The sequence below is a fragment of the Streptacidiphilus sp. MAP12-16 genome (assembly GCF_041262165.1).
Lineage (GTDB): Bacteria > Actinomycetota > Actinomycetes > Streptomycetales > Streptomycetaceae > Streptacidiphilus.
Genome location: NZ_JBGCBY010000032.1, coordinates 1 through 55,709, shown reverse-complemented (window position 1 = coordinate 55,709; position 55,709 = coordinate 1). Strand labels below are relative to the sequence as shown.

Annotated in this window: 49 protein-coding genes and 2 pseudogenes (1 of these 51 running past the window's edge); 32 read left to right on the top strand and 19 right to left on the bottom strand. The window is 69.6% G+C overall.

What is annotated here, in order from left to right:
* On the bottom strand, positions 1-64 hold the beginning of the coding sequence (locus ABIA33_RS31790; protein ID WP_370086363.1) for a hypothetical protein. 110 nt of this gene lie to the left of the window's left edge; only the first 64 of its 174 coding nucleotides appear in the window; it begins with the start codon at positions 62-64; the stop codon falls past the left edge of the window.
* Positions 65-213: 149 nt separating this feature from the next.
* A complete protein-coding gene (locus tag ABIA33_RS31785; RefSeq protein WP_370086360.1) occupies positions 214-1,227 on the bottom strand; it encodes a PP2C family protein-serine/threonine phosphatase in 1,014 nt (337 codons plus the stop codon).
* A gap of 547 nt (positions 1,228-1,774) precedes the next feature.
* On the opposite strand from ABIA33_RS31785, the gene ABIA33_RS31780 reads away from it, so the two are divergent.
* Positions 1,775-2,071, top strand: coding sequence for a hypothetical protein (locus ABIA33_RS31780; protein WP_370086358.1), 297 nt, complete (start codon positions 1,775-1,777; stop codon positions 2,069-2,071).
* A 113-nt stretch (positions 2,072-2,184) separates the two neighbouring features.
* Here ABIA33_RS31780 and ABIA33_RS31775 read toward each other — a convergent pair whose 3' ends face one another.
* Together ABIA33_RS31775 and ABIA33_RS31770 are read right to left on the bottom strand one after the other, a co-directional pair.
* Positions 2,185-2,442, bottom strand: a complete 258-nt coding sequence (locus tag ABIA33_RS31775; protein ID WP_370086354.1) for a hypothetical protein — start codon at positions 2,440-2,442, stop codon at positions 2,185-2,187.
* A gap of 730 nt (positions 2,443-3,172) precedes the next feature.
* On the bottom strand, positions 3,173-3,547 hold the full coding sequence (locus ABIA33_RS31770) for a hypothetical protein (protein WP_370086352.1): 375 nt from the start codon (positions 3,545-3,547) through the stop codon (positions 3,173-3,175).
* A gap of 457 nt (positions 3,548-4,004) precedes the next feature.
* Here ABIA33_RS31770 and ABIA33_RS31765 point away from each other — a divergent pair, with 457 nt between their 5' ends.
* Positions 4,005-5,189, top strand: a complete 1,185-nt coding sequence (locus ABIA33_RS31765; protein ID WP_370086350.1) for a type III polyketide synthase — start codon at positions 4,005-4,007, stop codon at positions 5,187-5,189.
* Between the two features lie 45 nt (positions 5,190-5,234).
* Here ABIA33_RS31765 and ABIA33_RS31760 read toward each other — a convergent pair whose 3' ends face one another.
* Complete coding sequence (locus ABIA33_RS31760; RefSeq protein WP_370086348.1) at positions 5,235-7,403, bottom strand: SpoIIE family protein phosphatase; 2,169 nt, start codon at positions 7,401-7,403, stop codon at positions 5,235-5,237.
* Positions 7,404-7,909: 506 nt separating this feature from the next.
* Between ABIA33_RS31760 and ABIA33_RS31755 the strand changes: the two genes are divergently transcribed.
* Positions 7,910-8,635 carry a hypothetical protein gene (locus tag ABIA33_RS31755; protein WP_370086346.1) on the top strand — a complete coding sequence of 242 codons (726 nt, stop codon included), beginning with the start codon at positions 7,910-7,912 and terminating at the stop codon, positions 8,633-8,635.
* Between the two features lie 182 nt (positions 8,636-8,817).
* Positions 8,818-9,363 carry a PIN domain-containing protein gene (locus ABIA33_RS31750; protein WP_370086344.1) on the top strand — a complete coding sequence of 182 codons (546 nt, stop codon included), beginning with the start codon at positions 8,818-8,820 and terminating at the stop codon, positions 9,361-9,363.
* A gap of 285 nt (positions 9,364-9,648) precedes the next feature.
* Here the strand turns inward: ABIA33_RS31750 and ABIA33_RS31745 are convergent, their stop codons facing one another.
* The gene (locus ABIA33_RS31745) at positions 9,649-10,050 is read right to left on the bottom strand and encodes a winged helix-turn-helix transcriptional regulator (protein WP_370086342.1); all 402 of its coding nucleotides are present in this window, start codon (positions 10,048-10,050) and stop codon (positions 9,649-9,651) included.
* A 435-nt stretch (positions 10,051-10,485) separates the two neighbouring features.
* Here ABIA33_RS31745 and ABIA33_RS31740 point away from each other — a divergent pair, with 435 nt between their 5' ends.
* The 4 genes and pseudogenes from ABIA33_RS31740 (at position 10,486) to ABIA33_RS31725 (ending at position 13,174) form a co-directional block, all read left to right on the top strand.
* Positions 10,486-10,866, top strand: coding sequence for a nuclear transport factor 2 family protein (locus ABIA33_RS31740; protein ID WP_370086340.1), 381 nt, complete (start codon positions 10,486-10,488; stop codon positions 10,864-10,866).
* A 16-nt stretch (positions 10,867-10,882) separates the two neighbouring features.
* On the top strand, positions 10,883-11,290 hold the full coding sequence (locus tag ABIA33_RS31735) for a nuclear transport factor 2 family protein (RefSeq protein WP_370086338.1): 408 nt from the start codon (positions 10,883-10,885) through the stop codon (positions 11,288-11,290).
* 146 nt (positions 11,291-11,436) lie between these two features.
* On the top strand, positions 11,437-12,162 hold the full coding sequence (locus tag ABIA33_RS31730; protein WP_370086336.1) for a DsbA family oxidoreductase: 726 nt from the start codon (positions 11,437-11,439) through the stop codon (positions 12,160-12,162).
* A 113-nt stretch (positions 12,163-12,275) separates the two neighbouring features.
* Positions 12,276-13,174 (top strand): annotated as a pseudogene (locus ABIA33_RS31725) (IS481 family transposase).
* On the opposite strand, the gene ABIA33_RS31720 reads toward ABIA33_RS31725, so the two are convergent.
* The gene (locus ABIA33_RS31720) at positions 13,171-14,001 is read right to left on the bottom strand and encodes a helix-turn-helix transcriptional regulator (protein WP_370086334.1); all 831 of its coding nucleotides are present in this window, start codon (positions 13,999-14,001) and stop codon (positions 13,171-13,173) included. The pseudogene ABIA33_RS31725 and the gene ABIA33_RS31720 overlap by 4 nt on opposite strands.
* Before the next feature lie 116 nt (positions 14,002-14,117).
* On the opposite strand from ABIA33_RS31720, the gene ABIA33_RS31715 reads away from it, so the two are divergent.
* Positions 14,118-14,825, top strand: a complete 708-nt coding sequence (locus ABIA33_RS31715) for an SDR family oxidoreductase (RefSeq protein WP_370086332.1) — start codon at positions 14,118-14,120, stop codon at positions 14,823-14,825.
* 136 nt (positions 14,826-14,961) lie between these two features.
* Here ABIA33_RS31715 and ABIA33_RS31710 read toward each other — a convergent pair whose 3' ends face one another.
* Positions 14,962-15,423: a MarR family winged helix-turn-helix transcriptional regulator gene (locus tag ABIA33_RS31710; RefSeq protein ID WP_370086433.1), complete on the bottom strand. Its 462-nt coding sequence runs from the start codon at positions 15,421-15,423 to the stop codon at positions 14,962-14,964.
* Between the two features lie 264 nt (positions 15,424-15,687).
* Here ABIA33_RS31710 and ABIA33_RS31705 point away from each other — a divergent pair, with 264 nt between their 5' ends.
* Positions 15,688-15,960: a hypothetical protein gene (locus ABIA33_RS31705; RefSeq protein ID WP_370086330.1), complete on the top strand. Its 273-nt coding sequence runs from the start codon at positions 15,688-15,690 to the stop codon at positions 15,958-15,960.
* A gap of 355 nt (positions 15,961-16,315) precedes the next feature.
* Here the strand turns inward: ABIA33_RS31705 and ABIA33_RS31700 are convergent, their stop codons facing one another.
* Positions 16,316-16,840 carry a PadR family transcriptional regulator gene (locus tag ABIA33_RS31700; RefSeq protein ID WP_370086328.1) on the bottom strand — a complete coding sequence of 175 codons (525 nt, stop codon included), beginning with the start codon at positions 16,838-16,840 and terminating at the stop codon, positions 16,316-16,318.
* Between the two features lie 152 nt (positions 16,841-16,992).
* Between ABIA33_RS31700 and ABIA33_RS31695 the strand changes: the two genes are divergently transcribed.
* The 3 genes from ABIA33_RS31695 to ABIA33_RS31685 all read left to right on the top strand — a co-directional run bounded on the left by ABIA33_RS31695 (position 16,993) and on the right by ABIA33_RS31685 (position 20,203).
* A complete protein-coding gene (locus tag ABIA33_RS31695; RefSeq protein WP_370086326.1) occupies positions 16,993-18,321 on the top strand; it encodes a carotenoid oxygenase family protein in 1,329 nt (442 codons plus the stop codon).
* A 204-nt stretch (positions 18,322-18,525) separates the two neighbouring features.
* A complete protein-coding gene (locus tag ABIA33_RS31690; RefSeq protein ID WP_370086323.1) occupies positions 18,526-19,083 on the top strand; it encodes a hypothetical protein in 558 nt (185 codons plus the stop codon).
* 178 nt (positions 19,084-19,261) lie between these two features.
* Positions 19,262-20,203, top strand: a complete 942-nt coding sequence (locus ABIA33_RS31685) for a LysR family transcriptional regulator (RefSeq protein WP_370086321.1) — start codon at positions 19,262-19,264, stop codon at positions 20,201-20,203.
* A 14-nt stretch (positions 20,204-20,217) separates the two neighbouring features.
* Here ABIA33_RS31685 and ABIA33_RS31680 read toward each other — a convergent pair whose 3' ends face one another.
* The 3 genes from ABIA33_RS31680 to ABIA33_RS31670 are packed head-to-tail and all read right to left on the bottom strand — an operon-like array spanning position 20,218 to position 23,860.
* Positions 20,218-20,997: a serine hydrolase gene (locus ABIA33_RS31680; protein ID WP_370086319.1), complete on the bottom strand. Its 780-nt coding sequence runs from the start codon at positions 20,995-20,997 to the stop codon at positions 20,218-20,220.
* The gene (locus ABIA33_RS31675) at positions 20,991-22,523 is read right to left on the bottom strand and encodes an amidohydrolase family protein (RefSeq protein WP_370086317.1); all 1,533 of its coding nucleotides are present in this window, start codon (positions 22,521-22,523) and stop codon (positions 20,991-20,993) included. Before ABIA33_RS31675 ends, ABIA33_RS31680 begins: the two co-directional genes overlap by 7 nt.
* Positions 22,520-23,860, bottom strand: a complete 1,341-nt coding sequence (locus ABIA33_RS31670) for a diaminopimelate decarboxylase (RefSeq protein ID WP_370086315.1) — start codon at positions 23,858-23,860, stop codon at positions 22,520-22,522. The genes ABIA33_RS31675 and ABIA33_RS31670 overlap by 4 nt, the downstream gene beginning before the upstream one ends.
* Positions 23,861-24,070: 210 nt before the next feature.
* Here ABIA33_RS31670 and ABIA33_RS31665 point away from each other — a divergent pair, with 210 nt between their 5' ends.
* The 8 genes from ABIA33_RS31665 (at position 24,071) to ABIA33_RS31630 (ending at position 34,380) form a co-directional block, all read left to right on the top strand.
* Entirely contained in the window at positions 24,071-26,110 is a 2,040-nt protein-coding gene (locus ABIA33_RS31665) for an alpha/beta hydrolase family protein (protein WP_370086312.1), read from the top strand.
* A gap of 111 nt (positions 26,111-26,221) precedes the next feature.
* A complete protein-coding gene (locus ABIA33_RS31660) occupies positions 26,222-27,574 on the top strand; it encodes a M20/M25/M40 family metallo-hydrolase (protein WP_370086310.1) in 1,353 nt (450 codons plus the stop codon).
* 36 nt (positions 27,575-27,610) lie between these two features.
* Entirely contained in the window at positions 27,611-29,467 is a 1,857-nt protein-coding gene (locus ABIA33_RS31655) for an ABC transporter substrate-binding protein (protein ID WP_370086308.1), read from the top strand.
* Positions 29,468-29,479: 12 nt separating this feature from the next.
* Positions 29,480-30,553 (top strand): ABC transporter permease, encoded by a 1,074-nt coding sequence (locus ABIA33_RS31650; protein ID WP_370086306.1) that lies wholly within the window; start codon positions 29,480-29,482, stop codon positions 30,551-30,553.
* Complete coding sequence (locus ABIA33_RS31645) at positions 30,550-31,461, top strand: ABC transporter permease (protein ID WP_370086303.1); 912 nt, start codon at positions 30,550-30,552, stop codon at positions 31,459-31,461. The genes ABIA33_RS31650 and ABIA33_RS31645 overlap by 4 nt, the downstream gene beginning before the upstream one ends.
* Positions 31,458-32,447, top strand: coding sequence for an ABC transporter ATP-binding protein (locus ABIA33_RS31640; RefSeq protein ID WP_370086301.1), 990 nt, complete (start codon positions 31,458-31,460; stop codon positions 32,445-32,447). Before ABIA33_RS31645 ends, ABIA33_RS31640 begins: the two co-directional genes overlap by 4 nt.
* Complete coding sequence (locus tag ABIA33_RS31635; RefSeq protein ID WP_370086299.1) at positions 32,444-33,439, top strand: oligopeptide/dipeptide ABC transporter ATP-binding protein; 996 nt, start codon at positions 32,444-32,446, stop codon at positions 33,437-33,439. The genes ABIA33_RS31640 and ABIA33_RS31635 overlap by 4 nt, the downstream gene beginning before the upstream one ends.
* A complete protein-coding gene (locus tag ABIA33_RS31630) occupies positions 33,436-34,380 on the top strand; it encodes an LD-carboxypeptidase (protein WP_370086297.1) in 945 nt (314 codons plus the stop codon). Before ABIA33_RS31635 ends, ABIA33_RS31630 begins: the two co-directional genes overlap by 4 nt.
* 79 nt (positions 34,381-34,459) lie before the next feature.
* Here the strand turns inward: ABIA33_RS31630 and lysA are convergent, their stop codons facing one another.
* Positions 34,460-35,731, bottom strand: coding sequence for a diaminopimelate decarboxylase (gene lysA / locus ABIA33_RS31625; RefSeq protein ID WP_370086295.1), 1,272 nt, complete (start codon positions 35,729-35,731; stop codon positions 34,460-34,462).
* Between the two features lie 120 nt (positions 35,732-35,851).
* Between lysA and ABIA33_RS31620 the strand changes: the two genes are divergently transcribed.
* The 4 genes and pseudogenes from ABIA33_RS31620 (at position 35,852) to ABIA33_RS31605 (ending at position 38,466) form a co-directional block, all read left to right on the top strand.
* Entirely contained in the window at positions 35,852-36,685 is an 834-nt protein-coding gene (locus ABIA33_RS31620; protein WP_370086293.1) for a M55 family metallopeptidase, read from the top strand.
* A 215-nt stretch (positions 36,686-36,900) separates the two neighbouring features.
* Entirely contained in the window at positions 36,901-37,146 is a 246-nt protein-coding gene (locus tag ABIA33_RS31615; RefSeq protein WP_370086290.1) for a hypothetical protein, read from the top strand.
* A 157-nt stretch (positions 37,147-37,303) separates the two neighbouring features.
* Positions 37,304-37,573, top strand: a pseudogene (locus ABIA33_RS31610) (alpha/beta hydrolase fold domain-containing protein); the annotation flags it as partial.
* 137 nt (positions 37,574-37,710) lie between these two features.
* Positions 37,711-38,466, top strand: coding sequence for a YqjF family protein (locus ABIA33_RS31605; protein ID WP_370086288.1), 756 nt, complete (start codon positions 37,711-37,713; stop codon positions 38,464-38,466).
* Positions 38,467-38,588: 122 nt separating this feature from the next.
* Here ABIA33_RS31605 and ABIA33_RS31600 read toward each other — a convergent pair whose 3' ends face one another.
* Positions 38,589-38,960: a PPOX class F420-dependent oxidoreductase gene (locus tag ABIA33_RS31600; protein ID WP_370086285.1), complete on the bottom strand. Its 372-nt coding sequence runs from the start codon at positions 38,958-38,960 to the stop codon at positions 38,589-38,591.
* Positions 38,961-39,217: 257 nt separating this feature from the next.
* Here ABIA33_RS31600 and ABIA33_RS31595 point away from each other — a divergent pair, with 257 nt between their 5' ends.
* Positions 39,218-40,381 (top strand): ScyD/ScyE family protein, encoded by a 1,164-nt coding sequence (locus tag ABIA33_RS31595; protein ID WP_370086266.1) that lies wholly within the window; start codon positions 39,218-39,220, stop codon positions 40,379-40,381.
* 451 nt (positions 40,382-40,832) lie between these two features.
* Complete coding sequence (locus tag ABIA33_RS31590) at positions 40,833-42,119, top strand: cation:proton antiporter (protein WP_370086264.1); 1,287 nt, start codon at positions 40,833-40,835, stop codon at positions 42,117-42,119.
* Positions 42,120-42,202: 83 nt separating this feature from the next.
* Here ABIA33_RS31590 and ABIA33_RS31585 read toward each other — a convergent pair whose 3' ends face one another.
* Together ABIA33_RS31585 and ABIA33_RS31580 are read right to left on the bottom strand one after the other, a co-directional pair.
* Entirely contained in the window at positions 42,203-42,487 is a 285-nt protein-coding gene (locus ABIA33_RS31585; RefSeq protein WP_370086261.1) for an amphi-Trp domain-containing protein, read from the bottom strand.
* A gap of 498 nt (positions 42,488-42,985) precedes the next feature.
* Positions 42,986-43,666 (bottom strand): class I SAM-dependent methyltransferase, encoded by a 681-nt coding sequence (locus ABIA33_RS31580; protein ID WP_370086259.1) that lies wholly within the window; start codon positions 43,664-43,666, stop codon positions 42,986-42,988.
* 540 nt (positions 43,667-44,206) lie between these two features.
* Between ABIA33_RS31580 and ABIA33_RS31575 the strand changes: the two genes are divergently transcribed.
* The gene (locus ABIA33_RS31575; RefSeq protein WP_370086257.1) at positions 44,207-45,826 is read left to right on the top strand and encodes a glycosyl hydrolase family 18 protein; all 1,620 of its coding nucleotides are present in this window, start codon (positions 44,207-44,209) and stop codon (positions 45,824-45,826) included.
* Between the two features lie 221 nt (positions 45,827-46,047).
* The gene (locus ABIA33_RS31570; RefSeq protein WP_370086254.1) at positions 46,048-48,690 is read left to right on the top strand and encodes an alpha-L-rhamnosidase; all 2,643 of its coding nucleotides are present in this window, start codon (positions 46,048-46,050) and stop codon (positions 48,688-48,690) included.
* A gap of 184 nt (positions 48,691-48,874) precedes the next feature.
* On the opposite strand, the gene dacB is transcribed toward ABIA33_RS31570, so the two are convergent.
* Positions 48,875-50,209 (bottom strand): D-alanyl-D-alanine carboxypeptidase/D-alanyl-D-alanine-endopeptidase, encoded by a 1,335-nt coding sequence (gene dacB, locus ABIA33_RS31565; protein ID WP_370086251.1) that lies wholly within the window; start codon positions 50,207-50,209, stop codon positions 48,875-48,877.
* Between the two features lie 348 nt (positions 50,210-50,557).
* Between dacB and ABIA33_RS31560 the strand changes: the two genes are divergently transcribed.
* A complete protein-coding gene (locus tag ABIA33_RS31560; RefSeq protein WP_370086238.1) occupies positions 50,558-51,394 on the top strand; it encodes an SAM-dependent methyltransferase in 837 nt (278 codons plus the stop codon).
* A 654-nt stretch (positions 51,395-52,048) separates the two neighbouring features.
* Positions 52,049-53,767: a xylosidase gene (locus ABIA33_RS31555; protein WP_370086236.1), complete on the top strand. Its 1,719-nt coding sequence runs from the start codon at positions 52,049-52,051 to the stop codon at positions 53,765-53,767.
* Between the two features lie 104 nt (positions 53,768-53,871).
* Here the strand turns inward: ABIA33_RS31555 and ABIA33_RS31550 are convergent, their stop codons facing one another.
* On the bottom strand, positions 53,872-54,849 hold the full coding sequence (locus ABIA33_RS31550; RefSeq protein WP_370086233.1) for a zinc-binding alcohol dehydrogenase family protein: 978 nt from the start codon (positions 54,847-54,849) through the stop codon (positions 53,872-53,874).
* A 134-nt stretch (positions 54,850-54,983) separates the two neighbouring features.
* On the opposite strand from ABIA33_RS31550, the gene ABIA33_RS31545 reads away from it, so the two are divergent.
* Positions 54,984-55,328, top strand: a complete 345-nt coding sequence (locus ABIA33_RS31545; RefSeq protein WP_370086231.1) for an ArsR/SmtB family transcription factor — start codon at positions 54,984-54,986, stop codon at positions 55,326-55,328.
* Between the two features lie 54 nt (positions 55,329-55,382).
* Here the strand turns inward: ABIA33_RS31545 and ABIA33_RS31540 are convergent.
* The coding region (locus ABIA33_RS31540) for a helix-turn-helix transcriptional regulator (RefSeq protein ID WP_370086226.1) at positions 55,383-55,709 on the bottom strand (327 nt) is incomplete at its 5' end.

The following is a 55,709-nucleotide window of genomic DNA, read 5'->3' as shown; positions in this document are numbered from 1 at the left end:
TGAACGCCCGGCCGACGGCCTCGTACCGGATCTCGACGCGCCGGTACGGCGGATCCCTGTGCACAGCGGGAACACGATGACCGGCGGATCGGTCGGCAGGTCCATGACCCCATCGTCCGTCCGCGAGGTGTCACCCGCACGGCGGACATGGTCGAGGCTCCTCGTAGATGGTCACGAGCCCGGGTGTGGGATTCGGGGTCATAAAACCGCCGCTCACGCATGCAGCTTTCGCCATGCTAGAGCCGGACCATCCGCCGCAGGCTGCTGTATAGCGATCGCGGCAGCATCGTCTCCCAGTCGGCCGCCGCAGTACGCGAGGAGATCGCGCCGTAGGTGCTGCAGAAGTGTCTCCGGACCCTGACCCGTCCACTGGCCGACCCGTTCCGCCAACGGATAGAACTCTCCTGCCCGGTTCCGCGCTTCGATGACACCGTCGGTGTACATCAGCAGGCTATCGCCCGCCTCGAAGACAGCCGTGTCCGCGCTGTACTTCGTCACTGCCAACAGGTGCATGCCGAGCGGCGGGATCGGATCAGGGCTTTCGAGGAATCTCACCTCGCCGTTATGGATCAGCAGGGGTGGGGGGTGCCCGCAGTTGGTGATCTGCACGATCGGCTCGCTGCTCGGGATGTGGAGCAGCAAGGCGGTGATGAAATGCTCGGCTGCGTGAGCGTAGTCGTCTACGAAGTCGGCCAGGTAGCGGCTGACACTGAGGTCGAGGGCGGCGGCGAGATCGGGCAGGGTGGCGTGGCTGTCGGCCGCCTCGCGGAACGCGCCGATCAGCAGGGCTGACTCGCCGACGGCGGTCAGGCCTTTGCCACGCACATCCCCGATGATCATGCGGGTGCCGTGCCGGGTACACGTGGCCGTGTAGAGGTCCCCACCGATCTCGGCCTGGTCAGCGGCGGCCAGATAGAACGAGGCGACCCGCAGTTGCCCGAGGCGATTCGGCAACGGGCGCATGAGGGCGCGTTGGGCCGCTTCGGATACGGAACGTATCTGCTCCATCTGCTGCTGCCGCTGGTCACGGACCCGGGACAGGAACACGACCAGGGTGGAGAGGGTCGTGGTGGCGATGATCTGGATGGCCTCCTCGCGTTGCACGTCGAGGACGTCCCAGCGGGCGGCGATGTAGGTCTGGGCGCACACGGCCAGCAGTCCTGTCGCGGCTGTGAGCCACGCTCCGCCGAACAGTGCCGCGATCAGGGGCGCCAGGATGAGCAGCACGCCGTAGTGGACGTTGTCGGGAGTCAGCACGTCGAAGACCGTGACTGCGACGATGAACCCGAGTGGAATCAGGGCCAGCGCATGGCGTCTGTGCCATGACGGCCACAGTGCGTGGCTGCCCTTCCGTTCTCCCACATGTCCACCATGCGCCCTTGGGACCGGCCGTTCCATGTGGGTCAGGCCCCGACGCCAGTGATGGTGTCGGGGTGCCCTTCTGCTGTTCACAACCCTCTACAGCCGTGGCCAGCCCGCCCGGAGCGCCTGGGGCGGGCTTACCGGACGGCCGTCGTCACGCCGCCGCGCGGCGGCTCGGCATCCCGAAGTCGAGATCAATCTGAGCCCGTCACACCGACGGGCTCAGCCACCCTCGATGCCGAGACGTGACGCCGACCAAGAGGGCGGGCCCTGAGGACAAAAAGGCCGATGCCGATGCCCCAGACAGTGCGGTTCTCCTGTCCATCCGCACGGTGCAGCCCGAGGTGCGGCCGGCTCACCGGGATGGTCGACTGGGCCTGATTCTGCAACATTTCGTGCAAGGGAGCCCAGCATGGCAATTATCGCGATCTTCGACCAACCCGGCATGACCCAGGCCCAGTACGAGCAAGCCGCCAACAAAGTGAACAGCGGCCGTGGCCTGGTGAAGAGCCCCGCGGACTGGCCCGTACCCGGCCTCATCTCGCACATCTCCGCCCCCACTCCCAACGGCTGGTACGTCGCCGACATCTGGGAGTCCGAGGAGGCGTTCCGACGGTTCGGCGACATCATCCTGCCGATTCTGCGAGAGGCCGGTGCCCCGGAGGTGGAGCCGAAGATCTACCCGATCTTCAACCTGGTGACCTCGTAGCCCGTCTGCCTTCTGATAAACGAAATTCGTTGGTGGCCCGGCCTGGGCGACGCCCAGTGAGTTCTGGGCGGCCGCCCTGCCGTCGCCTCCACAGCCAGGCAGGGCGGCCCGTCTCAGTTTGGCGAAAGGTCCGGCACGGCGGGCACGAACGGCAGCTGCGCCTGCGCCGCCGAGAACCGGGCGCGCCGCAGGAACAGCGCGACACAGGACCGGCAGTAGCGCAGCTCATAGCCGGGACCGGACGCGCCTTCGATGTGACCGACCGGGATCGTCGCAGCACGCCGGCCGCACTTGTCGCAGAAGTGGCGCAGCCAGCTGCTCGCCCACGCCTCCGCGTCGAGGAACACCGTGTCGTCGGGATGCTCGGTCACCGGGCCGGCCGCCCGCCGCGGCCAGCCATGAAGGCTCGGTACTGAACTTGAATTGGTGATGTCGGGCTCGGTTGCCCGGCATCGGTCGCTACGCTCGTAAGAGGCGTCCGGGTGTTGCCAGGGTCTTGCGCCAGGAGAAGATCCTCCAGTGAGCCAACCCCTGCCCAAGTTGCCGAAGCCCAGGTTCGCCTGATCCGCGTTCAGCCCCCCTCCGCAGCGCCCGACCTGATCGCTGTCGATCTCGGTGAGACAGGCATCCCGTGCGGACTGATCGGCTACGAGTACCGGCCGCTGAGCGCACCGGTTTTCCTGGCAGGGAGAGGCGAGCGGGGGCTGATCGTTGTCGCGACGAGTGGCCTGTTCCAACGCATCGCCGTCGATGTTGCCACCGGTCGCGTGCTGCAGATCCCCGCCAACGAGGCAGCGATGGCCAACCACGTGAATGGCGACCTCCGCTCCTTCAACCGCTGCGTCGCGGCCGTGATCGCACGGCTTCCCGTTCCGTCCTGACGGCGACGGCGACGAGGACGAGTACGAGGAGGAGGCGGAAGAACTTCGCGGCCTCCTCGCCGGAATCGATGAAACCGCACTCGCTCATAACGGGTTCTGGGAGACGTTCTGTGACGATGTGGCGATGGGGAACTATGCGGACTGGGACGCGTGAACTGCTCAACCGGCTGGAGAGCGAAGGCGACGGCCGGGCTGACGGCTCTGGGACGTTCAGCGGCGATCACACCGACAGGGTCAGACCTGTATCGGCCAGACAGCCGTCGATGACCTCCGGCCTGTACTGGAACATCTTGAGCTTGCGCTTCACGGCACGGGTGACCTGGCCGAGGTCAGCGGCGGCGAGGTTGCCGATGCCGCGCTTGACCAGCGACCACGTTGGGCGGTGCCGGGGTCCCGGCCTGCATTCGACTTCCTGGGGTTCCACATCCGGATCAACGCCGTCGGCACCGGCCACGCCCTTGATCTCTGCCAGCAGCCCGGTGAGGTACTCGCGGAAACTGCGCCGCTGGGCCAGCGAGACCATCAAGTCATCGAAGCGGGCCGCGTACGCCTCCAATGGACCCGGCGCGGGCGGGCACAGCCGCCGTTCGGTCATCAGGAACCCCCTGCAACCTGCGAAAACCCCAACTTCAGGCGTATCGCCGACCTGACCCAACGTCAACCCTTGTTACTCGCCGGTGCAACACACCACCGGTACGCCGAACCGATCGACTCCGCGGCCTCCTACACGAGTACCAACATGCAGCCTGAGCAGGGCGGATGAGGTTCGGCAAGTACAAAGACGATCGAAGCGCCGAGTCGATCAAGGAGCTTCAAGCTCGCCGACGTTGAACGCCAGGCTCAGGCGGCGTGTGCCGAGTCACACGCTCCAAGGCCGCCCAAGTTGTCTGCATCACAGCGGAAATGTCTCTTTAGTGTGCATGCTCTAAAGGGACCGCGACTCCCGAAGTGGCGCCCATCGGCGCCCTCTTGGGCGCGAACTCGCAAAGTGACCCAGGACACAGCACACCTGGCGTTCCCACATGTCCTCCTCCCTGAAAAGGTGCCCCTTTATGGCCGCTTACCTCTGTCCTCCTGCCGTGATACACGGCGAGCACGCCGTGGAGACCGGCCAGATCGTCGCGGAGGTGCGCGACCGGCATCCGCACGCGGCGTGGGCGCCGAGGATCGACGGCATCGCGGCCAGCACGGGCATCTCGACCCGCGGGTGGATGCTGCCGCTGGAGGCCGCCGTCGCGCCCGGCAGAGGCGGCGGCCTGCGGGCTGTCGGCATCGGCCCGGCCCAAGAGGCGTTGGCACGCGACGGGTTCACCCAGCACGAGGTGGACCGCGTCATCTCCGCACTTGAGGCGATACCCGCGCCGCAGACCGTCGAGGAGCGCACCGCGCCGGCCTGGGAGGCCGTGCGGTCCTACGGGGAGCGTGCGGCGCGCGGAGCCCTGCAGATCGCCGGGCTGGACCCCGCGGACGTCGACTGCCTGATCACCAGTCACTCCACCACCCCGGCGCTGCCGGGTCTGGACATCGCCCTGGCCAACAAGCTTTCGCTCCGGAACGACGTGATGTTGCTGCCGGCCACGCAGTGGGCGTGTATAGCGGGGACCCGCTCCCTGGCGCTGGCGGCGGACCTCGTGGCCGCGGACCCCGACCGAGTGGTCCTGGTCGTGATCTCGGAGGCGCTGAGCACGACCTACCAGCCCGTGGACGACACTCTCGAGTCCCTGATCGTCCGGTTGCTGTTCGCGGACACCGCGGTCGCCGCGGTGGTCACGGGCCGCCCGAGGCGCGAGTCGGTGCTGCGTCTGGACTCCGCGTGGCACCACACTGTGCCGGGCACCCAGGACCTGCACCGCCTGGATACGCGGGCGGACGGCACCCACTTCGTCATGGACCGGCGCGGGCCGCGCGCCGTACAGGAGACGGTCACCGCGATGTGGGAGTGGCTGCGCGTCCGTTACCAGGACGACCCCGAGGCCTGGCACCCCGACCTGCTGCTCGCCCACCCTGGCGGGACCCGGGTGCTGGAGTACATGGAGCAGACGATGCCCGACGCGTGGCCGTCGGGGCTGCTGGACTACAGCCGGGACAGCTACACCAGCGGCAACCGCGGAGGCGCCGCCGTGTTCGACATCATGCGGCGGGCGCACGACGCCGGGCAGAACCCGGGCAGTCGCGCCGTCCTGTACGCGGCGGCACCGGGCCTCACCGCCACCGCCCTGGAAGGGGAATGGCTGTAGTACGGAGCCGCGCGGCCCGTACCAGCGCCCCCGGCCGCAACCGCGTCACTTCGCGACTTCCGCCCAGACCACCTTGCCGGTGTCCGTCCACCGCACCCCCCACCGGGTGGTGAGCCTGTGCACGATGTGCAGGCCACGACCGCCCTCGTCGAGGAGGCCGCCCCGGCTCAAACGCGGCCTGCCGTTGCCGGTGTCGCCCACCTCGCACAGCAGGCCGTCACCGGCCCTGATCACCCGTACCGTGATGGGACCAGCGGCGAAGCGCACCGCGTTCGTGACCAACTCGCTGACCAGCAGCAGCACGTTGTCCAGAGTGTCGTCCGCGGTGCGCCATTGCCGCAGCAGTGCGGAGACTCGCGCGCGGGCACGGGCGGGGGCGTCGTCGCGGGCTGGCAGCCGCCAGGTCATGGTGTCCCCCTTGCGGTAGCCGATCATCCGCGCGAGCAGCAGAGTCACGTCGTCGCGCTGGCGTGCGGGCGCCAGCGCGGAGACGACGCGCCGGGCGGCCTGCTGCAGGGCGTCCCAGGGATGCACCACGGACACGGCGTCCACCAGCCTGCCGATGCCCTCGTCGATCGACATGGCCGGATCCTCCACCAGGCCGTCCGTGTAAAGCGCGAGCAGGGAGCCCGGGGGCGTGCCGAACGTGTGCACGCCGAACGGCTCCCGCAGCGCGAACTCAGCGCCGAGGCCGGGGTGAGGGCGGACCGCGAGCGGGCTCGCGTGCCCGTCCGGGGAGACAAGGACCGGGGGGAGGTGGCCGGCGCTGGACAGCGCCACCTGGTGGCTGACCGGGTCGTAGAGGGCGATGCAGCAGGTCGAGCCCAGGGCGCTGTAGCCGGCCGCCAGCCCGGACTCCGCGTCGTCCAACTGCGTCACGGTCTCGTCCAGGTGCTCCAGCACCTCGTCGGGCGCCAGCCCCGCGGACAGCAGCGCGCGGGCCTCCATGCTCAGCTGGCCCATGGTGGCCGCGGCTCCCAGACCGTGCCCGACGACGTCACCGACCACCAGCGCGGTACGGCCGTCCGGCAGCGGAAAGCTGTTCACCCAGTCGCCGCCGACGCCCGCGCTGTCGGGGGTGGCCGGCTGGTAGACGCTGGCGATCTCGATGGTGTCGCCGCCGGTCCGGGGCAGCAGCCGGCGCTGCAGCGCCAGCACCTGCGTGTGCTCGCGCTGGTGCTGACGGGCCAGGTCGACGTGATGGGCGGTCCTGGCCACCAGTTCCTGCAGGTCGAACAGCTCGCTGTCGCGGAAGGGGCGGTCCGCCCGCCGCCAGACCTCCGCCACGCCGAGCACGACGGGCGGCGCGCCGTCCAGGACCAGCGGTATACACGCCACACCCGCCGACCGGTCACCGGGCACCAGGGCACGCGTCACTTGCGGATTGCCGAATACCCGCTCGACCGCCTCCCGGTCGGGTATGACGATGGCCTGTGGGGCGTCGTCCCGCCGTACCGCCTGCGCCAGCAGGCGACTCGCGTCGCTGGGAAGATCGTCGCCCGGAGTCACATAGCCCTCGGGCCACGCCCGGTCCGGCACCAGGGCCGCCCGCCGTAGCCGGATGCGTCCCTGCCCCTGCCCGGTGATTCCCTCGCCCGACCACACGGCGTAGTCGAGGTCGACAGCGGCGACGTCTCCCCAAGCCAGCAGGGACTGCGCCAACGACTGCGCAGTCTCGCCGATGTCCAGCGAGGTGCCGATCGCGGTCTCGGCGGCGTACAGGTGCAGCCTCGTGGCCATGGCGATCAAGGAGACGGTCAGGCCCTCCTGTGGCCCCGCGGCGGGCAGGATGCTCATCGAGACGACCAGCTCCGACCCGTCGCCTCGCCGTAGGCGCTGGATCCGGGCGACGTGCGCTTCACCGGTCTCCAGGACCTGGCGCAACCGCCGTGTGACGGTCGGTACGTCCCCGGGGGGCAGGAGATCGACGAAAGGACTCCCGGCCCCGGCGTCCAGACCCGCGAACACGGGGGTGTCCAGATTGCAGCGGGTGATTCTCAGATCCCTGTCTAGACCGACCGCGCCGAGAATCTGATCCTGACGGCCCTCTGCCGGGTTGTCGGGTACGCCTTGGCGGGTGGTGCGGTCGCCCTGTACGTCGGCAGGACCGGCGACCGCTCCCGCTCCGCCGCGTGGGAGGTTGCGCTCCAGGGCGCTACTGACCAGGTCGAACGGCGACGAGGACGAGGACGAGGGAGAGGGTGTGGAGTCCATGCGGCTCCCTCAGCAATCCCCGGCGCAGAGCCGGGGCCGTGTTCTGACGCCTGCGACAGGCCCCGAAATGCCTGACCGCACATCTCATTCAATAACACTGGGCGCCGCTTGCCCACTCCAGCGAATCGCGCTCCGCACGCGGACAGCAGATGGCCATGGGATCCAGTGGCGGGGCAGCAGCCGCGCACGCAGTAGACGTCGCCTTGTGGGAGATCACTTCGGCGTAGTGGTCGAGGCGTGGTCGATCATCGCGGCGGCGAGGCGTGTCGTCGCGGGGCTCCCCGACTGTAATGGCCGCACCTCGGCCAGCATCGCCTCCGGCCATGCCCGGCACCGCGTACGAACACTGACCCGACCGGGCACACAGTAAGAGCCCGGGTCGAGGAGCAGACCGGTGGCCGCATCGGCTGGTTCCGCCCTGACTATGCCGGCGTGGAGCTCCTCCAGATGGGGCAACCTAGGTAATCCCCTTGCGATCAAGAGGAAGGGATTACTAAGGTTGTCCCATGCGTGGAGATCGGCAGTTCCAGCCGCCAACGGAGGCACAGCACCTCCGTATCCAGGGCGACCTTCTGGACCTTGCCCGGAAGTGGGCCCGCGAGTTGGCCCAGGTCGGCGAGGACGGTGCTCGGTCCCCCTTCCTTGCCAGGGCCGCCGGCGACCAGGACGAGCAACAAGGAGTGCTCGGCTTTCTAGCCGCGCAGAATCAACTCCTCAAGGCGCTGGAGCCCTCGATAGCGGAGACGGCTCTGATCGCCCTGAACAACGGCACTGACTACGAGGACGTTGCGGCTGTCCTGGGGGTGACCCGCCAAGCTGTGGTGAAGCGCTGGGGGCACCAACGACGAAACGGAGAGCGGGTCGCGGTCGTCATCTCTCGTCGAGACCGTGTCCGCGAGTACCCGGACGATCCGCGGGGCCGGGTCGGCGAGGTCGGGGGCATCGGACAGTACGACAGTGACCGAGGGGTCTGGCCGATCGGCGCGAAAGTTCGCGCTGAGGCGAGGTACGCAATCGTCGCGGTCGAGGGCACTGTGCGGCGCGTCTACGCCATCGCGTCGGCGTCTTGGGAGGAAGTCGAACCGCGTTTGTGGCAGTTCGCCGCTGTCGGCGACCGGCAGCTGACCGCCAAGGAGATCGCAGCGGCCCACCAGACCTTTGATCTTCCTCTCCAGCCCGGAGACGAATGCCCCACGCGCGTCGGCGGCGCCTACCGCCCGCACTGGTTCTGAGCCCACAGCTCCGTTTACACGATAGGGATCAGCGATGGACAGCAACGCCTACAACGCCGGGTTGGCCCGCCTGCGCGCGCTACCGGTGGTTTGTTGCACCGGCGAGTAACAAGGGTTGACGTTGGGTCAGGTCGGCGATACGCCTGAAGTTGGGGTTTTCGCAGGTTGCAGGGGGGTTCCTGATGACCGAACGGCGGCTGTGCCCGCCCGCGCCGGGTCCATTGGAGGCGTACGCGGCCCGCTTCGATGACTTGATGGTCTCGCTGGCCCAGCGGCGCAGTTTCCGCGAGTACCTCACCGGGCTGCTGGCTCCGCGGGACCGGAACAAGACGCTGACCTGCCTGGCTGATGCCGAGCCGGTGGCCGGAGCCCAGAACCCGGCCGTCCAGCGCGTGCAGTTCTTCCTGTCCGAGTCCACCTGGAAGTACGAGCGGATCAACGACCGGCGCGTCGAGCTGCTGCTGGCCGACCCCGCGACCGCCCCGCACGACCAGGGCGTGCTGCGTACCGAGTACCACCGGCGTATCGCCGCCGTCGGCGAACCCGAAGCCGCCGCCTACCTCGCCCTGCACAAGACGCTCAAGGCCACGGGGCAGAGCATCGACCCACCCGACGCCCTGATCGCCGCCACCGCCCTGGCCAACGGCTGGACCCTCGCCAGCCGCAACACCAAACACCTCGCCCGCACCGGTGTCACGCTGATCAACCCCTGGCACCACCAGAACTAACAGCCGCACCCCTTCCCCACGGCGCCGTATGCGCTGCGACGACGATCTCCCGTGCGACATAGGATTCGAACGCGTTCAATAGACGTCGGTGCCTTCTGCGCTCCGCGAGCAGCCATGCGACGGCCCGATCGCCGCGGAGGGCGACTGACACGCCCGCTCGATCCGGCCGTACCGGCCTGCCAGTTGACGGGCCGCTAGCTGTTCTATCCATAGAGGTTGGTGACAGCGGTGGGCCTGGTTTAGGGCTTCCGGCCGCCCATGGAGTCGGTAGTCGCGTCCGTGGTCCTATGCGGTGGCCTCGTTGGGGTCGTCGTGGAGTTGGTGCTGGTGGAGGATACCGGGCATGCGTTGTTCGACCCAGGTGACGAGCCCGGTGACCAGTTCGGCTGCTTCCTGGCCCTGTGGGGTCAGGCTGTACTCCACGCGGGGCGGGACTTGCGGGTAGGCCTTGCGGTGGACGAAGCCGTCGCGTTCCAGGGTCTGCAGTGTCTGGGCGAGCATCTTCTCGCTGACACCGTCGATCCGCCGGCGCAGTTCGCTGAAGCGGTAGGTGCGCTCGCGCAGTGCCCCCAGCGCCAGGACACCCCAGCGGCTGGTGACGTGCTCCAGGACCAAGCGGGCCGGACACGTGCGGTCGTAGACGTCGAACCCCGTCGTCCGTGACCGGGTCTCCCTCGTTTGGCTCATGCCGCTGCCCTTACTTACTTTGAAGTGGGTACTTCCGAATCGAAAGCTTCCTGCTTAGCGTAGAAGACGAAGCGACCACGCTTCCAGTGGCCGAGCGCAAGGAGGGTAACTAAGGTCCTGAGCAGGCCCGGTCCTAAGCCTCTTCCGAATGGGCGGGGGAGGCATAGTCTGGGTCGTGAAGCAGGTAGCAGCGACACGGCGTTCTAGGAAGGCTTCTGGTCTTTCCGCCCTTCGCGCCCTGCTGTCCGGGTGATGCCGGAGCGGTCCCCCTTTCGGGGCCGTCAGCCCCAAAGTAGGACCAGCGCCGCGTGCCTGTCGCCCACAGGCCGCCGAGGAAGAAGCGCGGGGCCCCCTTGAAATCACTGCGGCCATCACCGGTGTCCGACGGCGCACCTGTGCCGTCGAGGCGGTGTCCCCTACCCGATTGGAGCAGGCATGTCCGTCCTGGAGCAGAACAAGAAGATCGTCGTGGACTACTACCAGACCGCCTTCGGCGGCAACCCGGAGAAGGCGATCGCGGACCACTTCGGCCCCCGCTACGTCCAGCACAACCCCGACGCCCAGGACGGCCCGGAGGCATTCATCGGCTTCGTTCGCTGGCTGCGCGGCGAGTACCCGGACCTGCGGCTGGATATCAAGCGGGTGATCGCCGAGGGCGACATGGTGGTCACGCACTCCCACCTGGTACTGGAGCCCGGCAAGCCGGGCCGGGCGCTGGCGGACTACTTCCGCCTGGAGGACGGCAAGGTCGTCGAGCACTGGGACGTCATCCAGGAGGTCCCGACCACCGCCGCCAACGACAACGGCATGTTCTGAAAGCCGCGTGGTGAGCATGGACTTGGAAACCTCGACGGCTCCGGCCGACGTGGTGCGGCGCCAGTACCTGGCGTCGGCCACCGGTGACCTGGAGGCGTTCCGGGCCACCGTCGCCCCCGATGTCGAGTGGACCGAGACGGCCGGCTTCCCCCTGGGCGGCACTTACCGCACCCCGGACGGCGTCATCGCCGGCGTCATGGAGCAGTTGGCCGCAGCGTGGGACCAGTGGGTCACCCACGACGACACCTACGTCGTCGACGGTGAGCGGGTCGTGGTCCTGGCCCGCTACAGCGCCGTCAACAAGGCGACCGGCAAGTCGATGGAGGTCCGGGTCGCGCACAGCTTCGTCGTGCGCGGCGGACGGATCGTGCGCTTCGAGCAGTTCGTCGACTCCGCCGGCGTCCACGCGGCCATGACCGCCTGACCTCCCCCGGGGTGGCACCCCACCCGGTGCCGCCCCGGGGCCAGGGGCAGACCAGCGCACTTCCTGCGCAGGACGACCCCGGTGGGCCCGGTAATGGGCAGCCTTCCGCAACCGAAAACAACGACTTCAAGGAGAACCAGCACATCATGCGCGTAGAGGTATGGGGCGACATCGTGTGCCCCTGGTGCTACATCGGCAAGGCCCGCTTCGAGCAGGCCCTGGCCGGCTTCGAGCACCGCGACCAGGTTGTGGTGGAGTACCGGTCCTTCGAGCTGGAACCCGGACGCGACCGCGCCGACATCGTGCCCGTCGAGCAGATGCTGAGGAGCAAGTTCGGCCCACAGGGGCCGGGTATGGACCGCCGGGTCGCCGAACTCGCCCGTAGCGAGGGCCTGGACTATCGCACCGACCGCCAGATCGGAAACACCCTGGACGTCCACCGACTGGTGCACCTCGCTCGGGAGCGCAACCTCCAGCACCAGTTCATCACCGCCGCGTTCCACGCCAACTTCGCCCAGGCACGCACCCTGTTCACCACCAGTGCCCTTTCCGAACTCGCCCCGGAGGTGGGACTCGACACCCACGAGGTGGGCCAGGTACTCGACGATCCGACCGCCTACACCGCCGCCGTGCGCGCCGAGGAACAGCGCGCGGCGGACCTGGGAGCGACCGGGGTCCCCTTCTTCCTTATCGACGGGCGGCACACCGTCTCCGGCGGCCAGTCCTCCGACGCGTTCACCCGGGCCTTGCACCAGGCATGGACCAGCCGGCCCGAGGCCAGTGCCGAGGAGGCGGGAGTGCTCTGCAGCCCCGACGGCACCTGCGAGGTACCCACACCCCCCGATGACCAACAGGTCGGGCGCCCGATGTAGAGCAGTTGGCAACCGCGCTCAGCAGCGCGCCACCACCCCATCACCGCGGCCGGGGACACGATCAACAGCTCGTGTCCCCGGCCGCGGTCACGTTCGGAACGAGGAACACCGACATGGTCCATCGCAATGCACCCCCGACCGAGACGGGCCGCCTACGACTGGCACGCTGTGTCGTAGACGATGGTTGGCCGCTCCGACGTGCCGCCGAGCGTTTCCAGGTTTCCCCCACGACGGCCAAGCGGTGGGCGGACCGGTACCGGGAACTGGGCGTGGCCGGAATGGCCGACCGGTCCAGCCGTCCGCACGACAGTCCCCGACGCACGCCGACCCGCACCGAGCGACGCATCATCAAGGTCCGGGTCCTGCGGCGCTGGGGGCCGGCCCGGATCGCCTACCTTCTCGGGCTCAACCCAGCCACCGTTCACCGCGTCCTGACCCGGTACCGCATCGCACGCCTGACACATCTGGATCGCAGCACCGGACGCGTGATCAGGCGCTACGAGCACGCTGCCCCTGGCGACATGGTGCACGTGGACATCAAGAAGCTCGGCAACATCCCCAATGGTGGCGGCCATCGAACCCTCGGCAGACAGGCCGGGATCAAGAACCGCTCTGGCGGCGGATACAGCTACATCCACAATGCCGTGGACGATCACTCCCGCCTGGCCTACAGCGAAATTCTGCCCGACGAGAAGCGAGAGACAGCCACCGCGTTCTGGACCCGAGCTCAGAGCTTCTTCGCGGAGGCCGGAATCACCGTCCAACGTGTCCTGACCGACAACGGCTCCTGCTACCGCTCACGAACCTGGCTCGACACTCTGACCACGTCGAGCGCTTCAACCGCACCCTGCTCGACGAATGGGCCTACGCCAGGCCCTACCGAACCGAGCGGGAACGACGCGATGCCTACCCTCTCTGGCTGCACACCTACAACCACCACCGCGCACACACCGCGCTGAAGGGCCAACCACCCGCGAGCCGCGTCCCCAACCTCACGGGTCAGTACAGCTAGCCGACGAGTGTCTGCGTGCCGAGGACCGCGAGGAGCGCAAGTCGTTCGGCGTCCTCGGTGTCGGGCTCGGCGGTGTAGATCATGATGCGCAGGTCGCTGCCCGCGACGCTGAGCACGTCGCAATCCAGCGTCAACGCGCCCACCTGCGGGTGATCGATGGTCTTGCGCGACGCCTCGTGCCGGCCCACGGTTCCGGAATCCCACAGCTCGGCGAACCGGTCACTGTTCGCGCGCAGCTCCGCGACCAGGCGCCGCAGCCGCTGGTCTGCCGGATAACGGCTCGCCGTCGCCCGCAATGTGGAGACCTGCGCGGCATCGAGCGCGCGCCGGGACTGCGGTGTGTGGCGGACGCGGCTGCCCGAGCCGAGGAAGTTGCGCCACACCGCGTTGCGCTCGTCGCCGTGGTATTGACCCATCAAGGCCGTGTACAGCGGGTTGGCCAGCAGCAGCGTCCACGTCGCGTCGGAGACCGCGACGGGCGTCCCGGTCAGCCTGTCCAGCATCCGCTGAACGCTTGGCGTGATGTAGGCGGGCACCGTGCCCTGCCCCGGCGGCACGAGCCCGGCGACGTGGAACAGATGCTCGCGCTCGGCTCCGGACAAGCGCAGAGCCCGGCCCAGAGCCTCGACGACCTGCTCCGACGGGTTGGTCGCGCGGCCCTGTTCGAGGCGGGTGACATAGTCGACCGAGATCCCGGCCAGCAGGGCGAGCTCCTCGCGGCGCAGGCCGGCCGCGCGGCGATGTCCGCCGAAGGGTAGCCCAGCCGCCCCCGGGGAGACCCGGTCGCGCCAGCGCCGCACCGTGTGCCCAAACTCCGTGCTCGCCATGACACCACTGTGCACCGCCCCGCTCGGATCGTCCTGGTACTGACAGTCCCAGGCTGGACATTCCCAGGAAGGCGGGACGCCTGGCTGAGCGCGCAGCTCCGCCGCATCGTGGAGGCATGACGGCAACACTGATCACCGGAGCGAACAAGGGTCTCGGCTTCGAGACCGCCCGCCGGCTCATCGCCGCGGGCCACACCGTCTACTTCGGAAGCCGGGACGCCGAACGCGGGCGCCGGGCCGCCGAGCAGTTGGGCGCGCGGGCGGTCCAGCTCGACGTCACCGACGACGCGTCCGTCGAGGCCGCAGTGAAGGTCATCGAGGCCGCCGGAGGGCTGGACGTACTGGTGAACAACGCCGGTATCGAAGAGAGGAGTGACGACAACGGCGTGATCGGCCCCGCGGACGTGACCGCCGACCTGATGCGGAAGACGTTCGAGACGAACGTGTTCGGCACGGTGCGCGTCACCCACGCGTTTCTCCCGCTGCTGCAGCGCTCCGCCGCCCCGGTCGTGGTCAACGTCAGCAGCGGCCTGGCCTCGCTGACGGAGGTCACCACCCCGGGCACCCCGAGGTACGTCTACCCGGGCGTCGCCTACCCGGCGTCGAAGGCCGCGGTCAACATGGTCACCGTGCAGTACGCGAAGGCGTTCCCGAACATGCGGATCAACGCAGTGGAGCCGGGCTTCACCAAGACCGACCTGAACGGGAACACCGGCATCCAGACGGTCGAGCAGGGCGCCGAGATCATCGTGCACATGGCGCAGGTGGGTCCTGATGGCCCCACCGGGGGCTACTTCGACGCCGACGGCACCATTCCCTGGTAGTCGCTACCGGGCCATTGGAGCAGTCCCGAGTCAGCAGTCCGCAAGCGTCACGGCCCCGGGTCGGCAGAGTGATCCGGGGCCGTGACGCTGCACAACTTGGCGCCGTACACGAGGAGTTCGCTGGTCGCCAGCTCGGTCAGTCAGAGGGCCCGACCTCTACGGCTGCCTCGGCGTGAGTGACGAAGTCGTCGACCAGCCGATGGAAGAGCTTGGCGAGCTTCCGCAGGTCCTCGGGCGACCAGTCCGCCAGGGCCATCTCCATGCCCCGGCGGCTCGCCTCTCGCATGCGCTCGACGACGGCCAGGCCGGCGTCGGTCAGCTGGATGCGATGGGCACGACTGTCGTCCTGGTCCGGGACGCGGATCACATGGCCATCCTTCTCCAGTTGCCGCAGTTGCCGGCTGACATGCGAGGCTTCCACGGAAAGCTGGACCGCCAGCACTCCTGGCCGAAGCGGCTCGCTCTCGGCGATGTGCCGCAGGATCGAGGCGGCGGCCCGGTCAAGCGACAGTCCGGCCATGGCCATCAGACGCTCGTGCTGCCGCACCCGACCGGCCAGGTACGTGACGCGGGTGAGGGCCTGCTCGATCTCGATCAGGTCCGTCGAGACGGGTGCAGCGGATGACGGCGAACTGAACCAACAGACAGCCCGGGTGATAGGGGCAGTCGAGCGAGGGGAGACCGTGACGGTCACCAAGGACGGCCGCCATGTGGCGACTCTTGTGCCGCCATCCCTGGCCCCGGCCCGCTACACCTTCCGCACTGACCCCATGGGTGACGAGCTTGACGATGCCCCGGTGCTCCCGGGCGGTGGTGGGCGGCTTGTTGCGGACCGGGACCAACTGATGAGGGGATTCGGGCGGTGAACGAGGTCGCCGTCGTCGGTGGCACAGGAGCGCTGCTCGCCTACTACTTCGGCGATGAGCCAGATCATGCGGCCTGCCGCATCGCACTCAAAACCGTAGGCCACCTGATCATCTCGCCAAATATGGGCCTCACTGACGCCGTCAGCGTCGCTCTCGCCGCAGAGTTCCGTACGAATGCGATCTTCACCGTAGACCGACGCCACTTCCGGGCCGTCCGCCCTCTCACCGACCACCCTGCCTTCCGGTTGCTGCCGGACGACCTGGTTTAGATCCCGGCCCGTTGGCGGACCCAGGGCGCGCAGCGATTGCGCAAGGTGATCATGGAACGCTGAACCGCAGCCGGTACGTTCCTCGAGCTGTACTTCGACATCTACATTCGACGCTTGACCTGCGGGATCGCGAAAATATCGGCCTGCCTCGCCTCGTGGCCGGTCGGCGAAGCCACGGCCTTCGCCGACCACCTCTGCCGCTTCTTCGCCGACGGACCGGCCACCTGGCCACGGAGGCGTCACCGGGATCTCGCCGCCTTCGGAACTCCACTGTGCCGCGTACCCGGCAGCCAACCGCGCCGACCCCGGCTCTTCGCCTTGGGCGAGTTCGGAACGGATATCGGTCAGTTGCCTGTCAGTCAGTTGCGAGAGTGATCTGGCTGGCGGCCCACTGGGCCCACTCCTCCTGCATCGCGTACAGGCGCAGGCCGTATTCGAGCGCCAGTCGGCCGTTTGCGGTCAGTTGGCCCTGCTCGGTCCAGTCGAGGGAGTCCTGCAGTTCGCGTAGCGCGGCATGGTCCGCTGCGGCCTGCTCGGCTGCCTTGGCCAGGTAGTCCGCGGCCTGTGCCGGGGTGAGTACTCCCATGAAGAAGACACGCAGCAGGGCGCTGCTGCGCCGCGGCTCGGGCTTGTCCTCGATCAGCCAGCGTCGCAGCTCGGTCAGGCCCGCATCGGTGAGCGTGTACTCCTTGCGCCCGCGCGGACCCTCGGCGGCGACGTCGATCAGGCCGTTGTCGGCGAGACGGGCGAGTTCCCCGTAGACCTGGCTCTGGGTCGCGGGCCAGACGTTGGCCAGCGAGGTGTTGAAGCGCTTCATCAGGTCGTAGCCACTGGCGGGCTGGTCGACGAGGAGACCGAGGACTGCGTGGCGAAGGCTCATGCCGACCATCCTACATTCCTCTATTGACAGGTCGAATCGTGACATTCTAGTTTTGACAGATCGAGCTTGGAATATCTGAGTTCCTCGTCCCGCCTCGCCGGGCGGGACCTCAGCCGGCCGGACCCACCAACCGACACCTTTCGGAGTGCGCCATGACCACCACCGCTCCCCATCTGCTGGGCAACTTCGCCCCCGTCGCCGACGAACTCACCATCACCGAACTGCCCGTCACTGGTTCCATACCGCCCGAACTGGCCGGCTGGTACCTGCGCAACGGACCCAACCCGCGCGAAGCCGCCTCCGCGCACTGGTTCCTGGGCGACGGCATGGTCCACGGCGTGCGACTGGAGGGCGGGAGGGCCACGTCCTACCGCAACCGCTGGGTCCGAACAGCCATCTTCACGCGCGGCGCCCGCCCGTACGACGACCAGGGCAATCACGATCTGACCGCCGGTGTCGCCAACACCCACGTCGTGCGGCACGCGGGGCGCACCCTGGCCCTGGTCGAGTCCTCCTATCCCTACGAACTGGACTGCCGGCCCGGGCACGAACTCGAGACCATCGGCGCGTACGACTTCAACGGACGCCTACGGACCCCGATGACCGCCCACCCCAAGACCTGCCCCACCACAGGCGAACTGCACTTCTTCGGCTACGGCGGCCTGACCGCCCCCTATCTGACCTACCACCGAGCGGACGCGACAGGGGAACTGACGGTCAGTCGGTCCATCGACGTACCCGCGCACACGATGATGCACGACTTCCAACTCACCTCCGGGCATGTGGTCTTCATGGACCTGCCGGTCGTCTTCGACCTGGCCAAGGCCAAGGCGGACGCTGCCGGAATGCCCTACACCTGGACCCCTGACTACGGTGCCCGACTCGGCGTCCTGCGCCGCGACGATCCCTACGGCGCCGTGCGCTGGTTCGAGATCCAGCCCTGCTACGTCTTCCACACCCTGGGAGCGCACGAGGAGGCGGCCGGGCAGCGACTGGTCCTGCACGTCATCCGCTGGGACAAGCTGGGCGACGGCGTGGACGTCAACGGCCACGGGTCACTGTGGCGCTGGACCATCGACCTTGCCGCAGGGGCCGTCCACGAGGAGCAACTGGACGACCGGAGCACCGAGTTCCCCCGCATCGACGACCGCCTCACCGGCCTCCGCTACCGCCACGGCCACACCAGCACCGCGAAAGGCCCCGACGGCGGCGCGATCCACCGCTACGACCTTCGCGCGAACGCGGTCACCAGCCACCTCTTCGGCCCGGGCCGCACACCGGGAGAGGCCTCGTTCGTCCCCGCCGACGACACACCGGGAGGCCCCGGCTGGCTGATGGCGTACGTCCACGACGCCGCCACCGATCGCAGCGATCTGGTCATCCTGGATGCCGACGACCTCGCCGGTCCCCCGGTCGCCATGGTTCACCTGCCCCGACGCGTTCCCTCCGGATTCCACGGCAACTGGCTCCCCGACGCATAAGGGAACGCCAGGGGCTCCCGGTACGGTCCGCCCCAGCAGGGTGCGCGCACAGGTGCGCACCACCCGCACGTCCTCCCAAGGGGGACACACCTGGACGACGGCATGCCTGGGCACTGACGTTCCAGTATTGACAGGTCGAATCACGACCTTCTAGATTTGACATGTCAAGGCAGGAGCCTTGCAAGGAGCCTCAAGGAGTACGTCATGTCGTACCTGCGCACCTTCGCCCCGTGGATCGTCTATGCCGCCATCCCCTCGGCGAACTGGAACTGGGGCGCGCTGGCCGCCCTGCTGGTCTCCCTCCTGGTCGTCGCCCAACAGACGCGCGCCGGCCGGACCCTGGACGCACAGCTCATCGAGATCGGCTCCGCCGTCTTCTTCGCCGCGATCACCGTGCTCGCCTTCGCCGACCCGCACACCGCGCTGCACCCCTACGCCCCGGCTCTCTCGTCGACCGCGCTGGCCGTGATCGCCGGAGCCTCACTGGCCGCTGGGCGCCCGTTCACCCTCGGCATCGCCAAACACAGCACCCCGCGTGAGTTCTGGGACCAGCCGCTTTTCATCCGCACCAATGTCGTCATCACCGCCGTCTGGACGGCGAGCTTCGTGATCGGCGCCATCACGCTCGCCGCCGTCGCCCATGACTCGACGGTGCGGACTGTCGTCCAGATCGCCGCGTTCGTCGCCCCGGCGACCTTCACGATCCACTACTCCCGCCACATCCAGGCCAAGACTGCAGCGCTCCGCAGCCTGGTCTCCTGACGCCCGCTCGTCCAACGCCTCCGCTGCCGGATCCGGGCATCGGGGGCGGCAGCACCTGCGGCCGGTGAGGACCAATGCGGCCGGATCCGGGGGCGCGTCGCCGCGAGGCCCTGGTCAGGGCCCTGCCGGACGCTGTCGGCGAGACCGATCTGTGATCGCGGCTGGCTAGGGTGCAGGGATGCTCAACACGCACCGCCTGCACATCCTTGCCGAAATCGACCGGTCGGGGAGCATCGCCGGGGCCGCGCGCCAGCTGAAGCTGTCGCCGTCCGCCGTGTCGCACCAGCTCTCCCAGTTGGAGAAGGAGGTGGGGGTCGGCCTCGTCGAACGCGGGGCGCAGAGTCTGCGGCTGACGGCGGCGGGGCGGCGATTGTCGCTGCGGGGGCAGGAGGTTCTGGCCCTGCTCGACGCGGCCGAGAAGGACCTCCGGGCGCAGGCGCGGGCGGACTCGGGGCATCTGCGGATCGGGTTCTTCGCCTCCGCCGGGTACCGGCTGCTGCCGCAGGCGCTGTCGCGGTTCTCCGCGCGGTACCCGGCCGTCGAGCTGGACCTCGTCGAGGGGCAGCCGCACGAGCTTGCCCACAGTGTGCAGCAGGGCGCCATCGACGCACTGATCGTCTTCGAGTACCCGCTGGACCCGTGGACGCCCCCGGAGGGGGTTCAGGTCCGGGAACTGCTCCACGAGCCGATGCACCTGGTGGTCCCGGCCGGGCATCCTGCCGGGCGGCGTGCGCAGGTCCGGTTTCCGGAGCTGGCCGGAGAGCAGTGGATCACCTCGTTCGGGACCGGATCGCCGGTCCTCTCGATTCTCGAGCGCGCGTGCGCGCTCGAGGGCTTCGTCCCGAACATCCGTTGCCGCAGCGACCACTACGAGGTGATCCTGGGCCTGGTCCGAGCCGGGATGGGGATCGCCCTGGTGCCCGGACTGGCCATGAACGACACCCCGGGCGTACAGACGACGCGGGTGTCGGGACCGCGGCTGTACCGGAAGGTCTCCGTCGCCTCGCGGCCGGGCAACCCGAACCCGATGCTCGGCTCCTTCATCGCCTACCTGGGCAGCGCCGCGTCCAACCTCCTGGCCGTGGCGAACCGCCGGCGCGTGGGCGACGAGGGCAGCTGACACCCGCGGCTGGGTCAGCGGGCGAGCTCCGCGATCCGCGCGCCGACCGCACGCATTCCCTGGACCATCTCGAACTCACGACCCGGCGGGCAGGAGGTGAGCACGGCGTAGCAGACCTGGCGCGTGCCGCGCACCACTCCCACGTCGCACCGGATGCCGACATCGGTGCCGGTCTTGTTCGCCACCCAGAGCCGGCCCGTGGAGACCGGCCGGACCGCGCCGTCCTCCGGGTCGTGCGGGATCAGTGCCGGGACCATGCTGCGATCTCCGCAGCCGGCCATCCAGCCCAGCAGGAGACTCCCCCATGACGCGTCGTCGGCGATGAGCTGCGCCAGGGCGGCCAGCTCGTGTGCGGTGCCGACGGCGAAGGTCGGGGCGTGGTGCGCCAGGCGGGGTTCGCGGATCCGGTCCAGGAGCCGCGTCTGGGTGAGCCCGAGCAGGTCGGCGCGCTCGTTCACGCGGTCGAGGCCGATAACCCGGATCAGTGCGTTGGTGGCGGTGTTGTCGCTGACGGCGGCCGTCAGGCGGGCGAGGTCGGCGACGGTCCAGCGGCGCGGGGCGAGCTTGGCGAGCAGGCCCGATCCGCCGCAGTAGTCCTCGTCGCGCAGGTCCACCGGCGCGTGCGGATCCAGGGTGGCGGCGATCAGGCCGTGGGCGACCTCGGCGAGCAGCAGCAGCTTGCCGACGCTCGCAAGGGGAAGTACCTCGCGGCTGTGGTGCTCAAGATGGCCGGGCACGGCGAGGGTCAGTGTCCCGGGCAGCGCGGGTGCGAACGGGAGGACGCCGGTCAGCATGCCAGCACCCGGCCCGGGCGGGCCGCGGTGACGGTGCCCTCCTCCACCACGACCGTGCCGTCGACGACCACCAGACGGATGCCCACCGGGGACAGCAGCGGGTCGGCGAAGGTGGCGCGGTCTGCGACGGTAGCCGGGTCGAAGACCACGAGGTCGGCGGGGGCGCCGTCGCGCAGGACGCCGCGCCCGGTCAGACCGAAGCGTGCCGCGCTGGCCTGGGTCATCTTGCGCACGGCCTCGGGAAGCGAGAACAGCGCGAGGTCGCGGGTGTAGTGGCCGAGAACCCGGGCGAAGGTCCCGGCCCAGCGCGGGTGCGGCAGACCTGGTTTCGGCACTCCGTCCGAGCCGATCATCGAGAACGGCGCGCTCAGCACCCGCTGGACGTCGTCCTCGCGCATGGAGTGGCTGATGATGGTCACGTCCCCGTCCTCGGCCAGCAGCAGCTCGGCCACCACGTCGATCGCCTCGGCGTCGCGCTCGGCGGCGATCTGAGCGATCGTCCGGCCCTGGAGCCATGGCTGGCGGCCGGCGCCGGCCACCGAGATCCGGTCCCAGCCGCCGTTGCCGACGGTGTTCTCCCAGCCGGGCACGCCCTCGGCGATGGCGGCGCGCATGCCCGCGCGGGCCGCCGGGTCGCGCAGTCGCGCCAGCAGCGATTGCGGGCCGCCGTCGTGGGCCCAGGGCGGCAGCATCGCGGCCAGCGCCGTGCTGCCCGCCGTGTAGGGGTAGACGTCACAGGTCACGTCCAGGCCCTGGGCGCGCAGCCGCTCGAGGTGCGGCAGGGTGCGCAGGGTGCCGCCCCAGGCGTAGGTGCCCGCGGTCTTGTGATGGGAGACGTGCAGCGCGGCGCCGCTGTCCCGGGCGATCCGCACCGCCTCGTCGAGCGCGGCGTCCACGTGCGACATCTCGTCGCGCAGGTGCGTCACATAGGGCTTGCGGTGCCTGGCGGCGACGGCCGCGAGGGCGGTGACCTCCGCGGTGTCGGCGTAGGAGCCCGGCGTGTAGATGAGGCCGGAGGAGAGCCCGGCCGCGCCCGCGGTGAGTGCCTCGTCCAGCAGCCGGCACATCTGCGCGAGCTCCTGGGCGGTCGCTGCCCGGTTCGCGTGCCCGACGACGCTTCCGCGCAGCGTGCCGTGCCCGACGAGGGAGACCAGATGGTTGGCCCTGCCGGACGCCGCATGCGCGCGGGCGAACGCGGCCAAGTCGCGGTAGTGGCCGGGGAAGGCGCTGTCGCCGCAGTTGCCGCAGATCTCGACGGTGACGCCCTGCAGCACCGCGGCGTGGGCCTGGGCCTCCCCCAGGCCGTTGAGGTTCGTCTGGTCGGAGTGCGTGTGGGCGTCGATGAATCCCGGTGCGACGACCTGCCGCGTCGCGTCGTGGACGCGACGGGCGGTGGCGGTGGCGCCCGCGGGCAGGATCGTGACCAGGCCCGCGGCGATCCCCACGTCCTTGGGCAGCAGGGGTGCGCCGGTGCCGTCGGCGAGGTCGCCGCCGCGGATCAGCAGATCGAAGTGGCCGCCGGTCATCGCCCGGCCTGGGGTGCGCCGACCGGGCCGACGCCGCTCCTGGACACCAGGCTTTCGATCGTCTCGGCGGCGCGCAGCACGCTGAAGGCGAGCTCGCCCTCGGCGGTGGCGTCGAATCCGTAGACGGGTGGCATCGGCAGGCTGTTGTACTGGAACGGCGAGGAGAAGTAGTACGCGCCGGTGTCGGGCACCACGACCAGGTCGCCCGCCGACAGGCGAGGCAACAGCCGCTCCTTCGCCAGCAGGTCCCCCGCGAAACAGCACGGCCCAGCGACGTCCTGGATCTCGTGGTCGGCGCGGCTCGGCAGGCCGTCACGGTCGTAGGCGAGGACGCGCAGCGGCCACATCTCGGGGGCGAGGGTGGTCCGTGCCGCCACCTGGGCGCCGGCGTGCGTGAGGGCGATGCGACGGCCGCCGGCCGTCTTGATGTACTCCACGCGCGTGGCGATGAAGCCTGCCTTCGCCATCAGTGCGCGGCCGTATTCGGTGACGATCCGGAAGGAGCCGTCGAACAGGGCCGGTACCGCTCGCCTGAGGACGGCGACGTGGTCGGCGAAGGTCGGGGAGTCGGTGTCGTCGGTGAAGTCGACGGGCAGTCCGCCGCCGACGTCGATGCCCTCGACCTGGCCGGGCCGATGCCGGTTCACCTCCTGCGCGAACTCCACCGCCACGGCCACGCCGACCGCGTTCAGTTCCAGCGGGATGCCCTGTGAACCGACGTGGACGTGCAGCCAGCGCAGCCACGGCCGGGCGAGGTAGGCGTCCAGCAGCCGCTCGCGGTTGCCCGGATCCGCCAGCGGGATCCCGAACTTGGTCGTGCGGCCCGCGGTCGACATCGCCTCGATGGTCCCGATCCCGACCTGGGGGTTGACGCGGATGCCGATCCGCGGGGTGGGGAGCGCGGGGGTGACGAGCCGGTCGACGCGGTCGAGTTCCTCGAAGTTGTCGATGTTGACGGCGATCCCGTCCCGGAGCGCGGAGGTCAGCTCTCCGAGGGTCTTGACCGGGGAGTCGAGAACGATCCGGTCGGGGGTGAATCCGGCGGCGCGGGCCTGCGCCAGCTCTCCAGGGCTGCTCACCTCGCAGCCCAGGCCGTGGTTCCTCAACTCTGCCAGCACGGGGACGAGCGGTGTGGCCTTCGCGGCGAAGGCGTGCAGCACCTCCAGCTCGGACGGCCATGCCGCGCGCAGCGCCTGTGCGTTCTCGCGCAGCCCCGCAAGGTCGACGAAGGCAGCGACGGGCGTGTCCAGGCTGTCGAGCAGTTCCTGGGCGGCGGCGTGGACGGCCAGGTCCCGCCGGGTTCGGCGTGCGGGGATCGCAGGTGGGGTCGAGTGCATGGCTTCCTCGAAGGCAGTGTCAGGCGTCCAGCGGAGGGAGCCCCACCCTGCCTGGGTGGAGCGGCTCGCTCCGGAAGCATCGAAAAGCTCGGTGCTCAGTCACGACTTCCTTACCGGCGGCCGGTCAGGCCGCCGATAGCGGCCACGATACGGCTCACCGCGGCGCCGCTGCCGCGTGACCTGCACGGATTTGAGCAAGGAGTGTTTTCCATGACCGAGGTCTCGGCCCCCGTGGACGGGGGGAAACGCCACAGCATCGGGGCCTGGGCCTCACCGATCACCCCCGAAGCGGTCGGCGCCCAGAGCGGCGCGCCGACCTGGCCGTCCGTGGCGGGAGCTGAGACGTGGTGGTGCGCACCGGACCCGGTGTCGGCGACGGTCCGACTGCGGCGCTGCGCCGAGCCGGGCGGGCCGGTGCGCGACGTGCTGGATCCCGCCTGGTCCCTCGGCAACCGCGCCCTGGGGTACGGCGGGCGGCCCTACCTGGTGGTGCCGGACGGGGAGCGGCACCGGCTCGTCTTCACCCACGCGGGTGACCAGCGCCTCTACGCCGCGAGCATCGAGCCGCTGTCCGCAGGGAACGCGTCGGTACCGGTGCCGGCGCCGCTGACACCCGCCGACCCGGAGGGAGTCCGCACCGCCTACGCCGACCCGATCCCGGGCCCGGACGGGGCGGAGGTCTGGTGCATCCGCGAGACGACCCGCACGGCCGAGCGCGGCGAGCTCGACGATCCCGCGCCCCGGACCACGCGGGACATCGTCGCCGTCCCCCTGTCGGGCACGGCGGCCGACGACCCGGGCGCGATCCGCGTCGTGGCCCGCTCGCACCACTTCCTCTCCGGAATCCGCCTGAGCCCGGACGGGTCGCGCCTGGCCTGGGTCGGCTGGGAGCACCCCGACATGCCGTGGGACACCAGCGATCTGATGGTGGCCCGGCTCCGGGACGGCGTGGCCGTCGAGCCGGTGCGGGTCCTGGGTGGCAACGGCGTCTCGGTCCCGCAGGCGGAGTGGGCCGACGCGGACAGCCTCTACGCCATGGCCGACCCAGACGGCTGGTGGAACCTGCACCGGGTCGACCTGGCGGGTGACCGCGCGCTGGCGCACTGCGTGCTGCGTACCGACACCGAGTGCTCCCACGCGATCTGGCGAGTCGGCGCGACCTCGTTCGCGGTCACCGAAGCGGGCGTGGTGCTGCGGCAGAGTCCGGGCGCGCAGACGCTCACCCTGTGGGACCCGAAGACCGGCGAGCTGACCGACCTGGCGGCGGGCTGGACCGACTTCGCCGTCGGGCTCAGTGGCGACGCCACGGCGGTCGCCGTGGTCGCGGCGAGCCCGACCGAGGCCCCGACCCCGCTGCGGATCGACCTGACGTCCCATCAGGGGGCACCGGAGCCGGCGACGATCACCCGCTGCACCGCCGCGGCCATCGACCGGTTCGACCGCTGGCAGGCGGTCCCGCAGCGCCGTACCGTCCGCGTCGACGGCGGCTGGGACGTCCCCTACCTCTACTGTCCGCCGACCACCCCGGACCACCGCGGCCCAGCCGACCAAGCGCCGCCGCTCCTGATCGACGTGCACGGCGGTCCGACCAGTCGCACCGGCGGGACCCGCAGCCTGGAGCTCTCCCTCTTCGCCAGCCGCGGCTACGCCGTCGCCTCGGTCGACTACGGCGGCTCCATCGGCTATGGCCGGGCCTACCGGGACCGGTTGCGGCACAGCTGGGGCCGGGTCGATGTCGAGGACAGCGTCGCCGTCGCGCGGGCTCTGGCCGAGGCCGGGCTGGCCGATCCGCGCCGCACCGCCATCCGCGGCGGCTCGGCCGGCGGGTGGACCGCGCTCGCCGCACTCGCCCACACCGACGCCTTCTGCTGCGGCTCCGTCTACTACCCGATCAGCGATCCGCTGACCTGGTCGGGCGGCCAGACCCACGACTTCGAGAGCCGCTACCTCGAGTCACTGGTCGGCCGACTGCCGCAGGACGAGGACCGCTACCGCCAGGTGTCACCGCTGGCGAACGCCGAGCGGATCACCGTCCCGTTCGTGATGCTGCAGGGCCTGGACGACACCATCTGCCGCCCCGACCAGGCGCGGCGACTCGTCGAAGCGGTCGACGCAGCCCATGGGCCCGGGCTGTGCTTCCGCTTCCTGGAGTTCCCCGGCGAAGGCCACGGCTTCCGGCGCGCGGCCACGACCGCCGCCTGCCTGCGGGCCGAACTGCAGCTCTACGCCCACGTCATGGGCGAGCCCTGACGGCGGTCGGCCCGCTGCCCGTCGAGCATCCGACGCGACTGGGCCCAACCCACCCGTCTGCCTGTCCATCCGTGAACCACCCGACTCCCCTGCGATCGTGAGGTGCTGGTCATGTCCCATGCCGTCGCGCCGACGCCTACTCCCGTCCCCTCCCAGGCCGAGGCGGAGGCGCTGGCCGCCGACGCGGTTTCGCTCTGCTCCCGGCTCATCCGCTTCGACACCAGCAACTTCGGCGGCGGCGAGAGCCGCGGCGAACGTGCCTGCGCCCAATGGGTCGCCGAGGAGCTGACCGACGCGGGCCTGGCCCCCGTCGTCCTGGAGTCCGCCCCCGGCCGCGCCAACACCGTGGTGCGGATCCCCGGCGCCGACCCCGCCGCGCCCGCGCTGCTGGTCCACGGCCACCTCGACGTCGTCCCCGCCGAGCCCTCCGACTGGGCGGACTACCCGTTCTCCGGCGAGGTCCGCGACGGCGCGGTCTGGGGCCGCGGCGCCCTGGACATGAAGGACATGGACGCGATGATGCTCGCCTTCGTCCGGCACCTGGCGCGTACCGGCGCCCGGCCGCCGCGCGACCTGGTGCTGGCCTTCGTCGCCGACGAGGAGGACACCGGCGAGTACGGCGCGCGATTCCTGGTCGAGCAGCACCCCGACCTGTTCGAGGGCGTCAACGCCGCCATCAGCGAGTCCGGCGGCCAGAGCGTCCACCTGCCCGGCGGCGGCCGGCTCTACCCCGTCGCGGCCGGAGAGCGGGGCAGCGCCTGGATGACCGTCACCGCGCGCGGCACCGCCGGTCACGGCTCGCGCCGCAACGACGACAACGCCCTGGTGAAACTGGCCACCGTGATCGGGCAGTTCGCCGGGCACGAATGGCCGGTGCGCATGGTTCCGATCGTCGAGGCGCTGCTGGACGGCCTCTCCCGGCACCTCGGCATCGAGATCGACCCCACCGACCTCAGCCCACTGGGAGCCGCCGCGCAACTGGTGTCCGGGACCCTTGCCAACTCGGTGAACCCGACCATGCTTCGCGCCGGCTACAAGCACAACGTCATCCCCAGCGAGGCGAGCGCGGCGCTGGACGGGCGCATCCTTCCCGGCACCGAGGCGGAGTTCTTCGCGACCGTCGACGCCCTGCTGGGCCCGGACCTCAGCCGCGCCGGCGACTACCAGGCGCCGGTCAGCGCCGACCACTCCGCGCCGGACTTCGCCGCGATGGCCGCCGCTCTGCGCGCCCACGACCCGGACGCCCTGGTCCTGCCCTACTGCATGACCGGCGGCACCGACGCCAAGGCGTTCGCCGCCCTCGGCATCCCCGGCTTCGGCTTCGTGCCGGGCCGCACCCCCGCAGATTTCGACGCCTGGCAGTACGTCCACGGCGTCGACGAGCGCGTGCTCACCGACAGCCTCGCCTTCGGCGCCCGCGTGCTCACCAGCTATCTCATGACCGACCCCCGAGCGTTCGCCTGAAGCTGCACGTCACCCTCACCCCCACGGAGACACGACATGGTTGTGCGCGAAAGCAGAAGAATCCGAGCGGTCCTGGCCGCGGCCTGCGTCAGCGGCCTGCTCCTGGCCGGCCCGGCGGCCCTGATCACGGCGACGAGCGCCGCTGCCGACTCCTCCACGAGCGCCACGTCCGGCACGACGCTGCGCGCCGCGATGGACAGCTCCGGCGTCGACACCCTGAACCCGTTCCTCGCTTACTTCGACGGCGCCCTGGGGATCTTCGGCGACGTCTACCCCGCCCTCAACTCGGTCAGCGCGGACGGCACCTCGGGCCCGTACCTGGCCAGCTCGTGGACCACGTCCGCCGACAAACTGACGTGGACCTTCAAGATCCGCTCCGGGCTGACATGGAGCGACGGCCAGCCGCTCACCGCCGAGGATGCGGCCTGGACCTTCAACCTCATCATGACCAACTCCACCGCGGCCACCGCGAACGGCTCCCTGGTCAGCAACTTCGCGAGCGTCAGCGCCCCGGACGCGACCACTCTGGTCATCACGACCAAGGTGCCGCAGGCCAACATGCTCTCCGTGTCGGTGCCCGTCACCGGCATCCCGATCGTTCCCAAGCACATCTGGGAGCAGCACACGGGCGACCTGAAGAACTTCAAGAACGACTCGTACCCCCTGGTCGGCTACGGCCCATGGCAGTTGACGGACTACAAGCCGGACCAGTACGCCAAACTCGACGCGAACAAGACCTTCGTGCTCGGAGCGCCCAAGTTCGATCACCTGATCGAGCCGGTGTACAAGACCCAGGACGCGGCGGTCGCCGCCCTGCGCAGCGGACAGCTCGACTTCGTGAGCACCATCAACCCCACGCAGTACCAGGCGCTTCGGGGGCAGCAGAACCTTGACTCCTTCGACGCCGCGTACCACCACTGGGTCGCCGTGGAGATGAACCCGGGCGCGAAGACGCGCAGCGGCAAGGCCATCGGCACCGGCAACCCCGCCCTGGCCGACCCAGCCGTGCGCACCGCCATAGCCCTGGCCACGGACAAGAAGACCCTCGTCACCAAGGTGATCAACGGACTGGGCGAGCCAGGCGCGGGCTACCTTCCGCCCGCCTGGAAGCAGTGGGCCTGGACCCCGCCGGCGGGAGAGGCCCTGGACTACGACCCGGCGAAGGCCAACGCGACACTGGACACCGCCGGTTACACCAAGGGCTCGGACGGCATCCGGATCGATCCGAAGACACACAAGCCGCTGGAGCTGCGCCTCGGCATCCACTCGGACAGCGCCCGCGACACCGCGATCTCCACCTACATGTCCGGCTGGCTGGCCGCCGTCGGCATCAAGGTGGACATCCAGTCGCTGAGCATGAGCAAGCTCAACGACAACCTCGCCAAGGGCGACTGGGACCTGCTGATGGACAGCTGGAGCACCGGTGCCGACCCGACCTACCTCCTCGGTATCCAGACCTGCGCGACTCTCCCCATGGACGACGGCACCGGCGGCAACACCGACGCCTTCTACTGCAACCCCGAGTTCGACAAGCTCTTCCAGCAGCAGCAGACCGCCTTCGACCCGGCGCAGCGCTCGCAGATCGTGGGTCAGATGCAGGACATCCTGTACAAGGCCAACAGCGACCTGATCCTCTACTACGACAACCAGCTGAACGTGGTCCGCACTGACACCGTCAAGAACCTCGCGGCGGGCACTGCGGACGCGAACGGGATGCTTCCCGCCCAGGCGCTGTTCTGGGACTACATCAACGCTGCTCCCGCCAAGGCCGCCGGCTCCTCCTCCTCGTCCGGCGCCGTGGGCTGGGGCGTCGGTGCGGCCGCCGTCGTGCTCCTCGCCGCCGGCGGGCTTGTGATCCGTCGCCGCCGGTCGAACTCCGACGAGCGAGAGTAGAGCGCTTACCAGATGAGCCTCGCCACCGATCCCCCGGCGGCGGCAGACCCGGCGACCGGGGCGCGGAACCACGATTCCGCGCCCCGGGCCGCCGCGGCCCGTTCCGCCTTCCTGCACTACCTCGGCTCCAAGCTCCTTGCCGCACTGGTGAGTTTCGCCATCACCCTGCTGATCGGCTTCGTACTGTTCCAACTCATGCCGGCCGACCCGGTGCAGACACTCACCCGCGGCCACCCGACCTCGTACGCCCAGATGGTTCATCTGCGCCACCAACTGGGACTGGACCAGCCCGTCTGGCGCCGCTTCGTCACCTTCGTCGCAAACACCCTCCAGGGGAAACTGGGTGACTCCTGGCAGTTCCAGCAGCCGGTCTCCGGCCTGATCGCCGCCCGGCTGTGGCCGACCCTGCTGTTGACGGGCGCGTCCACCGTGCTGTCGATCGTCGTCGGCCTGTGGCTGGGCGTGCGCAGCGGCTGGCGGCACGGCGGCCTGTTGGACAAGGTGACCTCCAGCGTCGCGCTGACCTTCTGGTCCGTGCCCACCTTCTGGCTCGGGATGATCCTGCTGATCGTCTTCAGTGTCGGCCTCGGCCCGATCCCGGCCCTGTTCCCGGCCGGAGGGATGAGCGACCCCTCGCTGCCGCAAACCGGATTCACCCACATCGTGGACGTGGCACGGCACTTGGTGCTCCCCGCGGCAACGCTGGTGCTTGTGGTCTTCGCCCAGTACACGACGATCATGCGTTCCTCGATCATCGACGAGCTGGGCAGCCCCTACCTGCTCACCGCCCGCGCCAAGGGACTGACCGACGCCCTCGTGCGCCGCAGGCACGCCGTGCCCAACGCGCTGCTGCCCTCGGTGACCGTCATCTTCCTGCAGCTCGGCGGCCTGGTCACCGGGGCCATCACGGTCGAGACCGTCTTCTCCTGGCCCGGTCTCGGCTACCTCACTTACCAGGCCCTGCAGGTTCCCGATCTGCCCCTGCTGCAGGGCACGTTCATCTTCTTCAGCGCCTCGGTGATCCTCATGAACCTGCTGGCCGACGTGGCCTACCGCTTCCTCGACCCCCGGGTGCGTGCCCAATGAGCACATCCACGCTGACCATCAGCGCTCCGGACACCAGCCACCCCACCCGCGGGGGCGCGCTGCTGCGCTTCCTGCGCGCCTTCGTCAAGCGCCCCGCCGGGCTCGCGGGCCTCGCGATCCTGGTCTGCGTCGCCGTACTCGCCCTGGCGGCGCCCCTGTACATGGGCCAGAACGATCTCGACGTCACCAAGGTGAGCGGCCCGCTCCTCGCCCCGCCCAGCGGTGGTTACCCGCTGGGCACCGACCAGGCGGGCCGGTCGATTCTGCTGCTGGTGCTGTGGGGGGCCCGCTCCTCGCTCGCCATCGGCGCCATCGCGACCCTGCTCACGGTGCTGCTGGGCAGCTCGGTCGGCCTGCTCGCCGGGCACTATCAGGGGTGGATCGGCAAGGGGCTGATGCACCTGACCGACTGGTTCATCGCCCTCCCCAGCCTGCCGCTGGCCATCTCGCTTGCGGCCGTGCTCGGCCAGGGCTCGACCTCCATCACCATTGCCATCGCCGTGACCTCCTGGACCGGCACCGCCCGACTGGTCCGGGCGCAGACCCTGGCCGTCGAGGCCCGCCCCTACATCGAGCGCGCCCGCGCCCTCGGTGCGGGCAACCTGCAGGTGATGCTGCGTCATGTCCTGCCCAACGTCGCCCCGTTGATCATGGTGTCCAGCACCCTCACCGTCGCCTCCGCGATCCTTTCCGAGACGACGCTGACCTTCCTCGGTCTCGGCGACCCGACCAGCGTCAGCTGGGGCTCCATGCTCGACGCCGCCTTCGCCGGTGGCGCGATGACCGCCGGCGCCTGGTGGTACCTCCTTCCACCAGGCGTGGCCATCCTGATCGTCGTGCTCGGCTTCACCCTCACCGGGCGCGCCGTCGAGCACATCCTCAACCCCCGCATGGGAGTCGGCACATGACCCTCCTCCAGGTCCGCGACCTGGCCGTCTCCTACCGGGACGGCTCGGGCACGGCCCCCGCCGTGCGCGGCGTGAGCCTCGACCTCGACACGGGGCAGACCCTGGGCGTCGCCGGGGAGTCCGGGTCCGGCAAGACCTCCATGGCACTGAGCCTGCTCCGGCTCCTGCCTCCGGGGGCGCGGACCTCCGGGCAGGTGCTCTTCGAGGGCGAGGACCTGCTCAGCACCGGCTGGAGCCGGATGCGCGCAGTGCGCTGGTCCGCCGCCTCGGTGGTGTTCCAGGGCGCGATGAACGCCCTCAACCCGGTGCAGCCGGTGGGCGAGCAGATCTGCGAGCCGATCATGCTGCACGACCGCGTCGGCGCGAAGGCGGCCCGCACGCGTGCCCTCCAACTGCTGGACAGCGTCGGTATTCCCGCGAGCCGCTTCGGCGCCTACCCGCACGAGTTCTCCGGCGGCCAGCGCCAGCGCGTCATGATCGCGATGGCCCTGGCCTGCCGCCCCAAGCTGGTCATCGCGGACGAGCCCACCACCGCGCTGGACGTCATGGTCCAGGCCCAGGTGCTCCAGCTCTTCGCGGACCTGGTCCGTGAAGAGGGCATCGCCGTCATCATGATCAGCCACGACCTGGCCGTGCTGGCACAGATGTGCGACCGTCTGGCGGTGATGTACGCGGGCAGGCTGGTCGAGCTCGGACCCTCCGGGCAGCTGATCGGCGCACCCCGTCACCCCTACACCGCCGCGCTGTCCCGCGCCTTCCCCGTCATCGGCGACCCGGCCTCCCGCCGCGCGCCCTCTGGGCTGCCCGGCGACCCGCCCAGCCAGGCCCGCCTGGGCGCCGGCTGCTCCTTCGCGCCACGCTGTCCGGTCGCCCTGGACGCCTGCCGGGAGCGCGAGATGGAGCTGTGGACCTGCGGTGACGGACGCCAGGCGGCGTGCCTGCGCGTCCTGCCCGAGTACAGCGCGCCTCAGGGAGAGTCGTCATGACCATGGATCAACCTGTACTGGAGGCCGTCGACCTGACGGTGGTGCACCCACCACGCGGCGGCCGCGGCCCTGCTCGGGCCGTGGACGGGGTGAACCTGTCCATCGGCCGCGGCGAGATCGTGGCGCTGATCGGCGAATCCGGTTGCGGCAAGAGCACCCTGGCCCGGGCGCTGGTCGGCCTGGTCCGGCCTACCTCCGGCGAAGTGCGCTGCGAGGGCGTCCCGCTGCGGTACGGCGCTGCCTCGCTCAAGGCGTTCCGCCGCCACACCCAGCTGATCCTGCAGGACCCGGGCGGCGCGCTGAACCCCCGTCAGTCCGTCTATGACGCCGTGGCCGAGGGGCCGCGGCTGCACGGTCTGCGCGCCGGACTGGACGAACAGGTGCGCCGCTCGCTCTCGCGCGCCGGGCTGCGCCCGCCCGAGGACTTCACCCACCGCTTCCCGCACGAGCTCTCCGGCGGCCAGCAGCAGCGCGTCGTCATCGCGGGGGCGCTGGCCCTGGAACCCACGGTGATCGTCGCGGACGAGCCGGTGGCATCGCTGGACGCCTCGGTGCGCGGCGAGATCCTCAAGCTGATCCTCGGCCTGCGCGACGAGGTGGGGCTGTCCGCCCTGGTGGTCAGTCACGACCTCGGCCTGGCCTGGAACATCGCCGACCGGGTAGCGGTCATGTATCTCGGGCGGATCGTGGAGACCGGCACAGTGGAGGAGGTTCTCCTGCACCCCAAGCACCCTTACACCAAGGCACTGCTGTCCGTGCTGCCCAACTCCGGGGCCGAGGCCCCGACGCTGCTGACCGGCGAGGCCCCGGACCCGACCGCGATCCCGGCGGGCTGCCGCTTCCACCCGCGCTGCGGCCGCTGGGCCGCCGCGTCCTCGGAGGAGCGTACAGAGGCCGCCTGCGACCGCCGCGACCTGCCCGTTCTGGCAGCCGATGGCTCGCACGCCGCCTGCCATCTGCTGCGCTCCAACGCCCTTACGGAGTCTGTATGACCCTCCTGCGCCCGCCCGCGCTCCGCCCTGGCGACACCGTTGCCGTGATCTGCGGCAGTTCGCCCGTCGACAACCAGCAGCATCTGGAGTCCGGCCTCCGCGCGCTCACCTCCGTCGGGCTCAAGCCGGAGGTCCTCGCCTCCGCCCGGGACGCCGGCAGCATGTACGACTACCTCGCCGGCGACGACGCGCTGCGCGCCGAGGACCTCACTCGCGCGCTGACCGACCCCAGGTACGCGGGCGTCCTGATGGCCTGCGGCGGCTACGGCATGCAGCGGACCCTGGAACTGATGGACTGGGGCCTGATCGACCCGGCAGCGCCGAAGGTCGTCGTCGGCTACTCGGACGTGACCGCACTGCTGGAGGCGCTCGCGGCCAAGCTCGGCTGGGTGTCGCTGTTCGGGCCCATGGTCGCCTGCAGCGGCTTCTGGGAGGGGCCGCAGGAGTACGACTTCCAGGAACTGATGAAGCTGCTCTACACGCCCGAGGGCGTCAGGCAGCTCACCTTCCCGGGCGCGCGGGCCCTGGTCCCCGGTGTCGCCGAGGGCCTGACCCTGGGCGGCACCGCGACCCTGCTCACGGCCGGCTTCGGCACCGACACCTCGTACCCGGCACGCGACGCGATCCTCTTCCTGGAGGACGTCGACGAACTGCCGTTCCGCCTGGACCGGGTATTCACCCAGATCCGCCGCGCCAAGGACTACCTCGACGGCGTGGCCGGCATCGTCCTCGGCACCTTCTCCGAGTGCGGCGACCCCGAGCACGTCGACCGCCTGCTCGCCGAGCGCTTCGGCGACCTCGGTGTGCCCGTGCTCGCCGGGGTCAACATCGGCCACAACACCAGCATGCAGACCTACCCGGTCGGCGTGCGTGCCCGGTTGGACGCCGACAACGCCACGCTGACCTTCCTGGACCAGGTGCTGGCAGACCGGCGGGACTGACGCCGGGCAGGAGGAGCGGCCGGGACGAGGATTCCTCGTCCCGGCCGCTTCGGCGTGGGTCCTCGACTCCCTCCGGACTTCAGACGTAGAGGCGGAGCAGGTCCTCCTCCGTCTCTCGACGAACGATGGCGCGTGCCACGCCGTCGCGGACCGCGACCACCGGCGGGCGGGGGATCTGGTTGTAGTTGCTCGCCGCGGACCGCTGGTACGCGCCCGAGCAGGGGATCGCGATCAGGTCGCCGGGGCGCACGTCTCCCGGCAGATGGACACCGTCGACCAGGATGTCGCCGGTCTCGCAGTGCTTGCCGACGACGGTGTAGTTCTCCGTGGCGGTGTCGCTCGCGCGCGAGGCGAGCACCGCCGTGTACGCGGCACCGTAGGTGGCCGGCCTGGGGTTGTCGCTCATCCCGCCGTCGACGCTGAGGTAGCGGCCCTTGACCGTGCCGACCTCGTAGACGGCGACGGTCGTGGCGGCGACGATCGACCGGCCCGGTTCCAGGGCGATGCGCACGTCGTCGGGCACCGTCGCGCGCAGGACCTCGGCCAGCTCCGCCGGGGTGGGGGCCTCCCTCTCCCCCGCCAGGTAGCGGACCCCGAGTCCGCCGCCCAGGTCGAGCTTGCCGATCGTGACCCCGTGCTCGCGCTCGACGGCGCGCAGGAAGCCCACCATCCGCTCAGCCGCCGTGCCGAAGGAGTCGAGGTCGAAGATCTGCGAGCCGATGTGCGAGTGCAGCCCGACCAGTTCGAGCGCCGGCTCCCCCAGCACCCGGCGCACCGCCTCCGCCGCCTCTCCGGAGGCCATGGAGAGCCCGAACTTCGTCCGCTCGCCGCCGGTCGCCCACGAGGCATGTGTCTCCGCGTCCACCCCGGGCTTCACCCGGACCATGACGGCCTGGCGGACACCGAGCCGCCGCGCGGCCTGCGCCACCCGGTCCAACTCGTGGAACGAGTCAAGGACGATGCACCCGACGCCCCACTCGACCGCGCGGCGGATCTCCGCGTCGGACTTGTTGTTCCCGTGGAAGACGACGCGTCCGGCGGGCATGCCGCCGCGCTGCGCGATTGCCAGCTCGCCGCCACTGCACACGTCCAGCGACAGTCCCAGCTCCCGGAGCCAGCCCACCACGGCGGGAGCCAGGAAGGCCTTTCCGCCGTAGTGGATGTCGCCGTCTGGGAACGCCGCCGTCCAGGCGGCGCACCGCGCGCGGAAGTCGTGCTCGTCGAGCACGTAGACCGGCGTGCCGAACGCCGTCGCCAGTTCTGTGACACCGATTCGGCCGAGGCGGAGCTCACCTTCGGCCCACCTCGCCGTCAGCGGCCACACCTGGTCCATCACACTGCTGTTGCCCATGCCGCCGAAGCTAGGGACTGCCCGGGCCGAGACCGGCGGAGCCTCGACGAACTGGATGCTCAGAAACGCTTCCGTCGCCAGCGGCTGCCGTCGAGGAGAGCCGGTGGCACACTCTCGGCCATGAGAATCCTGATCTCTGCCGATATGGAGGGCGCCACCGGCGTCACCTGGCCCGCCGACTGCGAACCGGGGAATCCCGCCTGGCAGCGCTGCCGAAGCATGTTCACCTCGGACGTGAATGCGGCGATCGCGGGATTCTTCGACGGCGGCGCCACGTCCGTGCTGGTCAACGAGGCCCACGCCACCATGCGGAACCTGCTGCTGGAGGACCTCGACCCGCGCGCGGAGATGCTCACCGGCCGGCACAAGGACCTGACCATGGTCGAAGGCGTTCAGCACCCCGACGTCGCCGGTGTGGCGTTCGTCGGCTACCACACCGGCGCCGGGGCTGAGGGCGTGCTCGCCCATACGTACCTGGCCAACTCGATCACCGGAGTCTGGGTGGACGGCGTCGCAGCCAGCGAGGGATACCTCAACTCCCTTGTCGCGGGCGAGTTCGGCGTTCCCGTGACGCTGGTCACCGGTGACGACCTGACCTGCAAAGACGCCCAGGGCTACGCGCCGGGCGCCGTCACCGCCGCCGTGAAGGACTGCGTGACCCGCTACGCGGCGGTCTGCCGTCCCCCCGCAGTGACCTCCAAACTGATCCGGGAAGCTGCCAAGCACGCGGCCGCCCTCGCCGTGCGCGAAGAACCGGTCACCGGACGGACTTTCGAGGTCGCGGTCGAATTCGACGCCTCGCACCTTGCGGCGGCAGTGGCCGGAGTGCCCACGGTGCGCCGGACCGATGTACGGCGCGTCGCGTTCGTGACGGACACCGCGTTCGCGATGATCCGCACCTTCAAGACGGTCACGACGGTCGCTGCGGCCGCAGTGGAGGCCAACTACGGCTGAACCCCGGCCGCCCAGAGTCGCAACCTCCGGGGCCGGCGATCCGAGCCACCCCTGGCACACAAGCGGGACGGTGGACCGAGCAGGGACAGACTCGCCGTCGCCGGGGTGATGAGCGGTCACCCTCCGGTGGTCGTGTCGTATCCACCGTCGCGCACGCGAAAGGCGGTAGTTTGAACCAGTTTCGCAGCATGTTCCAGTGAACATAAGGAGACGTCATGAACCGGCGGGTCGGCCTCGGCACCCTTCTGGCAGGCGGGTTGCTGTCCATCGCGAGCCTGGCGGCGGTGCCCACGACAGCAATGGCTGACTCAGGCTCGTCCTCCCAGACCCAGACCTACGTGTGCAACGTCGGCGACTCGGATTCGACTGCGACCGTCCAGACGGGCGACATCGACAGTGCCGCTCAGATGCTGCCCGCCTTCCTGCCGATCAGCCTGACCAACTGTCACCTGCGCTCCTAGCTTGCCGTTCATGGCCCCGGTGATCCATCGGGGCCATGCGTAGTCCGCCGTCGCGTCCGATTCCTGTCCGCCGGCCAGCGCACCGGCTCGGTAGACAACCTGCAGCGCGTCGTAGGACTGCTGCCGGGCCTGGAAGCCGCCGGACCCGCGGGAGCGCGCCGACCGCCTGGTCTCCCCGGCCAACCCGGCGGACACCGCGGACACCGCGGACACCGCCCCGGCCGTAGTCATCACTCTTGGGTTCGACCTCCTCCGCAACGAAGGCAAGCGCTACGCCGAGCGGCTCCGGGCGGCAGGGGCACTGGTCGAGCCCCACACGATGCCCCAGGCCGACCACGGCTACGCCCTCAAGGACGACACGAAGGCCCTGGATGCCTACGCGTGGATCGCCCGACACGTCCGTGAGGCCGCCACGTCGGCGCGATGACGCTCGGCAGGCGGCGGGCGTCACCGCAAGGCACCAGTACCAGCACCGGGCGGGTCGCATGAGAACGGCGTAGCATCATGTGAGCGCTGCGGCCCGTTAACTGCTTTGGTAGAGCTGTGGACACAGGAGTCATCCGTATGCCGCTCACTCCGGAACCCATCACAGCCGCTCCTCCCCGGGCCGCAGCGAGCCCGCTGCTCACGCAGTCGTGGCTCGACCTGACCTTCCTCCACTGGCCCGCCGATCCACTCGACGTCGCACCCCTGCTGCCGGCGGGGACCGTCCCGGACACCCTCGACGGAGTCACCTACGTCGGTCTCGTCGCCTTCCGCATGTACCGCGTCGGCTGGTTCCGCCTGCCCGGCGTCCCCTACCTCGGCACTTTCCCCGAAACCAACGTGCGCCTGTACTCGGTGGACGCGCAGGGGCAGCGAGGCGTGGTCTTCCGCTCGCTCGACGCGTCCCGCCTCATACCGGTGGCGGTCGCGCGAACAGCCTTCCGACTGCCGTACCTGTGGTCCCGGATGTCCATCCACCGCGATGACGACACGATCACCTACGTCAGCACGCGACGCTGGCCCGGACCGCGTGGGGTACACAGCCGGATCACCGTCCGGGTCGGCGAACCGGTCGATGACCCCACCGAGCTCGAACACTTCCTCACCGCCCGCTGGGGCCTGCACAACACCTTCTTCGGACGGCCGATGTACCTGCCGAACACCCACCCGCGGTGGCCACTGCACCGAGCCGATCTGGTCGAGTGCGACGAAGAGCTGGTGGCATCGGCCGGACTCCCCCAGCCGCTCGGAAAGCCCGTGAGCATCCTCTACTCGCCCGGCGTCTCCGTCCGCTTCGGACGGCCCGCCCGCCCCGGCGGCATCCCGACACCCTGAAGAGGACACCGGCGTCGTACGACAGGCTGGCCCTCCTCGACGTTGCCGCCGCCGAGCAGTCCGACTACTCAGCAAGGTCGGCTGACCCCGTCAAGCTGAAAACGCTTGGTGGGGAACAGCCGCTACGCGATGCCGAAGCTGTTGATCTTCTCCGGGTAGATGCGGATGAACGCATCGCCGAATCCTGGTCCGAGGTGCGCGCCGCCGGTCGGAATCGCCTCGGCGCGGCCGCGGATCTCGAGCATGCGTGGGGTCCATGGGTCGGTTGATACGAGATCGTCGACGACGATCGCCGCCCAGCCGTTGGCCTGCACGTCCCGGTACTTCTTGGTCGTCGCCACGTGGTGACCGCCGACGTCGACCGTGCCGAGATCGGCGTTGTAGTGGAACGAAGTCGGCACAACGTGTGGCTTGTGATCGGCGCCGGCGGTGGCGAGGCGCCCCAACAGTTGGCTTGCGAGGTACTCGATATGTGAAGCAGTCAGCTCGGCCATGCCCTCAGTAAACACATGGCAGTGTCAAGTCACGGGAGGCTCACGGGCGCAGGGAAATTTCGCTTAGGACTCACAGCTGACCTCGCCTCGGGTTCGCTGGCGGGACACGCGAACGTTCACCTGCGCGGACTAATACCCGGATTTGACGTATATGTCACTTACTGTCTGGGTTGTTCTCATCCAAACGCGGCCCCTCGAGCAGGGGACGCCCCGTACCCAACCCTGCGTCAAACAGGGTCGGAGTGATGGACGGTGTCATGTCCACTCTTGTCAGATCACGCGGACGTCTGATCAGCGCTTCATTGATCGGACTCAGCTCCCTGGTCGCCGCGACGCTCGGCCTGGTTTCGCCGACCTCCGCGGCCACGGCCGCGCCGGCGAACCAGAACCAAGCGCTGATCCACTCTCAGGTCCTGGTCCCGGGCGGCCACATGCGCGTCCTGGCAGGCGGGCTGAAGAACCCACGGGGGCTCGCCTTCGGGCCGGACGGCCGACTCTACGTCGCCGAGGGCGGCAGCGGCGGCAACGCGTCCACCGTCGGGAAGTGCCCGCAGGTGCCCGACGTGGGCCCGTACACGGGCGGCTTCACGTCGCGCATCTCCAGCATCACGCTCAGCGGGAAGCGCACCACGGTCGTCGACCACCTCCCCTCGAGCCAGACTTCCACCGCATCAGGCGGGCTGGTCAGCGGCGTCGCCGCCGTCGCCTTCCTGCACGGGCGGCTGTACGCCGTCACCGCCGGGGCCGGATGCTCCCACGGCCTGCGGGGCACGCACAACGCAGTGATCCGGATCGACGGCCACCACTGGCGGGAGGTCGCCAACCTCAGCGCCTTCCTGATGTCGCACCCCGTGGCCAACCCGAACCCCGGCGACTTCGAGCCCGACGGCACCTGGTACTCGATGGTCGCCGACGGCGACGACCTGTACGCAGTCGAGCCCAACCACGGAGAGCTCGACCGCATCAGCCGCGGCGGGCACGTCTCCCGCGTGGTCGACGTCTCCGCGCACCTGGGCCATGTCGTGCCCACAGCACTGGCCACGCACAACGACAAGTTCTACCTCTCGAACCTGGGCACTTTCGCGGTCACCCCGGGCAGCGAGTTCCTTGCCACCGCAACGGAAGGCGGACGATTCCACGTCCTGCGCAGCGGTCTGACGACCGTACTCGGACTGGCCTTTGACCACGAAGGGCAACTGTTCGCCCTGGAGAGCAGCACGGCCGCCGGCGGTCCCACCCCCGGCACCGGCAAGGTCGTCGAGGTGACGAACCACGGCCTGCGCACGGTCGTGAGCGGACTGACCTTCCCCACCGGGATGACCTTCGGGCCTGATGGCGCACTGTATGTGTCCAACGTCGGGTTCGGCTTCCCGCCCGGTGCCGGACAGATCCTCAGGATCTCTCTTCCCGACAAGCACTGAGCCCGAGGACCCGCACTCCGCACGGCTACAAGGGTGTCCAGACCATCGAGCACACTGACTCTGGTCGCGAGTGCTCGGCAAACCTGGTTCAGGACACCCTTGCCGTGTTCCTCCACCTGTGCCATCCGTCGCGGCCCTGCCTTCCTGATGACCAGGTGTTGACCAGAGGAAGAGGCATCATCACCGATGACGTCACGACCCAAACCCGACGGGCGCGGCGCCACGTGCGCCGGTCCGGCATCTCGGTCGGCGCCGTCGGTGCACAGCTCTTCCGCCGGCCGGGCCGGTAGCGCGTTTCGTCCGGTGAATCCCCGGGCCGTCCGCGATTCCGCGCAGGCCGCGGCCTGTGCGCTGGGCACCACAGAGGGAGACGTCGGCTCGTGGCTGTCCCTACCGGTCACCCGCTCAGGCCGGCCGGCCGCCGCGGCAGCAGCCGACCCGAGGTGAAACGATGACGGTCACGGATCTGGCGATCATCGCCGGACTGGTCTTCGTGTGGGGGATGTTGTCGGCGCGGCTGGAGCGCCTCGACATGACCGCGCCGATCGTGTTCACTGCCGCGGGCGTACTACTGACCCACGGCCCGCTGGCGCCGCTGGGGATCACCCCCAGCGCGGAATTGGTGAAGGTACTGGCCGAAGCGACGCTGGCGCTGGTTCTGTTCTCTGACGCGTCCCGGGTCGGGCTGCGTCAGTTGCGGGCGGATCTGGGACTGTGCCTGCGGCTGCTGGGCATCGGGCTGCCGCTCTCCATCGGCCTGGGCACGCTGGCCGCATTCATCCTGCCCGGAGTGGGCAACATCTGGCTTGCCCTGCTCGTCGGAGCTGCGCTGGCGCCCACGGATGCGGCGTTGGGTGCGGCTGTGATGGTCAACCGAGCGGTCCCGGCCAGGATCAGACGGCTGATCAACGTCGAGAGCGGACTCAATGACGGGATCGCCACCCCGATCGTGCTGGTCGCCATCGCAGGGGCGTCCACCGTCGAGCACGTCGGCGGCACCGGGCCGGGGAGGGCGGTGGCCGAACTGGCGCTGGGCCTGCTGACCGGGGCCGCGGTCGGCGGTGGCGGCGGCTGGCTGGTCAAGGTGGGCCGCGGCCGCGGCTGGGTGGCCGAGGGCTTCGCGGGCGCCGCGGTGCTGGGTCTGGCACTGTGCTGCTATGCCACCTCGGTGGCGCTGCACGGCAACGGGTTCATCGCGGCCTTCACCGGTGGCCTGGCGTTCACCGCCGCGGGCGGCCCGCAGGCGAAGCTGGTTCCCTTCGTCGAAGAATCCGGCGCTTTGCTGTCCCTGCTGGTCTGGCTGACTTTCGGGGTGGTCGCAGTGGTGCCGGCCCTCAAAGCCCTGACCTGGCAGACCGTGGTGTATGCGATGCTCAGCCTGACCGTGATCCGGATGCTGCCGGTATCGGTCGCGCTGGCCCGAACAGGTCTCGGCCGCCTCGCCGTGGTGTTCGTGGGCTGGTTCGGCCCGCGTGGACTGGCGTCGGTCGTCTTCGGACTCCTCGCGCTGGAAGACTTGGCCGAACCCGCGGTACAGCCGGCGGTCACGGTGATCGCGTTCACGGTGCTGCTCAGCGTCCTGGCACACGGGCTCAGTGCGGACCCTCTGGCCGAGCGCTACGGCCCCCGGCTGGCCGCACCGCCAGGAGAGGCCGCTGTGCCGACCACTCTGGCCGAGATTCCCGAACGGCGCCTCATCCGCCGTGCCCCGGGCACCGACCGGCCGGACAGACCGTAGTACTCCACTAGCGGTTCGCCATTTCCGGGACAGGAGCGCATCGGAGCGCTCCATCAGCGGCCGGTCAGCACCCGTGCCAAGCCTCAGCCCGGTGCGGACTCGTCCTGCGGGCCGGCCGCGGAGTGCGGTGGAGCATCGACGTGTCCGGTCGGCCACTTGAGCTCGATCTCAAGCTCGATCTGCCCGTTGCCGACCTCGATCTCGATCTCGCTGCGGAGTTCCTCAGGGATGCGGAGGCTGACTGTCCCAGGGCCCAGGTCCAGTTCGGCATTGCCGCCGTGCCGCAGCGCGTCCGCGAGGGCCGAAAGCCTGTCCGCGGCCTCAAGGCGCGACAGCGAGTCCTTCTGCTCGAACTTGAGATCCTTCATGGCTGCCTCCAACGGCAGGAACATCGGGTAAGACCGACCGGCAAATGGAGGGTGGAAGAAGGAGCGGGTCGAGGGCCGAGTCCAGCCGGTGCCGACGAAGGAGCCATGGCGGAGCCCTGGCGACTGAGGAGAAGCCGTCTGGGCGAGAGCCATCGGCCCGCGACGCCGCCCTCCATTTGCCGGTCGGTCTAAGTCCAAGTGTTGCGCTGGGAGCCGCCTCGGGCATCCGCGGATGCAGGACGGGGCCCGTTCCGTCGGCCGGTGCTGCCGGGCGCCGGACGGGGGCAGGAGGGTGCACCGGGCCCACCTTTCACCAGGTGAGGCCTGGGTACGAGCCGGGGCTCACCTCGCGCCTGCTCCTGGCGGTCGACGCGCTCAACGGGTGCCAGGCCCATGCAGAAGGCACAGGCATTCGGAGTTGTCCGGAGTTGTCCGTCCCGGGTTGCCAAACGGCTCAAGGCACATGGAGACGTGGCCGCAGATTGCGCGCGGAGGGTCTCAGCGCAGCCGGCGCGCGCGCAGCACCAGGTCGTCGGTGTGGTGCGCGCCGGCGCCGCCGTCGGGGGCGACGCGAGGCCGCTGCTCGTCCACCTCCACCTCCCAGTCGTCGTTGAGCAGCGCGGCGACCATCGGAGGCCAGACGTAGTCCGCCGGGTCGAAGCCGCTGTCGTGCGCCTGCTGGGTGTCCATTCCCGCGTGGTGCACGAGCAGTAGCACGCCGCCGGGGGCGACAGCCGCGAGCAGCGCTCGCTCGGCCGCGGCGTCGGGGGTGCGCAGCAAGGCGGGGTACTGCGCGGAGACCAGATCGAAGGACGCCGACGGGAGCGCCGCCTCCGCCAGTCCGGCGTGCACCCAGCGAACGGCGAGGCCGGCGTCCCGCGCGTGCCCGGCCGCCCGCTCCAGCGCCACACTCGAGACCTCGAGCGCGGTCACGTCCCAGCCGCCGCGCGCGAGCCAGACGGCGTCCGCGCCCTCGCCACAGCCGACGTCGAGCACACGCCCGGGTGTGAGCCCGGCGACCTCGGCCACAAGCGCACCGTTGGGCCGGCCGCTCCACAGTTGCTGCCGGTCGGCGTACCGGCTGTCCCACTCCGCCCGCACCGCGGGGTCTCCGACGTATCCGTCGGCAGGCGAGGGAGCGTCGGACAGGGGCGATCCTGCTGCAATGTTGTCGGTCACGGGCCCACCGTGGCCCATCGCGTCCCGGTCACGCCACTCCCGTTGCCGATCCGGCAAAACCGCGTCCACGGGGCGAGGAGCAGCCACGCGTGGGCACTGGACGTCGTCGATGCAGCCAGTACTGCCAGCACCCTCCCCCCCATCAGCGGCGACGCCATGATCTGGACCTCCTGGCGGACCGCGGGGGCACCGTGAGCTGTGCTCCGCGTGAAGGCCCGGCCGTCCAGGACGTCGACGACGCTCCGGTGGAAGGCGACTTGCGCGAGGAGATGCGCGCGATCGGGGGCTCCGCACCGATGCGCCCTCCCGGAGAGCCGCGACGATGCGCGCCTCCTCGCTCGTCCAGGCATCTTGACTGTCCTCGTCAAGGCTGCTTCTCTAATACCTCACACGCCACTTGGTCTAAACCAATGGCGTGCGTCGCTTGAATCGATTCATAGTGGAGGTTCCGCGGCCTTGGCTGGCGCCCGCCGGAGGCGGACCGCGCCTGGATCGCGTCGAGGGCCGGATACCGACCACTCGTACCGGAAGAAGATAAACATGTCTGCACGCTCAAAGTTCGTCTCCGTATTATCCGCGCTGGGGGTGATCGGAGCTGTCGCACTTTCCGGATTCACCAGCGCACCGCCGGCGCTCGCCGCCTCGGCTCCCAACGCCTGGCCGGCTCACGTGTTCGCTCCGTACGTGGACACCTGGTCGGGCAATGTGAGCCTCACCGACGCGGCGAATTCCTATGGCACCAAGTTCTTCACGATCGCCTTCGTCGACGGGCCCGGCTGTCAGTGGTCGATAGGCGGGCAGGCCGCCCTGCAGACGCAGATCGACAACCTCCGTGCTCTGGGCGGCGACGTCTCCGTGTCCTTCGGCGGCTACGGCGCCGACTCCGCGCTGACCGAGATCGGCGACTCCTGTGCCACTCCTGAGGCGGCGGCGGCCCAGATCGAGTCGGTGGTCACCACCTTCAACCTGTCGCACCTCGACTTCGACATCGAGGCGGCATCCCTGACCAACGCCGCCGGTATCGACCGCCGCGACAAGGCGCTGGCCGAGGTGCGTACCTGGGCAGGCGCCAACGGCCGTGGGCTGTCGCTCTCCTTCACCGTGCCGGCCACCTCCGGTGGCCTCAGCGGCGACGGACTCAGCCTGCTCAGCAATGCGCGCGCCAACGGTTTCACGCCCGACGTCGTCAACCTGATGACGATGGACTACGGGGCCTCCGGCGTCGAGATGGGCAACGCGGCCAACCAGGCTGTGGACGCCGCAGCCGGCCAGGTCGCCAACGCCTTCGGCATCTCCGTGGCCGCAGCGTACGGGAAGCTCGGCAATACGCCGATGATCGGTCAGAACGACAGCGCGGGCGAGGTGTTCACCCTCGCCGACGCGACCAGCGTCGAAAGCTACGACGCGTCCAAGGGCATCGCCCTGCTGTCGTACTGGGACGAGAACCGCGACAACGGCGGTTGCCCCGGATCGACCACGGCCTCCGGGACCTGCAGCGGGCTGAGCCAGGGCACCGGTGACTTCGCCCGGACCTTCCAACCGTTCACCTCGGGAGGCGGCAGTACGGGCGGCACCGGTGGGGCACTGCCCGGAACCTGGACGCAGTGCGCGGCCGAGAACGGGACCTGCGCGATCGACGGATACAAGACGGTGGCCTTCGGCGCCAACGGCAGGTTCAACTACGGCACTCTGGGCAGTTCGACCGCCTGCACGACCGGAGTCTTCGGGGACCCCGCGCCCGGCGCCGTGAAGGCCTGCTACGCCGAGACCCCGCCGCCGGCGGCGAACACCTGGACTGCGTGCGCCTCCGAGAACGGCAGTTGCTCGTTCGCCGGTGTGATGACCGTGGCGTTCGGAGCCAACGGCACGTACAACTACGCCACGTTGCCGAATGGCGCCGCCTGCACCAACGCCGTCTTCGGGGATCCGGCGCCGGGCGCCGTCAAATCGTGCTATCTGACAGCGGCCCCGCCGTCGTTCACCAACTGGACCTCCTGTGCCGCCGAGAATGGAACGTGTTCCTTTTCCGGTCAGCATGAGGTCGCCTACGGAGCCGGTGGGCAGTACTACTACCGGACCGTCACCGACTCGACCGGGTGCAGCAATGCCGTATTCGGCGATCCCATTCCGGGGACCGCGAAGAGTTGCTTCGTGCAGTAGCGAGGGAACGGCGGACACGCAATCCCACCGGTGGCGTGCAACGCAAGGACAATGAATCGTTACACACCGCCGTCGAACCCCCTCCGGTGGACGGAGCCCTGCTCCGTCCACCGCCCCCATGAGGAAGGCCGGACATGTTCGGATCCAACCCCGCCGCTCGACGGCCCCCACCGCGAGCGTGCGCTGAGCCCTTCCCCGTGTCCGCCATCCAGGAGACCCCCATGCATCGCGCGTATCGCCTGGCGCTGACCCTCAGCGCCTGCGCCGCCCTACTCGTCACCCCCACCCTCGGTTCGCCCGGTCGGGCAGCCGCCGCGACGGGGACCGATCCGGGCAGCGCCTACAACCTGTCCCCCACCTCCCGGACCCTGTCCCCCACGTCCGCCCGCACCATCGCGGGCACGGTCGACAGTCCGGCCAACCTGCTGTCGGGCCAGGCTACGCGCCTGGTCGGTAAAGGCTCGGCGGTCACCGTGGACTTCGGCAAGGAGGTCGGCGGCATCGTCACCCTGCACTTCGCCGGCTCCAGCGACGCCAACCAGAGCGTCGGACTGGCCTTCACCGAGTCGCCGCAGTACGTCGGCACCAGCAGCGACAACTCCGCCGGCGGCACCGACGGCGCGATCTACGCCACCGCAGCGGGCACCGGCTCCTACACCATGCCGACCGACAAGCTCCGCGGCGGCTTCCGCTACCTGACGCTCTTCCTCAACTCGGCCGGCTGGGCCGACATCAACGGCGTCTCGCTCGACTTCACCGCGGCGCCGGGCGCCGCCGACCCCTCCGCCTATCCCGACTACTTCTACTCCAACGACACCCTGCTCAACCGGATCTGGTACGCGGGCGCCTACACCGTCCAGTTGAACACCATCGATCCGACCCAGGGCCGCGTCTATCCTCCGGTGTCCTCGGGCTGGGAGAACAACGGCGTGGTCGGCTCGGGCAGCGAAGTGCTGGTGGACGGTGCCAAGCGCGACCGCTCGATCTGGTCCGGCGACCTGGGGATCTCCACACCCACCGCCTACGTCAGCACCGGCGACACGGCCGGGACCCGCAACGCGCTGAACGCGCTCTACCAGGACCAGAAGTCGTCCGGGGAACTCCCCTGGGGCGGACCGGGGTTCAACCTCTACAGCTCCGACACCTACCACATGTGGACGCTGATCGGCACAGCCACGTACTACCTCGAATCGGCCGACAAGGGCTGGCTCGACGGCGTCTGGTCGCAGTACCAGCGCGGCCTCGACTTCATCACGGCCAAGGTCGACGGCAACGGGCTGCTCGACGTCACCGGCACGCACGACTGGGCCCGCGGGGACCAGGGCGGTGAGAACATCGAGGCCAACGCGATGCTCTACCGCGTGCTGACGACCGGCGCCTCGCTGGCGCAGGTCGAGGGCAGCACCGCACTGGCCGGCACCTACAGCAGTGAGGCCGCCGCATTGCGGACCCAGATCAACGCGCGGCTGTGGGACGCGAGCACCGGGGCCTACCGGGACAATCCCAGCAGTTCCCTGCACCCGCAGGACGGCAACTCCCTGGCCGTCTGGTACGGAGTCGTCCCCTCCCCGGCCCAGGCCACGAGCATCGCCGCCTACCTGCGCGGCAACTGGAGCAGCCTGGGCGCGCAGACCCCGGAGTTCAACGGCAACATCTCACCCTTCGCCGGCTCCATGGAGGTGTACGCACACTTCGCCGCCGCCGACGACACCAACGCGTTGAACCTCATCCGCTCCGAGTGGGGCTTCATGCTCAACTCGCCCATCGGCACCGGAAGCACGTTCTGGGAGGGGTACGGCGCCGACGGATCCCTGTCCGCCTATCCGGGCTCGTTCACCAGCATGGCGCACGGCTGGTCGACCGGGCCGACCGGCGCCCTGACCACGGACGTGCTCGGCATCGCGCGGACCACCGCAGCCGGTGCCACCTACCAGGTGGTTCCGCACTCCGGCGACCTCACCCATGTCGAGGGCACCCTGACCTTCGCGGCCGGCAAGTCCGTCCATGTCACCTACGACCACCCCGCTGCGGGCAACTTCAGCATGCAGGTCGACAGCTCCACCGACACCGGATCGACCGGCGTGATCGCCGTCCCCCGGTTCGGGCAGGACCATGTGGTGACGGTCAACGGCGCCGTCGTCTGGAACGGAAGCTCCTTCACTGCCACCGCCGGCATCGCCGGCGCCGACCAGGACGCGACCTACATCTACCTCCGCGGTGTACCGGCGGGCTCCTACACCGTCGGCTACCCCGCCACCGGCACCATCGCCCCTACCCAGTACCAGGCCCTGCCGGGTACCTGGACCCAGTGCGCAGACGAGAACGGCACCTGCTCCTTCACCGGGACGAGCACCGTGGCGTTCGGAGCCCGGGGCGCGTTCCACTACCTCACTGCCACCAACGGGACCGCCTGCAACGCCGCGGTGTTCGGTGACCCGGTGTCAGGAACCGCCAAGGCCTGCTACGTCGAGGCGTCACCCCCCGCCACGGACATCTGGGCGCAGTGCTCGACGGAGAACGGGACGTGCTCCTTCGCCGGGACGGCCACCGTGGCCTACGGCGCCCAGGGCACGTTCGCCTACACCACCGCAACCAACGGGGCGTCCTGCAGCAACGCGCTGTTCGGCGACCCGACGCCCGGCACAGCGAAGGCGTGCTACCTGGTGGGTCCTCCGCCGACCGCGACGACCTGGACCGCCTGCGCCGCCGAGGGCAGCAACTGCGCCTCGACCGGTACCCACGAGGTCGCTTACGGCGCCGGCGGGCAGTACTTCTACGGCACCTTCAACGGCGGCACCCCCTGCGACAACACGGTGTTCGGCGACCCCATCCCCGGTCAGGCCAAGGTCTGCTACGTCCAGTGACCGCAGCTGCGGCCTTCAGCACACTCACTGGCCTGGTCAACCCACAGATCACCGCACTCGCCACGCGAAGCCAGGACCACGGCCTTCACCCCGTGGAAGCACTCGTGGCGCACCACGGGATGTCGCCCGCTCCCCCGCCCGGCGCGCCGCGGTCCCGGGACTGCGGCGCGCGGGGGCCTCTTCGCTACGCCCAGCAGCCGTTGACCGTCGCCGCCAAGCCGTCGAAGGCGTGCCTGATGTCCATGGTTGCGGCGGTGCCGCCGTTCTCCACGAAGGAGAAGATCTTCCAGCGGCCGTCCTCACCCTTCGTCAGGCCGCTGAGCGCGATGGCGCCGGTCAGGGTACCGGTCTTGGCCATGACCTTGCCGACCGCGCACTTCGACTGAGGGGTGGTGAATCGGCCCAGCGCCGTGCTGAGCGTGCCACCCGCATCGCCCGCGACCGGTAGGCCCTCGATGATGGGCTCCAGGACCCGGCTGTAGCGGGGATCGCTGTCCACCTCCAGGATGTTCGCGAGGGTCGCGGCGGAGACCCGGTCGGAGCGGGAGAGCCCGCTGCCGTCGTAGATCTGGAAGTTCTCGAGCGAGATCCCGTAGACGTGACTCAGCACCTGGCGGACGACAGCCGTGCCGTCCTCGAAGGTGGCCTGCCGGCCGGCGCCGAGGGCGGTCATCCGCAGCAGCGTCTCGCCGATGTTGCTGTCGCTCGTGGTGAGCATCTGCTCGACGATCGCAGAGAGGGTCGGGGAGTTGTGCACGGCCACCGGCACGTCGGAGGATGTGGCCTGACCGTGCGCGACACCGCCGGTGACGGTGACACCCTGGGCGGCGAGCTGCCTGGCGAAGACCTGGCCGGCGTCTACGGAGGTATCCATGACGTTGTGCCCGTCGACCACCAGGGCCCGGACGGGCGCGACAGTGGAGCCGTCGTAGTAGCCGGAGTTCCAGCCGGTAGCGAGAGTGGGCTTGGGGAAGAGGCTGTCGTCGACGTGGACCTTCACCGAGGTCACGCCGGCGTGCTTCAGCCCGGCGACCGCGGTCTTGGCGAGGGCTGTGAGTTCGGCGGTGCTCAGGACCCGGTCGCCGCCACCGACGAGGGTGAGCGTGCCGTGGCCGTAGACGACCTTGGTGGTGAAGCGGTGGTCGGGGCCGAGCACGGTCAGGGCCGCAGTGGAGGTGGCGATCTTCATGTTGGACGCGGGCATCAGCGTCGTCGTAGCGCCGTGGCCCCAGACCTCCTGCCCTGACTGGGCGTCCACCACGATGCCGCTCAGCGAGCTGCCGAGCAGGCGCGGGTCCTGAACCCGGGCGTCCAGGTTCTTCGCGATCTGCTGATCCGCCGCATCGGGAGCGCGGTCGGGGGCGCTGACGCCTACGGACTTGTCGGCGGCGTAGGCCGAGCCCTGGCCAACCAGCATCGCGGCAGCGGCCGGCGCGGCCGCCGCGACGACGAGGGCCCGGCGCACAGCGACGCTGCTGGGCTTGGGCTTACGGTGGCGGCCTGCGGAAGTGCTGGACATACGTGGATTCCCCCGCGTTGTGCGTGCATTGACACGTTTCCTGAAACTATCAGCTGTCCCACAGACAACTCTGGTCGGGGTACTGACTGGCTGCCCAAGTCCCCCCGGGTGCTCGAGGCCGGCCTGTGGGCCAACATCGGTGCCCTGAGCGACCTGCGCGTCATGCCCGCCGAGGACGGCCCCCGCAGACGTCGGCCGCGTCTCCCACCTCCCCTCCCTGAGCAGCCAGACGATCGGCAACCGCCACGGAGCCGGTTGGGCACGCCAGTTCGAAGGTGGAGTAGATAATCCCCATGCCCTAGGGTTCGGTTGACACAGCATCAAGCCGCGGAGGTTCAAGGGGTGGAGATGTCCGAGGCGCCCTCCTGGATGAGGCCGGACCCGAATGACCCGATCCCGGCGGTGGACCTGCGGACCGACATCGCCCATTCCGCCCGGGTCTACGACTACCTGCTCGGCGGCAAGGACAACTTTCCCGCCGATCGCGAGGCCGGCGAGAAGCTCCTCGCGGACTGGCCCGGCGCGCGCACCGCCGCCCGCGCCGCCCGCGCCTGCATGCACCGCATCACCCGGCGCCTGGCCGAGGTGCACGGCGTCCGGCAGTTCCTGGACATCGGCACGGGCATCCCCACCGCGCCCAACCTCCACGAGATCGCCCAAGAGGTCGACCCCGCCTGCCGGGTCGTGTACGTGGACAACGACCCGATCGTGCTCGCCCACGCCCGCGCCCTGCTCACCAGTACCCCCGAAGGCCGCACCGCCTACCTCGACGGCGACCTGCGCCGCCCCGACACGATCCTCGCGCAGCCGGCGCTCCACACGACCTTGGACCTGACGCGCCCGGTGGCACTCACCCTCATCAACGTCCTGCACTTCTACCCCGATGAGGAGGCGTACCCGCTGGTCGAACGGCTGATGCAGGCCCTTCCCTCGGGCAGCTTCCTCGCGCTGACGGTAGGCACCGCTGACTCCGCACCCCAGGAAGTCGCGTATGCCGCCCGGCGCTATCGGGACGCCGGCATCGAGAACTACCAGCGCACCCGCGCGGAGGTGGAGCGGTTCTTCACCGGGCTGGAACTCGACGAGCCCGGCGTCGCACTGGCCAACCGCTGGCACCCCGACGACGGTCCGGCCCTGGACGACCACGAGGTGATCGCCTACGCGGGTATCGGACGCAAACCCTAGCCCCCGACCCACTGGCCCGCAGCTCGCCTTGAAGGCTCAAGCGGTGGGCTCGTCCGCTCGCGGACGAGCCCACCGCAGAACCGCGGCGAATCGTGCGGCGGATCGACTCGCCGGCGCGCTGACCCGGTCCCACTGAGGTCGCACTCTGTGCGGCCGGGCTTTCCCATGCCCGCGTACTGGTGGGCGGTCCTGGCGATCCACTTGGTGGACCCCTGGTTTTCGCGAGATTTGCGTTGTCGGACGGCGGCAACCCCGTCTCCGATCCAGGGACGCCGGCAGCGGCGAGTACCAGGAAGGCACGTCATCGCACGAAGGCACCATCGAGCAAGGTACGCACGAGGATGGCCGGCAGTCCTCCTAGCAGGCGGGACCGCATTCGTCTGGTGGCCAGGTTCGCTTGGATGCGGGGCGTTTTTGCTGATTTCCAATGATGGTTGCCAAGCGGTCTGGTGACGGATGGTAAGCAAGTCGCGCTGCAGTGCTCAGCACCGGTGTGCGTCACACGCCTGTGCGTACCCATCCCGCAACTCGCCGATGAGCGGGGCGGCCCGGACGGGCACTGAGTTCGGCTGTACCACTGCAGCACCCCCCACCATTCAGTCCACAGTCGCGCCCGGTCGCCGGTGCCGCGCACCTCTCCTCGGAGTCACAAGCATGTCAATGTCCCACCGCAGGAAGACCTGGTCACGCCGCAGCATTCTCGGCGCCTCCATCGGAGGTACCGCTGCCGTCGCGCTCGGAGCGTTGGGAGTCGCCAAGGCCGCCACCTCCTCCTCGCCTGCGGCCAGTGCCGCTGGGGACGTGGTCGGTAAGATCACCGTTGGTTACCAGGGCTGGTTCGCTGCCAAGGGCGACGGCGCCCCGATCAATGCCTGGTGGCACTGGAGTGCCAATGCCGGCCAGGCGCCGTCTCCTTCGAATGTCGGTGTCTCCGCCTGGCCGGACGTACGGGAGTTCACCAGGACATACCAGACGGCGTACGCGAATCTCCGCAACGGCCGGCCCGCCACGCTGTTCTCCTCCTACGACCAGCAGACCGTGGACACCCATTTCCTGTGGATGCGGCAGAACGGGATCGACACCGCGGCCCTGCAGCGCTTCAATCCCACTGGTGGTGAGGGTCCCACCCGGGACGCGATGGCGGCCAGGGTGCGCAGTGCCGCAGAGTCGCACGGCCGGAAATTCTACATCATGTACGACGTCTCCGACTGGACGAACATGCAGTCCGAGATCAAGACCGACTGGACGAACAAGATGAAGGCGCACACCGCGTCTTCCGCGTACGCGACGCAGAACGGCAAACCGGTCGTCTGCATCTGGGGCTTCGGTTTCAACGACAACCAGCGGCCGTTCGCCGCCGCGCCCTGCCTGGACGTCGTCAACTGGTTCAAGGCGCAGGGGTGTTACGTCATCGGGGGCGTGCCGACCTGGTGGCGTACCGGCGACCGTGACTCGCGGGCCGGGTTCAGTGACGTGTACCACGCGTTCGACATGATCTCGCCGTGGCTGGTCGGTCGGATCGGAAACGTCTCCGACGCCGACAACTTCTACAACGCGGCGACTGTCCCCGACCTCGCGGAGTGCGCCGCGCACGGCATCGACTACCAGCCCTGTGTACTGCCCGGGGACATATCGGGTGGGCAGCGCGCCCACGGCGACTTCATGTGGCGGCAGTTCTACAACATGGTCAGGGCCGGGGTGCAGGGTATCTACATCTCGATGTTCGACGAGTACAACGAGGGCAACCAGATCGCCAAGACCGCTGAGACCCAGGCGTGGGTGCCTGCCAACTCCGGCTTCCTCGCTCTCGACGAGGACGGCACGGCCTGCTCGTCCGACTACTACCTGCGGCTGACTGGCGACGGCGGCCGGATGCTCAAGGGCCAGATCGCGCTGACCGCCACTCGGCCCACCCAGCCGGTCGCCTCGGGCGGCACCACCACGCCCACGACTCCGGCCACGACCCCGCCGGCCACGCCTGGCACCGGGAAGGTGATCAGTCTGCGGGCGGGCGTCAACAACGACTACGTCACCGCGGAGAGGGCAGGCGCGACCGCACTGATCGCGAACCGGACCGCGATCGGCCCGTGGGAGAAGTTCGACCTGATCGACGCGGGAAAGGGCAATGTCGCCCTGCGCTCGCAGGCCAACAACCGCTACGTCACCGCAGGTTCCGCGCCCCTGCAAGCCAACAGCACCACCCTGGGCCGCGCGCAGACCTTCACCCTGGTCCACAACTCCGACGGGACCGTCTGCCTGCTCGCGGTCGCCAACAACCGCTACGTCACTGCGGAGAGGGCAGGCGCGTCCTCGCTGATCGCCAACAGGACCGCCATCGGTCCGTGGGAGAAGTTCACCCTCATCACGGACTGACCGCCGCGATCCTTGCGTAGGCGCCTGGCGGCGGCCCGTCTGTCTGAGCCGCCGCCATGGTTCCCCGCCGGAATCCTGTGGGACTCGGATGCTCGCGGCCGTGTTCAGTCGGCCATCCGCAGCAGCAACTTGCCCGTCGAGGTGCGCCCGCCCATCAAGCTGTGGGCCGCGGGCGCTTCCGACAGCGCGAACTCGGCAGTGACCGGAAGCTCCACGATGCCGTCGCTGACCGTGCGGAAGGCACGCTTGGTGAGCGATCGCAGGGCCTCAGGCGCCGACTGCGCGAGAGCCAGGATGGAGAAGCCCGCAACCGAACGGCCCTCCACGTAGAGCTCGGACTGCCCAACTCGCCACGGCTCTGCCCCACTCGCGTTGCCGAAGGACACGAGGCGCCCGAAGACGGCCAGCGTGTCAAGCCCTCGGCGAAGGGTGTCGCCACCTACCGGGTCGAGCACCAGGTCGACCCCTCTGTCGCCGGTGGCACGGCGGACCTCGCCGACGAAGGAGTCTGCGGTGAACACCTCGTCGTAGCCGTACTTGAGGGCGTGCCCGGCTTTGGCCGCGGAGGAGACCACGCCGTACACCGCGCCGGCGCCCGCCGCTCGGGCCAACTGCCCGGCCACCGTGCCGATACCACCCGCAGCGCCGTGCACCAACACGCTCTCTCCGGCGCGCAGCCTCCCCACCTCGTGGATCAGGGCATGCGCGGTCGGCAGCACGGTGGGGAGCGCGGCTGCGGTCCGCAGGTCCATGCCCTCTGGGAGAGGGAAAACGGTGGCGGCCTCTGCGACCACCACCTCCGCGTAGGCACCGCCGTTGACGAGCGCGGCGACTTCCTGCCCAGGGCACAGGCCCTCGACGCCGTCGCCGACGGCCCGGATCCGTCCGGAGACTTCCAGGCCCGGGACGAAGGGTAGCGATTCCACCCTGTATCCCTCGGCGCGCGCCTTGAGGTCCGCGAAGTTCACGCCCGCATAGACGGCGTCGATGCTGACCTGGCCTGGCCCCGGCTCTGGGGACTCGGCCGGCACGACCTTCAGTACCTCGGGACCGCCGTACTCCTGGACCTGGACTGCACGCATGGCAGAACGCACCCTTCGACAAGGTGTTCAACGGAAATCGAACACTCGGAGTGTAAGGTACTCATCGAACACTCAGCAAGGCTGGACACTCCACGGGGTACCCCAGCGAGGCTACGCATGACGAGGAGAGCGGCATGCCGAACCAGGCTGCGGGCGGCGGTCACCGCGCCGCGCCGGTACACACGGATCCCGACGATGTCTCCGTGCTGACCGCGCTGTCTGCGCTCGCCGATCCTGTACGCATCCAGTTGATCCGCGAGTTGGCGGGCTCCGCCGACTGGACGCGCAGCTGTGGCAGCTTCGACGTACCTGTCGGCAAAGCCGCACTCAGCCACCACTTCTCGGTCTTGCGCAGCGCCGGCCTGGTCGAACAGCGCGACAAGGGACCCAAGCGGGTCAACCGACTGCGCCGCGGGGAGTTCGACACGCGCTTCCCCGGGCTACTCGACCTGCTCCTGCGCACCGACAACGCCGATTGACCGTTGGCCCGTCCACCAGCCCAGCGATGCGTACGGCCGACTGGAAGCTATCGCCTAGCGTTCGGCGCACCGCAGTGCGGAGGCCACCTGTTCGTGACGGGGCTGCGGGTACTGGCGCTGCCTGTCGTCGCCGAGGACGGCTCCTGGCAGGTCGCTGCGTCGGGTGACGTTGAGTTTGCGGTAGACGCGGGTGAGGTGTTGTTCGACGGTGCTGACGGTGATGAACAGGTCGCGGGCGATTTCGCGGTTGGTGTGTCCGAGTGCGGCCAGTGAGGCGACGCGTCGCTCGGCGCTGCTGAGGCCGTTGGTGAAGCCCGGGGTGGTGTCGGTGGTGGGTGTCTGGTCGCGGTAGTCGGGGAACATGCTCGACAGGCCGCGTTG

What these genes read in the sequence shown, in the direction of transcription:
- ABIA33_RS31780 (WP_370086358.1), top strand. Translation starts at nt 1,775, where the DNA reads ATGGCAATTATCGCGATCTTCGACCAACCCGGCATGACCCAGGCCCAG.
- ABIA33_RS31770 (WP_370086352.1), bottom strand. Translation starts at nt 3,547, where the DNA reads ATGACCGAACGGCGGCTGTGCCCGCCCGCGCCGGGTCCATTGGAGGCG.
- ABIA33_RS31765 (WP_370086350.1), top strand. Translation starts at nt 4,005, where the DNA reads ATGGCCGCTTACCTCTGTCCTCCTGCCGTGATACACGGCGAGCACGCC.
- ABIA33_RS31760 (WP_370086348.1), bottom strand. Translation starts at nt 7,403, where the DNA reads ATGGACTCCACACCCTCTCCCTCGTCCTCGTCCTCGTCGCCGTTCGAC.
- ABIA33_RS31755 (WP_370086346.1), top strand. Translation starts at nt 7,910, where the DNA reads ATGCGTGGAGATCGGCAGTTCCAGCCGCCAACGGAGGCACAGCACCTC.
- ABIA33_RS31750 (WP_370086344.1), top strand. Translation starts at nt 8,818, where the DNA reads ATGACCGAACGGCGGCTGTGCCCGCCCGCGCCGGGTCCATTGGAGGCG.
- ABIA33_RS31745 (WP_370086342.1), bottom strand. Translation starts at nt 10,050, where the DNA reads ATGAGCCAAACGAGGGAGACCCGGTCACGGACGACGGGGTTCGACGTC.
- ABIA33_RS31740 (WP_370086340.1), top strand. Translation starts at nt 10,486, where the DNA reads ATGTCCGTCCTGGAGCAGAACAAGAAGATCGTCGTGGACTACTACCAG.
- ABIA33_RS31735 (WP_370086338.1), top strand. Translation starts at nt 10,883, where the DNA reads ATGGACTTGGAAACCTCGACGGCTCCGGCCGACGTGGTGCGGCGCCAG.
- ABIA33_RS31730 (WP_370086336.1), top strand. Translation starts at nt 11,437, where the DNA reads ATGCGCGTAGAGGTATGGGGCGACATCGTGTGCCCCTGGTGCTACATC.
- ABIA33_RS31720 (WP_370086334.1), bottom strand. Translation starts at nt 14,001, where the DNA reads ATGGCGAGCACGGAGTTTGGGCACACGGTGCGGCGCTGGCGCGACCGG.
- ABIA33_RS31715 (WP_370086332.1), top strand. Translation starts at nt 14,118, where the DNA reads ATGACGGCAACACTGATCACCGGAGCGAACAAGGGTCTCGGCTTCGAG.
- ABIA33_RS31700 (WP_370086328.1), bottom strand. Translation starts at nt 16,840, where the DNA reads ATGAGCCTTCGCCACGCAGTCCTCGGTCTCCTCGTCGACCAGCCCGCC.
- ABIA33_RS31695 (WP_370086326.1), top strand. Translation starts at nt 16,993, where the DNA reads ATGACCACCACCGCTCCCCATCTGCTGGGCAACTTCGCCCCCGTCGCC.
- ABIA33_RS31690 (WP_370086323.1), top strand. Translation starts at nt 18,526, where the DNA reads ATGTCGTACCTGCGCACCTTCGCCCCGTGGATCGTCTATGCCGCCATC.
- ABIA33_RS31685 (WP_370086321.1), top strand. Translation starts at nt 19,262, where the DNA reads ATGCTCAACACGCACCGCCTGCACATCCTTGCCGAAATCGACCGGTCG.
- ABIA33_RS31680 (WP_370086319.1), bottom strand. Translation starts at nt 20,997, where the DNA reads ATGCTGACCGGCGTCCTCCCGTTCGCACCCGCGCTGCCCGGGACACTG.
- ABIA33_RS31675 (WP_370086317.1), bottom strand. Translation starts at nt 22,523, where the DNA reads ATGACCGGCGGCCACTTCGATCTGCTGATCCGCGGCGGCGACCTCGCC.
- ABIA33_RS31670 (WP_370086315.1), bottom strand. Translation starts at nt 23,860, where the DNA reads ATGCACTCGACCCCACCTGCGATCCCCGCACGCCGAACCCGGCGGGAC.
- ABIA33_RS31665 (WP_370086312.1), top strand. Translation starts at nt 24,071, where the DNA reads ATGACCGAGGTCTCGGCCCCCGTGGACGGGGGGAAACGCCACAGCATC.
- ABIA33_RS31660 (WP_370086310.1), top strand. Translation starts at nt 26,222, where the DNA reads ATGTCCCATGCCGTCGCGCCGACGCCTACTCCCGTCCCCTCCCAGGCC.
- ABIA33_RS31655 (WP_370086308.1), top strand. Translation starts at nt 27,611, where the DNA reads ATGGTTGTGCGCGAAAGCAGAAGAATCCGAGCGGTCCTGGCCGCGGCC.
- ABIA33_RS31650 (WP_370086306.1), top strand. Translation starts at nt 29,480, where the DNA reads ATGAGCCTCGCCACCGATCCCCCGGCGGCGGCAGACCCGGCGACCGGG.
- ABIA33_RS31645 (WP_370086303.1), top strand. Translation starts at nt 30,550, where the DNA reads ATGAGCACATCCACGCTGACCATCAGCGCTCCGGACACCAGCCACCCC.
- ABIA33_RS31640 (WP_370086301.1), top strand. Translation starts at nt 31,458, where the DNA reads ATGACCCTCCTCCAGGTCCGCGACCTGGCCGTCTCCTACCGGGACGGC.
- ABIA33_RS31635 (WP_370086299.1), top strand. Translation starts at nt 32,444, where the DNA reads ATGACCATGGATCAACCTGTACTGGAGGCCGTCGACCTGACGGTGGTG.
- ABIA33_RS31630 (WP_370086297.1), top strand. Translation starts at nt 33,436, where the DNA reads ATGACCCTCCTGCGCCCGCCCGCGCTCCGCCCTGGCGACACCGTTGCC.
- lysA (WP_370086295.1), bottom strand. Translation starts at nt 35,731, where the DNA reads ATGGGCAACAGCAGTGTGATGGACCAGGTGTGGCCGCTGACGGCGAGG.
- ABIA33_RS31620 (WP_370086293.1), top strand. Translation starts at nt 35,852, where the DNA reads ATGAGAATCCTGATCTCTGCCGATATGGAGGGCGCCACCGGCGTCACC.
- ABIA33_RS31615 (WP_370086290.1), top strand. Translation starts at nt 36,901, where the DNA reads ATGAACCGGCGGGTCGGCCTCGGCACCCTTCTGGCAGGCGGGTTGCTG.
- ABIA33_RS31605 (WP_370086288.1), top strand. Translation starts at nt 37,711, where the DNA reads ATGCCGCTCACTCCGGAACCCATCACAGCCGCTCCTCCCCGGGCCGCA.
- ABIA33_RS31600 (WP_370086285.1), bottom strand. Translation starts at nt 38,960, where the DNA reads ATGGCCGAGCTGACTGCTTCACATATCGAGTACCTCGCAAGCCAACTG.
- ABIA33_RS31595 (WP_370086266.1), top strand. Translation starts at nt 39,218, where the DNA reads ATGTCCACTCTTGTCAGATCACGCGGACGTCTGATCAGCGCTTCATTG.
- ABIA33_RS31590 (WP_370086264.1), top strand. Translation starts at nt 40,833, where the DNA reads ATGACGGTCACGGATCTGGCGATCATCGCCGGACTGGTCTTCGTGTGG.
- ABIA33_RS31585 (WP_370086261.1), bottom strand. Translation starts at nt 42,487, where the DNA reads ATGAAGGATCTCAAGTTCGAGCAGAAGGACTCGCTGTCGCGCCTTGAG.
- ABIA33_RS31575 (WP_370086257.1), top strand. Translation starts at nt 44,207, where the DNA reads ATGTCTGCACGCTCAAAGTTCGTCTCCGTATTATCCGCGCTGGGGGTG.
- ABIA33_RS31570 (WP_370086254.1), top strand. Translation starts at nt 46,048, where the DNA reads ATGCATCGCGCGTATCGCCTGGCGCTGACCCTCAGCGCCTGCGCCGCC.
- dacB (WP_370086251.1), bottom strand. Translation starts at nt 50,209, where the DNA reads ATGTCCAGCACTTCCGCAGGCCGCCACCGTAAGCCCAAGCCCAGCAGC.
- ABIA33_RS31560 (WP_370086238.1), top strand. Translation starts at nt 50,558, where the DNA reads ATGTCCGAGGCGCCCTCCTGGATGAGGCCGGACCCGAATGACCCGATC.
- ABIA33_RS31555 (WP_370086236.1), top strand. Translation starts at nt 52,049, where the DNA reads ATGTCAATGTCCCACCGCAGGAAGACCTGGTCACGCCGCAGCATTCTC.
- ABIA33_RS31550 (WP_370086233.1), bottom strand. Translation starts at nt 54,849, where the DNA reads ATGCGTGCAGTCCAGGTCCAGGAGTACGGCGGTCCCGAGGTACTGAAG.
- ABIA33_RS31545 (WP_370086231.1), top strand. Translation starts at nt 54,984, where the DNA reads ATGCCGAACCAGGCTGCGGGCGGCGGTCACCGCGCCGCGCCGGTACAC.